The following is a 57,671-nucleotide window of genomic DNA, read 5'->3' as shown; positions in this document are numbered from 1 at the left end:
GCGTACCGGTTGATAAACACATAACCCTGCCTTGCGAAGTTAATAAAATAGCCAGCAATCAATTTAGTATTGTTTTAAAGCAAGGGCTAAACAGGCAAATACGTAAGATGGCGCATTACTGCGGCTACAAAGTAATTGATTTATATAGAGCGCAATTTAGTGACCTCACCCTTTCAAAACTAAACCTACCTGAAAACCAATATATACAAATTAATAAAAACGATATTTCAAAAATCTAATACCAAGTCACTTAACTACATCTCAAAAAGTTAAAAAATAAACTTGCAATTACAGATTACAGGTGTAGTCTACAATTAAAGATTACATTTGTAGGCAATAGCATGATTGAGTTATCAAAAGCAGAGTTTGACGTGCTCGACGCACTTTGGATTAACTACCCCGCCACCGCGAGTCAAATAATTGAGCGCTTAAGCGACGATAAGCAATGGCACGAAAAAACAATTAAAACCCTACTAGGTCGACTAGTAAAAAAAGGCGCACTTACATTTGAAAAAGACGGTCGCCAATATATTTATATGCCGTGTATTGAGCGCGCAGACTACACATTAAAAGAAAGCCAAAACTTTATTGAGCGCTTTTTTAGCGGGCGTATTGCGCCACTTGTAAGTGGTTTTGCTAAATCGGAGCAGCTTTCTCAGCAAGATATAAACGAGCTTAAAAAAGTTATAGATGACTGGGAAAAAAACCAAAAGTAAGGGATTAACATGGTTATTCAAACTGGGTTTAATTGGTTGATTGAGCAGCAACTACTATTAAGTATTTTGTTTTGTGGATTTATTTTACTCGAGCGATTTGGTTTAAAAGCCCTTGGCTCGCGATTTGTATATAAATTAGCATGGCTATTACCTGCGGCATTGGTTATCGCTAATTTACCAAACGCGATTAAACCACTGCAAAACAGTGATATTAGTCACTACTTAATCACCCCCAACCAACCTTTTACAAACGAGGTAGGTATTAGCTGGGCGCTCATGTATGCACTTATTACCGCAGGGTTATTAATAGCTAGTTTTATTACACATACCCGTTTTGTTAAAAGCCTGCAGTTAACTGAGTTAACACAATTTGAAGGCACTCATACCGCTGATGTTAAAACCTACACCAGTCAACATGTAGCCACGCCGATGGTGGTCGGTATTTTAAACAGTAAGCTGGTATTACCGAGTAACTATAATACCCAGTTTGATAAAGCCACATTAGCCCTTATTTTAGAACACGAAAACGTACACATTAAACGCAAAGACAACTTAACAAACTCACTTATATTACTGCCTACTATTTTACTTTGGTTTAACCCACTAGCTTGGTTTTGTTACGCAAGCATGCGCCGACTACAAGAGCTGACTTGTGATGAACGGGTATTAGCCGATAAAAACACACAACAACACATTTTATACAGCAAAGCCTTAATAAACTGCGCGGCGAATGCGCCCACAGGGCTTATGGCTTATTCACACTACGGAGATAAAAAAACGATGTTACAACGACTTACTAATATAAAACACAGCGGAAAACATTCAAAGTTTGCTAAAGGTGGCTTATTACTTGTAGCAGCAAGTATGCTAAGTGGATTGGCGATTGCAAAGCAACCAGAGGCAATGACTAAAGAGGATCACATTTCACCGACAATGCGTATTGAACCCCTTTATCCAATACAAGCAGCTCAACAAGGCATCAGCGGCTCAGTGGTATTAAAGTACGATATAACTCCCAATGGTGAAACCGCTAATGTTTCTGTTGTTAGTGCAAAGCCTGAAACCATATTTGACCGTGAAGCTAAAAAGGCGCTAAGACAGTGGCAATACAAACCCTCATCAATGGGTTATCAAAACGTACTTGTACAGCTCGATTTTGCAATAAACAATGAAGTTGCTAATACCGATTTAATAGAGCGAATTAAAGTATCGCACTAACTTTATTAGATTTTTCAAGACTACAAAGCAAGCGCCCTTTTAGGCTGCTTGCTTTGTGGTTTTACGCTATAAAGTTATAAGCTCACCACAATCATGGCAATGGCTGACCCCAAACCAATAAACCACACTAATGAGCGAATTATATCTAGGTTCATATAGTAAAATACGCAATACAAAATACGCGACACAATATGCGTAACCGCTAGCGTTTCTGTCATTGCACCTACAGAGTTAGTGCCCAGTACAACTGCAATAGCAACAGCAAAAACAGCAAGCGATTCAAAACAGTTTTGATGAGCAGCGAGCGCCCGTGCACCAAAGCCGGTTAATTTTGATTGCTGCGCCCTTGGGTGTTTATTGTCGTATCGACCTAATTTTGCCATTGCTATAGCAACCGGCACTTTTGCAAAGTAAGGCATTAATACCGCAAGTAATGCACATACAACTAATGTTGTCATAATTTATCCTTTTGATGTTTCGGATAATTTAGCATAAGCGCATAAAAAAAGCCGCCAGAAACGTTTGATAACAAACGTAGGCGGCTAACAATAACATCAGGCTTACTATAGCTAAATTCTCCCCTAAACCCGTGCGACATAATGTCGCAGATGATGAATATTCAACATCACAGTTAATGCATCGCTTTACTTCTCAAAGCTTGTTAACTTTACTGCCTTACATTTTAACGATGACAACCATGACTTGGATCTTTTTCACTTTTTTAGCCGCCTTTATGCAAGCATGGCGTAATGCCCTGCAAAGTAAATTAAGTAACGATGTGAGTGTTGCTGGCGTAACCCTCTCCCGCTTTATTATTGCAGGCCCTATTGCGGCTGTGTACTTATATGGTTTGTATCAATATCAAGATACCGCTATGCCTACGTTTAATAATGCCTTTTGGGGATTTATTATAGGCGCAAGTGTGATGCAAATACTCGCTACGGGCTTGATGGTTAAGTTATTTAAAATGAATAATTACGCCATAGGTGCTGGGCTTGCCAAAAGCGAGGCGTTAGTAGCTGCCATTTTAGGTGTATTATTTTTTGGCTCGGCACTTTCTTTACTTGGTTGGCTTGGTGTATTTTTTGGCGCTATTGCCGTGTTACTGCTCAGTGGTATAACAAGCGTTAAACACTTTAATGCTAAAACGGCGTTACTAGGACTTGCTTGTGGTACTTGCTTTGCACTTACATCATTGTGGGTACGAGAAGCGAGCTTAAATTCAGGATTATTATTTCCACACTCAGCCGCTTGGGTTTTGCTGTTTGTAATTAGCCTACAAACACTAATACTACTTGGCTATTTATTATTAAAAGAGCCAAAAACGCTCAGTAAACTTTGGCAATACAAAGGCACTACAGCCGCAATTTGTGTTTTTAGTTGTATCGGCTCTATTGGCTGGTTTAGTGCAATGAGCTTACAACATGTTGCTTATGTTAAAACGCTTGGACAGATTGAAGTGTTTTTTACTATGTTAATTGCCGTATTTTGGTTAAAACAGCCACTTAAAAAACAAGATACTGCAGGCTTAATTCTTATAGCTATTGCTGCTATTTTGGTTATGCTACCGAATTAATGGCAGCATAAAAAAGCGCAGGCTTTTATACCTGCGCTATTCATAATTAAGCGTTTATTCGAATTACCAATTAAGAGCTAATCTTTAGCGTTATCACACCACTAATAATCATTAATACTCCCGCAATACGACCAAACGTTGCGGCATCGTTATAAAACAATATGCCGACTAAAAACGTACCGGCAGCGCCAATACCTGTCCATACGGCGTATGATGTGCCCATTGATATTTGCTTTTGGGCAAGCCACAACATAAAGCCACTAGCGACCATAAATGTAATAGCTATTGCGATGCCTTGCCATCGGGTTTCTGGGTTTTGCGATATTTTTAAGCCAATCGGCCAGCCAATTTCAAGTAAACCAGCAATAATTAAGTACATCCACGCCATTAAGCATCTCTCTTTTTCAATATAACTTCGTATAAATCTTCACGGCGATCTTTTAAGTTACGCACCGTGCCTTCGCTGTGAAGAATTTTTAGCTTATCCATATCAAGATCGCTAAATAATAGCATTTCGGTGTTTGGCGTGGCTTCGTTAAGTGTTGCATCGTGCGGGAACGAAAAGTCTGATGGCGTTAATACAGCTGATTGCGAATATTGCACATCAAGGCTTTCTACTTGAGGTAAGTTACCTACCGAGCCTGCAATAACCACATAACATTCGTTTTCTATTGCACGGGCTTGTGCACAATGGCGAACACGTAGGTAGCTGTTTTTAGTGTCAGTCCAAAATGGTACAAACAGAATATCTAAACCTTGTTTGGCCAATATGCGTGAAAGCTCAGGAAATTCTACGTCATAACAAATTTGAATACCTACGCGACCTGCATCGGTTTCAAATACAGCAATTTTGTCGCCGCCTTGAATAACCCAATCGTTTTGTTCATGCGGGGTAATATGTATTTTACGTTGCTCGTCTATTTTACCGCTGCGGTGGCATAAATAACTCACGTTATAAATTTTATCATCTTCGGCCAGTGGCATAGAGCCGGTAATAATATTGGCGTTATATTCTATTGCCATACGCGACATCGCGTTTTTAAACGTCTCGGTATATTCAGCTAAATAGCGAATCGCTTCAGTTTGATTGCTTTGATTTCCTAAGCCCATTAATGGTGCGTTAAAAAATTCAGGGAAGAGTATAAAGTCGCTTTTGTAGTCAGATACGGTATCTACAAAGTATTCAACCTGCTTTAGCATTTCTTCAACCGATTCAACACAACGCATTTGCCATTGCACAGCCCCTACGCGCACGATTGATTTAGTTGACTCGAGTACCGTGTCGGTTGGTTCATACATAATGTTATTCCACTCAAGTAAAGTGGCGTAACCAACTGACTCTTGATCCTCTGGTAAATACTTTTTAAGTAAACGCTTTACCTGAAAATCATTAGACAACTGAAAACTTAAAATAGGATCGTATAGCTCTCTCTGATCTACTTTTGCAATGTATTCCATTGGCGTCATTTCACTGCTGTGATTGTAATAACACGGAATACGCCCACCCGCTAAAATAGCACGTAGGTTATATTGGCGGCACAGTTCTTTACGGGCATCATAAAGGCGACGGCCTAAACGCATGCCTCTGTGGGTTTCACTAATGGCAACATCTAAGCCGTATAGTGCATCGCCGTCGGTATCGCTAAATACACGGTCGTGACCATCTGCAATATCTTCATAGGTATGCGGGTTTGAAAAACGTGTGTAATCAACTTGTACGCTCAGCGCTAAGCCCACCAGCACGCCGTCATCTACAATACCTATTTGCCCTTCAGGAAATTGGTCTATTAATCTAAAAATGGTATGACTTGGCCACGCACCACCTAAGTCGGGATACGCTTGATCCATCAAGGTTTTAATTTGCGGATATTGCTCTCTGGTTAAGTTACAAATTTCAAGATGGGTTTTTTCTGCCGACATACACAACTCCTTTAGGCATAAGAAAATAAAAGCCGAATGCACGCTCGATTAAATCAAGAATACACTCAGCTTTGTATCATGTTTTTTACTTTAGATGTACTACTTTAAGCTGCGATAAAAGAGCGTGGTTACTTTCTCTTTTGGTAACCAGCCTGCGTATTCAAGACCAAGTTCTGCCAATGGATCGGCTTTAAGTACTTGCTCTAACCTTGCATTATTTTGCATTGCTTTTAGCATTACGTCTTTCGCGTTTTGAACTAGCTTACCATACGCTATCAGTCCTGAACGGTCACTTACCTTGCCGTGTCCTGGGATTACTTTAGTGTTGTCGTCAATTTGATTAACTACATCGTTTACTGCCGCTAAAATACCATCAACGCTGCCGCCGCTATCTACATCAACAAACGGTAAGCTGCCAAAATTAAAGTAAATATCGCCCATGTGCACTATGTTGTCGTTACTAAAAAAAACAACTGAGTCGCCATCGGTGTGTGCATGTTCGTAATGCACGACATGGGCGTGTTCGTTATTAAAATGTAGTTTTAAATCGTGACCAAAACTAATGCGCGGTAAAAAGTCTGACCCTTCCCCGTGCTGCTCTTCTAAACGTTTATGTACATTGCTGTGTGCTATAACGTGCGCACCCGCTTTAGCAAAGTTTTCGTTGCCACCGGTATGATCGCCATGATGATGGGTATTAATAACAAACTCTGCGCTGCCTGGTTTTAAATCGCTAATCGTTTTTTTAATATCATCTGAGAGTTTGGCAAACTGATCATCAATAATATAAATGCCGTCATCACCTACACTTGCTGCAATATTACCGCCTTGCCCAAATAATACGTATACATGGTCACTTAATTTTTGTGCTGTTACTGGACCCTCATCGGCTTGCGCTGATGTGCTTAGTAATAAACCTGTTATTAATGCGGGTAGTATTTTTTTCATTTTAGTTCTCTGTTGTATGAATTAATTAATATAGAACGTGTTTAGCTATACTTTAGTTCATTGCGTAGGCTCTATTACTATTTGATGTATTAATTCTTGCGGCAATAAAGGCGTATGTTTGCCCTCTACGTAATCACTAAACCCCGCTCTGTAAAATTCAGAAAGGGGATGCCCCGATTGCCCACCAGGAATAGCCATAATTGCATGCTCCAAATGCCCAGGTTGAGCAATAAAGCGCTGCGATGCGCCAAAACTACGCCCTTGTACGGCGGGCATGTAACTATCACCAAAACCTTGTGCTGTAGGCATATTTAATAACTTAGCAAGTAACGGCATTTGCTTTGCAAACGGATGCTCTATCACTAACTCATTTACCTTGCCCCACTGCCAACTTTGTACTTTATTACCAAATTGCTCAGTAAGCTTAGTAATAGTTTGGTTAAATGCACCGTGTAATTGTGCATCCCAGCTTTTAAATTGTGGGTTTATCCACGTATCGGGTTTGTTATTAATAAGCTGCCAAACTGCGGGCTCTAAATCTCGTTTTACGTATTTAAGTGTGCCTTGTTGTTTATTTAGTTGGTCTTCCATATTACTAAATAAAATATTAATCACTTCATCGCGGTAGCGCTTAACTAAGGTATACCCTGTGGAGGTTGAACACGCACATTGCTGCCAATTTTCGAGCGCTGTTATATATTGCTGATTTTTAGTTTTATCGACTTTTAATTGCTTTAATAGCAAAGTATGCCAAGGCATTAAAAAGCGAGCTTGGTTATCAAGTTGTAATGCGTAAAAGTCGCTCTCAGCAAATGTTTGTTTTTCAAATAATCTATCGCGAATTTGACTTGAACGTGCACCGAGTGCATAACCACCATTACCAAAACGCGCGTTATCCTCAGCCGATACCACTCGAGAATTACCAGTCCATAATCGCCCACTTTGTGGGTTTTTAACAAAGGGCCGTTGTAATTCGTTTTGCTGCCAAAGCGCTGAGTAGTCATCGGCATTTACACCGAGCTGGCTAGGCGCTTTACGAGCCGGTATACCGCCCATGTTTTTCCACGCTGCGCTACCAAGGCTATCTACCACCATAAGATTTTGCACCGGAATGCCCACATCGCTTGCTACAGCAAGTGCATCATCTACTGTTTTGGCTTGCTCTAATTTTAATAACTGCATATTAACGGCATAAGGCTGATGTGCAGCCCAGCTCAACGCATAAGGTTTTTCGTTAATGTATTTTACAGGGCCATATTCACTGAGTATTAATGAGTAGTTTTCGACCTCCCCATCGGGTAATGCAATCGACTCATCTACTTGCCATGTTTTACTCTCGTCATTTAAAGCAATCCAATCGGCAGTATCTAAATAGCCATTCGTAAATCCCCATGCAATATTATTGTTTGTGCCCACTACAATCGCTGGTGCTCCGGGTAGCGACACGCCAGTTACCTGGGTAGGCGCTCCATTTTGCATGTAATTTAGCTGTGTTCTGTACCAAATAACCGGTACTGCCATCGATAAATGCATATCATCCGACAGCATACCAGCGCCTGTTTTAGTCAACACTCCGGTAACCGCCCAGTTATTACTGCCGCGTTCTTGGTTTGCTTCAATACTTTTAACTGCGTGTTGTGTTTGAGTTGGTAAAGTAGGTATGTCGGCGCTATAAGGCGCTAATTTAGTGCCATCAAGTGCGGCTTGGTATTTACTCGGCTGCGTTAAAAAATCAACCATTTGCTTTGTGTACGCTTGCTCGATTTGAATGAGTGCTTGGTCGCGCTCAAATGTGGCGCTTTGTAAATCAAGGTACATGCTAAATATCACAAGTAGGCTGTCTTCACTTTGCCATGGCTTTTGCGTTGCACCGGTTAGTAAATATTCAAAGCTTGAATACCCTACTTGCGCTAAGCCTTCGTTTACACCTTGCGCATAACTTTTAAGTAATTGCTTATCTGCCTCTGGCAGCGTTTGTAAAATAATTTGGCTGCGTTTACGCAATTGATGAAAACGCATTTTTTTATCAAGGCCCAGCGCTGCTTTACCAAATAATTCACTTAGCTCGCCTGCGGCATTACGTCTTAGTAAATCCATTTGAAAGAATCGGTCTTGCCCGTGCGCATAACCTAAACCATAGGCAGCGTCGTTTCGGCTGCTTGCATTTATAACTGCTTGGCCTAATACATCGCGCGAAATTTTTACAGGCTCTACTACCGCGTTACTACGCCCGTTTCCATCAAGGGCGGGTAAACTTAAACTAAGTACGCCATAAACAACGGCGGTACTCGCCAACCCTAAAATAACAGTCAATAACAGTAACCATTTGATTAATTTAAACATCGACCTTTCCTTTGATAATTTTCATCAAGCGTTGAGAGCATATAATAACCACAGTTTTATTAAATAATAATGTTCTTGCTCGCAAAGGGTGAAATAAACATCAAAATCCACGATAATGTCAGCTCCACACATCGTGCAGAACTAGTTGAGATCAATATGACTGAAAAAACATTTATCAAAGGTAAAGACCGCGACCTAGAATCGTCAATCTCTACCATGCAAAACAAGCTTAAAGCCCTAAACATTAATGTTGAAGAAGCGCTTTGGCTTAACCCTGTAGCTAACTGTTATTCGGTTCATATAAAAGACAGCGACTGCGGTGTTATGTTTACCAATGGTAAAGGCGCAACCGACAAAGCCTCCATTGCCTCAGCACTCGGTGAATACTTTGAGCGCTTAAGCTGTAACTACTTTTTTGCAGACTTTTATCTAGGTGAAGAGTTTGCCAATGGTGAGTTTACTCATTACCCAACTGAAAAATGGTTTGAAGTTGAAGGCGATGAAGTACCACAAGGTATTATGGATGAGAGCTTATGGGATTATTTTGACCCAGAGCGTGAGCTGAACGCATCACACCTTTTTGATTTTAACTCAGGCAATGATGATCGTGGCATTTGTACCCTGCCCTACACTCGCCAACGCGATAACCAAGATGTATACATTCCAGTAAACGTTATAGGTAACATTTTTGTATCTAACGGTATGAGCGCAGGCAACACGAAATTTGAAGCGCGCGTACAAGGTTTATCAGAAGTATTTGAACGCGCTATTAAAAACCGCATCATCGCCGAAGGTATTTGTTTACCAATCGTGCCTGAAGATGTTGTTAAGCAATATCCTAAAATTCACGAAGCGTGTGAAGAACTTCGCAGTCATGGTTTTCATCTGCGCATTGCCGATGCATCGCTTGGGGGTAAATACCCTGTAATGAGCGTAACGCTTATTAACCCAACAGATGGCTCTGTATTTGCTTCTTTTGGTGCTCACCCATCGTTTGAAGTTGCGCTTGAGCGTACCGTTACCGAGTTACTACAAGGTCGTCGTCTTGATCAACTAGATGTATTCCAACCTGCTACCTTTGATAACGACGAAGTAGCAACACCTGAAAACATTGAACTGCACTTTATTGATTCAAGCGGTTTGATTTCGCATGATTTCTTCCGTGCAAAAGCTGACTTTGAATTTGTACACTGGGACTTTAGCGGCACAACTGAGCAAGAATATAACTTCTGTACTGACCTAATTCACAGCATGGATCACGATATCTACATCATGGATTACACGCACCTAAACGTATACGCATGTCGTATTTTAGTACCTGGCATGTCAGACATTTACCCTGTTGATGAGCTTATTTGGCGCAACAACAACGAAGGCGCTAAATTCCGTGAAACATTCCTATCGCTTGATCAGTACGATGCAGAGCAATGGATGGAAATTTACGACAGCCTTGAAGAAGCAGGCCACAGCGATATTATCCGCGCCGCAGAATTTATTGGCTTAGCAACTGATGCCGACACACCATGGCACACACTGCGTATTGGTGAACTTAAAGCGCACCTATGTTTAGCCGCAGGCAGCGAAGAAGCCATTGATTGGGTTGACTGGATACTTCATACAGGCCAAGTAAACGAAGAGGCAATGCGCCACTTCCGCTGCTTAAAAGCAGTTCTTGAAATAAAATACGATGACGAGCGCGAATACGCAGATTACCAAGATGCACTAGGCTTAATGTTTGGCGCTAATAACGTAACGCTTGCTATTGAAATTGCCGAAGGTGAAAAGCAGTTTAACGGTTTAACTTTCCCTGGCTTATCGCTTAAAGGCTTTAAAAAGCATGCGGCATTACTTGATGGTTACCGCAAGTTACACGTAGCAAAGCAAAATCATTGGGCACGTGAAGTTAGCGATAGCTAAACTACTAATTATAAAAATAAAATGGCGCATATTGATCGGCGCCATTTTCATTTGTGTAATAAATTAGCTATAGTTGAATTGCCTAAATTAACACCACGATGTAGCTAATGTCGCCACCGACTAACAGTAATACAAATGTCCATAACTTTAAGCTTGCCTTTTGGTTATCGCTGACGCTAACAATCTTAGTCGGTGTTGTACTTGATAATATTAACTATAACCGTGTTAAAGATGCCTACCGCCTACAAATCCTGTCAGAAGTCAGTACCTATCGCGCTCAACTCGAGTCCACTTTAGTTTCTAATATTCAATTAGTACGTGGTTTAGCCGTTGCAGTTGCCGCAGAGCCTAATTTAAAACAAGAACGCTTTGAACAAATTGCCGCTCCTTTGTTCGATACATCAAATGAACTACGTAATATTGGCGGCGCACCCAATATGATTATCCAGATGACTTACCCTTTAAAAGGAAACGAAAAAGCAATCGGCCTTAATTTTTTAGCTAATAAAAATCAACGTGCAGATGCGATTAGAGCACGCGATACGAACACGATCATTATGGCGGGGCCATTAACATTAGTACAAGGCGGCGAAGCATTAATAGCCAGAGTACCTGTGTATACGCCACCTAATCATGAGTTTTGGGGCTTGTTATCAGTGGTACTCGATATTAGCAAAGTTTATGGCAACTCAGGGATTTATGAACTTGAAAAAGAGTACTTAGTTGCAATACAAGGACGCAATGGCTTAGGTAAAAAAGGGGAGTTTTTTTATGGCGATCCACGCATTGTTGAACAAACCCCCCTCGAATTTGCTTTAAACTTTCAAGGCGGGAGTTGGCATTTATATGTTGCACCAAAAGCCGGTTGGAGCCCTCCAAGCTCAGCTATATGGCCTTTACGCTTGGCCGTGATGATTATTTGTGGGTTATTAATTTTGGCATTTATGTTCTTTTTAAAAATGCTTAATCGCCAACAACAAAATGAAAAAATGCTCGAAACAATGAGCGACCTAGCTCAAATAGGTGCATGGTCATTTAACTTAGAGACTAAACAAGTGTATTGGTCCGATATGACCAAAAAATTATTCAAATATCCTCTGCAAACCCAACCTGAATGGCCCAAAGATTTAAGTTACTTTAAAAAAGGCCTAAGCAGAGAAACAATCAAACATTTAATTGAACGTGCCATAAAGCATGGTGAAAGCTACGAAGTTGAGCTAGAAGTCATAACTGCTGAAGGCGAATCTGTTTGGGTGCTTGTAAATGGCGAAGCTGAGCGAAAAAATGGCCGTAGTACGCGTATTTTTGGCTCATTACAAAATATCGACATCCGTAAAAAAATTGAATTAGAAAATAGCAAAACCGCGCTGCACAATGAAATTTTAGCCTCTCTTACCGTTAATAAATTAATCTTAAATGGGCAACTAAGCCAATCAAAAGACATTATTACCCAATCAATCTGCCAAGCATTCGATATTAAACGCGCGAGTATTTGGTTTTTTAATGACGATAAAACTCAACTAAGTCCTTTTGCCATACACAGTACACATGCACCGAGTGATAACATTGACCCTATTTGGCTCAGAAAAAACATTCCCGATTTTTTTAACGCAATAGATCACCTTGCGGTATTTAATGCCCCTAACGTCTTGGAGCACCCAACACTTGCACCAATCAAAAATCACTATTTAATACCATTAGAAATTAAATCAATGTTGTGTGTGATTATTCCCGCAGGCAGTGGGGCAATCGGGGTGGTTTGTGCAGAGCAATGCCAATTAAGACGCTATTGGTCTAAAAACGAAGAAAGCTTTTTAATTGCTGTTGCTGCCTTAATTGGCAGCTTACATTCAAGCCAACAACGAATAGAGACAGAGCAAAAACTAGTAACAGCCAAAGAGGCTGCAGAGCAAGCCGTTGCTGCAAAAAGTGAATTTTTAGCCAGTATGAGTCACGAAATTCGCACCCCAATGAATGGCGTTTTAGGCATGCTTAACATCATAAAACAAAGTCAATTAGACCAGCAACAAGAGCACCATATTGAGCTTGCGCAATCATCTGCTCAATCATTACTGAATATAATTAATGATATTTTAGATTTTTCAAAAATTGAAGCTGGTAAACTAAACATTGAAAATGTGCAATTTAATCTCCCGAGATTGTTAGGAGAAGTGGTTGAATCATTTGCTTTAAAAGCTGAACAAAACAATACCAAACTTATTTTAGATGCGACGCAAATTACTGTCAGTGAAATAATTAGTGATCCAAATAGATTACGCCAAATTCTAAATAACTTGATTGGTAATGCGGTAAAGTTCACTTTAAATGGCGAAGTAATAATAACCGCAAGAGTTGAGGAAGCAACAAATGGTTCATTCTTACAATGCTCAGTAATCGATACTGGCATTGGCATTGACTCTAAAAAACAAAGTTCATTATTTGAATCATTTACACAAGCAGACGCATCGACTACGCGTCAGTTTGGTGGCACAGGGTTAGGCCTTGCGATAGTTAAACAGCTTTGTGATCTTATGGGTGGCGAAGTGAGAGTAACCAGCGTTAAAGGCCAAGGCAGTACATTTTCTTTCACGATAGAGATACAACCTAGATTGAGTAAAGAGCAAGACTTACCAAGTCATTTAATTAAAAACAAACATATTTTAATTATTGATGAGTGCTACTTAAATGCTAATACAGCAAATAAACAGCTCATTATCTGGGGAGCAAACGTTGAATGCATAAATGATTACCAGCAAGTTTTTGATTATTTACACACGGTAATAAATGGTCCTGAAGCAATTTTAATTGATTATTACTTTTTTGAAAAAGCGCCTCAATCACATATAGCCTCACTTAAAAAATTTATAACGATGCAAAGTTGTAAACTAATTATTATGGCGCCAATGAGCTATTCCCAAGAAGATTCAAAGTTAGAAATGGATTTTGATTGCATGATTTTCAAACCGCTTACCCCTTCTGACTTGTTTGATTCACTCACCAACGATAAATATATTGAGCAACAACAACATCAAGCACAATTAGAGAACAAATTAACGAAAGCACTAATGCCTGATTCATCAGCACCACAACTATTATTAGTGGAGGATAATAAAATAAACCAAGTCGTTGCCTCTGCTTTATTAAAGCAGATGGGAGTAATTTTTGATATTGCCGAAAATGGGGTTGAGGCAATAAAAAAACTGACGACAAAGCAAGGCGAACCTTATAAGCTCATTTTAATGGATTGCCAAATGCCAGAAATGGATGGCTATCAAGCAACACACGCAATTAGAAAAGGCGATGCTGGCAATCATAATAAAAAGATTACGATAATAGCCTTAACCGCAAATGCGATGCAGGGTGATAAAGAAAAATGCTTAACTGCGGGAATGGATGACTATTTAAGTAAACCGCTAGATTTAGCCGATCTAAAACCCAAACTTCAGCAATGGCTTGGTACTCAATAAAAGTGTAAGCTAATAAAATGTGCCCACTCATTTAAGATTATTTATGCAGTTATCAGCAAATAAACAACGTATTATTGGTTGTTTATTAGAAAAACAAAGTACAACACCAGAGCATTATCCACTGTCTTTAAATGGGCTAACGAATGCGTGTAATCAAAAATCTAATCGCGATCCTGTTTTAAATCTTACAGAAAATGATGTACAAAATGCACTCGACGAACTAATTGAAACACGCTTGGTCACAATAGATGAAGGGCTTTCTGGTCGCGTAAATAAATACGATCACCGCTTTTGTAATACCGAGTTTAGTAATCTGCAATTTTCTGTGCAGCAGCGTGCGATAATTTGTTTATTACTTTTACGTGGTGCACAGACCCCTGGGGAATTAAGAACCCGCAGTAATAGGCTCGCCGATTTTAGTAACGTAAACGAAGTAGAAAACGCGTTAAATGAACTTATAAAAAATGATTACGTAAATAAACTAGACCGTGAGCCTGGTAAACGTGATAGTCGTTACGTACATTTATTTGGTGATCAAGCATCGAACTTAACAACTAATGAGACAATACGAAAAGTTGATTCGCTTAAAAATAATGAATTAGACGAGCTACTTGCAGAAATAGACGAATTAAAAGCAGAGCTTCGCCAAATAAAAGATCATTTAGGGCTTTAACTAAAATACGCTAAATCACATAATAAATTTATTGCGTATAAACTGATTTAACAATAAGGAGCTGGCAATGCGCGCCGAAATTATGGCTGAAATGAAGGTTCAGCCAACGATTGATGTAAATGCTGAAATAACTCGTCGAGTTGGTTTTATTAAAACACGTTTAGTAGCAGCTTACTCACGATCGTTAGTACTTGGGATTAGCGGCGGTGTTGACTCATCAACCTGTGGCCGTTTATGCCAATTAGCCGTAAACGAACTGAATAAAGAACAAAACACTAACAAGTACCAATTTATAGCAGTACGCCTACCTTATGGCGTACAAGCCGATGAAGACGAAGCGCAAATGGCGGTTGATTTTATTCAACCAAGCAAACGTATGACGGTAAATGTTCAGCCAGCAGCCGATGCACTTCATGAGCAAGCTATAGCGGCTGTAATTGGCTGTGGTGAAACACTACCCGATCAAGCGCAAATCGACTTTATTAAAGGCAATGTTAAAGCACGCCAACGTATGGTTGCTCAGTACGAAATTGCAGGTTTTTGCCAAGGCTTAGTCGTAGGTACTGATCACAGTGCTGAAAATATTACTGGTTTTTATACAAAATTTGGCGACGGTGCATGCGATTTAGCACCGCTTTTTGGTTTATCTAAACGTCAGGTGCGTGCACTTGCAACAGCATTGGGTGCACCTGATTTGTTGGTTAATAAGGCCCCAACTGCTGATTTAGAAAGTGATCGCCCTGGACTTACAGATGAAGAGGCTCTTGGTTTAAGCTATGAGCAAATTGATGACTTTTTAGAAGGTAAATCAATATCTGAAGATGTTGAAGAAAAGCTTGTTAGTATCTATCAGCGAACGCAACATAAACGTCAACCGATTCCGACAATTTACGATTAATGTCCAACTAATAAAATAAAGCAATTAGCGCTCGGTGCGATTAATTGCTTTTTTGATCGACAGATCAAGAGACTGCGTATATTTTATTAAATTAACACGCTAATATTTATTAATTACCCGCCAAAGAGAACACTGCATTATATGACATCGCCCATTTTAATTACCGGCGCAGGCCAACGTATTGGTTTAGCGCTAGCTCAACATTATATAGCCCAAGGACAAGACGTTATAATTACATACCGTACTCGCCATGATGCGGTTGATAAACTCGAGCAGCAAGGTGTGGTGTGTATTTATGCTGACTTTAGTACCGATGCAGGAATTAATACATTTATAGAGACGCTTAATACATGCACGCGGTCATTACGCGCAATTGTGCATAATGCATCAAGCTGGGATTGTGAGGCGAATAATCCTGACTACGCCGCACTGTTTGACAACATGATGCGTATACACGCTAAAACACCGTATTTAATCAATATGATGTGCGCAGAGCTTCTTTTAGCGCACCAAAAGGTAACGGGGACTCCGGCCGATATCATTCACCTTACTGACTACGTAGTTGAAACAGGCAGCCCTAAGCATTTAGCTTACGCGGCAAGTAAAGCAGCCCTTGAAAACCTAACTAAATCGTTCAGCGCTAAATATGCGCCAAATATAAAAGTAAACTCGGTGGCTCCCTCACTCATTATTTTTAATGAGCATGACGATGAGCAATACCGTGTAAAAACCCTAAAAAAATCATTAATGGGCATTGAACCAGGATGCCAAGAAATTATCAATAGCATTGATTTACTGCTGCAAAGCCATTACATCACCGGGCGCTCTTTGCCTATTGATGGTGGTCGTCACTTAAAGTAAATAAGCTAAATAAAATGAGATATTTATGCATAATGAATTAAAAGAAAGTTACCAAAAAATAATCACCGCAGTAGGCGAAAACGCTAACCGCGAAGGTTTACTTGATACGCCAAAGCGCGCAGCAAAAGCAATGGAGTATTTAACCCAAGGATATCGCCAAACGCTTGATGAGATAACCAATAAAGCGGTGTTTACGTCTGATGCTGACGATATGGTTTTAGTGCAAGATATAGAGCTGTACTCTATGTGTGAGCATCATTTGCTGCCTTTTATTGGCCGCTGCCATATTGCTTACATCCCAAACGGTAAAGTGTTAGGTTTATCTAAATTTGCCCGTATTGTTGATATGTTTTCACGCCGTTTTCAAATTCAAGAACAACTAACGCATCAAATCGCTAAAGCAGTTGAAGAAGTTACTGGCGCTAAAGGTGTCGGTGTTATTGTTGAAGCAAAGCACATGTGTATGATGATGCGTGGTGTAGAAAAACAAAATTCAAGTATGCGAACGTCAGTAATGCTAGGTAACTTTAGAAGTGATCCTAAAACGCGTAACGAATTTTTGCAGCTTATAAAGGGTTAACCTATGGCTAATGCAATTATTAACGTTACTAATTTACGCCTACGTACTTTTATCGGCTTTAATCAAGAAGAACGTGAAAAAAAGCAAGACGTAGTGATAAACTTAGAGATCCACTACCCTGCAGATGATGCCTGTAAAAACGACGAAGTAGAGCAAGCACTTAATTATAAAGTGATCACAAAAGAAGTAATTAGTTTAGTAGAGCAAGGACACTTTTTATTGCTGGAAAAATTAGTTGCCGAAATTCTTGCTGTTTGCCATACCCACCCAAGTGTTCATTACGCAAAAGCCCGTGTTGATAAACCACATGCATTGCGTTTTGCTGATTCAGTATCGCTTACGCTTGATTGGGCGAAGTAACTTTTGTATCTAAATGAGTTTTTCGAATCCAACGGCAAGGGCGATAACCGCTAAATAGCGCGCGCCTTTGCCTAGTGTTACTAATAATAAAAAAAGACTAAATCGTACTTTAAATATGCCTCCGATCACCGTTAGCGGATCTCCTACAATCGGTAACCAAGCAAATAATAAACTATAGACACCGTATTTATTAAATTGCTTTTGTGCGCTTTCAAGGCCACTTTCAGACACCGGAAACCACTTTTTATCTTTAAATCGCAGTACCTGCGTACCCAACCAATAATTAACGCAACTCCCGAGTACATTGCCAAATGTTGCTACGCACCACATAAGCCATAAATTAACTTCACCTTGAGTAACCATCCCCACCATGATCACCTCAGAAGAGCTGGGCAGCAGTGTGGCAGATATAAATGCGCTAATAAATAACGTGAGATACAACATAATGCCCTTCTGGCTAAACGTAAAAACCCAGCCTATAGCTGGGTTTATAATACCAATTTTATTAAAAACATGATCATTCTAGCGTATTAAATAACTCACTAACTACGTTAAAAATTATTTATATAGAACAACTATGTATCATAATTTTAGCCTTGTTATTGAGCTATTTTCTTATCGCTATAATAGATCACTAATTTAATGCAATTGGTATAAAAATAAACTGTATGTTTATTTTATCAAATTTAAACTAAACGGATAGTTAAACTCTTTACCTTCGTTGGCTTTAATACTTGCCATTACAACCATTACAAACCCAAAAATTGCCACTAAAGGTAGTAATATTAAACCTATCACCGCAAATATTAGTACAAAACAAACAAGGTAGGCAATTGCCATAGTTATCTGAAAGTTAAGTGCTTTTTTGCCATGTACGTCAACAATAGGCATTTCATCTTTTTTAATTAACCAAACAATTAATGGCCCAATTATTGAGCCAAACGGCACAATAAACCCTGCTAATGCACTTAAATGACATAGCATAGCCCATGTACGGTCATCTTTATTAACTGGTTTAACCTCTTGATTTTCTTCCACAACACGCTCCTTTTTATTTTATGTATGTTGCCTCTTAACTAAACAAATGTCTACTAATCAACCAACGTATTTACCTTTAAAAATCACAGCGTGAAGTCTTGTGATAAAAAAGTGATAAGTTTGTGAGAGTTTCTTGAGACGGTTATTCAATACTTAGCTCGAATCATCACTTACAGGAAATAATAATGAAAGCTTCAACATTAACAATTGCAACTCTTTTAGCGGCAGCTAGCCAATCGACTATGGCCGCAGAGTTAGACTTAAAAGTCACGAACTTAACCCAAGGTATACACTTTACACCCGTACTTATAACCGCTCACGATAGTGAAGATAAGCTTTTTGAAGTTGCAACAGAGGCCTCTACCGCATTGCAAACTATGGCAGAAGGCGGAAACATAGCTCAATTAGTTGCACAAGCAACAGCTGCGGGAAGCGATATGGCAGCAAATCCAGCTGAAGGCCTACTTGCCCCAACCGCGTCAGCAATGACAACACTTACTACAGCTGATGGTAATGAGTATTTATCTTTAGCTGCAATGATGCTGCCAACTAATGATGGCTTCGTTGGCCTAGATAGCTGGAAAATACCAACTGAAGCTGGCACATATACTGTTTATTTAAACGCATATGACGCAGGCACAGAACAAAATAATGAACTTGTAGTAGATGGCTCTGACGCACCTGGCACGCCTGGTATTCCGGCAGCACCAGGTGGCAATGCAGGCACTGGTGGCGCGGGTTTAACAAGTACTGATAGCAATATTAACATTCATATTCACCCTGGTAATTTGGGAGATGACGATCTAGCTGCTGGCAAGAGTGATTTAAGTAACACCGTGCATAGATGGTTAAACCCTGTAGCAAAACTAACCGTTACGGTTAAGTAGGAGCGCTATTATGTCATCTTTTCGAAATATCAAAAAAAGCGCCGTAGTACTCGCGTTTGTATCGACTCTTTCAGCGTGTGGTGATAACGATAACAATACGCCTGAACAAGTCGTTACACCAACGCCAACTCCGACTCCTGTTAGCTATACATTTAGTGTTACCGTAAGTAACTTAACTGCTGGTCAGCCTTTCTCGCCCATTGCTGTAGTTGCACATCATGACGGTACACTATGGCAAATTGGTAGTCCTGCATCAGTTGCACTAGAAACAATGGCTGAAGGTGGTGATAACAGCCAACTTCTAGCATTTGAAAAAGGTATTGCCAATGCATCAAGCGAAGGCCCTGTTGGGCCTGGCGCAAACACGACAGTCACAATCACTACCGACACAGTAGAAGTACTCAAATTATCGCTTGCCACAATGATGGTGAATACAAATGATGGGTTTACCGGTCTTAGTGCTATAGATGTATCTGCATTAGCTGTTGGTGATTCAATTATGCGCACCACGGTTGCTTATGATGCAGGTACAGAAGCAAATACAGAAGCAGCTGGTACATTACCGGGTCCTGTAGATAATGGCGAAGGCTTTAACGAAGCGCGCAATGATGTTGATTTTGTAGCAAGGCACCCTGGTGTAGTTACCAATGAAGACGGTCTATCAAGTTCAGTACTAAGCCCTGAACACAAGTTTGATAATCCATTGGCAAAAGTTGTCATTACCCGAACTCAGTAATCCATATTAACGGCATTTAAGCGTTAATTTACCAGCTTGTAATGGGGAAGTAAGGGAGCATGGATGCCCCCCTTTTTACGAGGATTAACTATGCGCCATGAAAAACTACTTATTGTGGAAGACGATAGAGAAATAGGAAAACTAATTACCACCCAGCTAACGTCATTGAACCTACATGTTGATCATGTTGTTAGTGCAGAGCTTGCTTTAAAAAAAATAGCCAAGCATCCCTACGGACTTATTTTACTCGACATAAACTTACCGCAAATGGATGGCTTAAGCTTGTGCCGAAAAATAAAAGAACATTACCCAACTACCTCCGTAATTTTACTTACCGCGCTTAGCAGTGATATGGATAGAGTTATTGGCCTTGAAATGGGCGCCGACGACTATATTTGCAAACCCTTTTTTGCCCGTGAATTACAAGCCAGAGTTAAAACTCAGCTACGCCACAGAGCGCAACTACTCGCTAGTCAAAATAATGATAACTTCCCTGTCGATAGTGAGCAAACACTAACTGTAGGTTCTCTGCATATTGAATTTAGCTCACACCAAGTGTATTTAGCCGAACAAGCACTTAATCTCACCGCCACGGAATTTGATTTACTGGTTTATTTTGCGCACCACCCAAATCATGTTTTTAGTCGTCAGCAATTACTCGATAAAGTATGGGGTTATCAGCACAGTGGTTACGAGCACACTGTAAATTCCCACATAAACCGCTTACGCGCCAAATTAGAAGCGCATCAACAAGCGCCGATTATAGAAACTGTTTGGGGTGTTGGTTACAAGCTAAACCCAAGCCAACTTAATTAAGATCTTTATTATGAAACTATCTTTGTATCAAAAATTAGCGGTCTCGTTAGTGGTGATTTTTTGCTTTATTTGCGCACTCGTTTACAGCTGGAGCAAACAGTTAGAACTTACCTCTAAACATCACGCTGAACAAAACCTGCATTTAGCGTTAGCTGAACATTTAGTGCAAGATAATCCACTAATAAAAGAAGGCGTGTACGATTATAAGGCGCTAGAAAACCTCTTTCATACTTTAATGTTATTAGGCCCTGCGTTTGAATTTTATTTTGTAGACGAGACCGGAAAGATTCTTACTTACTCGGCAAAGCCTGGCAAAGTTAAGCGTACTCATATAAATTTGGCTCCACTAAAAAAATTAATCCAAGACCCTAAAGCAGCGCCAATATATGGTGATAATCCACGTAATAAAGAACAACAAAAAATATTTTCCGCCGCGCCTGTTTTTAATAACGATAAATTACAAGGTTACTTATATGTAATTATTGGTGGCGAAGCTTACGATACCTCCTTAAGCACTATAAAAAACAATGACAAACTATGGCTCGCCGCATTATGGCTTGGATCTGCATTAATATTTTTACTCATTGCTATGCTAATCTTATTGCGCTTTTTTACCAATCCAATTCAGCGCTTAGCCCGTGATGTGAGTAATATTGAAGCAGCTAACTACAGCCTTACCGATACAAAGCTCAGTCACTTCTCAACGCAGAAAAGTAATGAAGTACACAGCTTAGGTCGCAGTATCCAAGCCATGCTTACCCGTATTAATGAGCAGTTTAAAGCACTAGAACAGGGCGATAAACAACGCAAAGAGCTATTAACTCATTTATCACACGACTTACGTACACCACTTGCATCACTGCAAGGATTTTTAGAAGTATTAAACCAATCAGGCGACCAATTAAGCCAAAAGGAGCAACAAGAGTACTTACACGTCTCGCTTAATAATTGTGGACAATTAAAGCTATTAATAGAGCAAATATTTGAACTTTCTCACTTAGAAAATGGTGAAATAAATATCAACAAAGAAACCTTTAATTTAGGCGAACTCATTTATGATTGTATTGCAAAATTTAGTTTAGCCGTTGATAAAAAAGGTATTAGTTTATCGGTAGAGCCCGCAATTTGTGATTTCCCGGTTATAGCAGACATAGCAAAACTAGAGCGTGTATTAAGTAATTTAATCGATAACGCTATTAGGCATACACCTCGTGGCGGCAGCATTGCAGTACATGTAAAACGCAGTGACGATAATCAGCTATTTGTGCATGTATCAGACACAGGCGTAGGCATAAAAGAAGATGAGCTGAATGCTATTTTTGACCCGCACTATCAGGCAAGTAACTCAAATAAAGAGGGGCGTCAGCAAGGTGGTTTAGGATTGGCTATTTGTAGAGGATTATTAAAATTAATGGATAGCGAAATTAACGTACAAAGTGAAATAGGTAAAGGCACTATGTTTAGCTTTAACCTGCCACAAAAAAAGGTGCTTCCTTAAAAAGCACCTTATTAAGTTAAATCTATTTAAATATAAAGATTAACTACTTTTTAATACCCGCTAAATCAAGCATAAATGCATAATTTAGCGCGGTATCTTCTAAGCGTTTGAAGCGACCCGATGCACCACCGTGCCCTGCTTCCATATCTATTTTAAACAGTAACTTATTATCATCCGTTTTATAGTCACGCAGCTTAGCAACCCATTTTGCAGGCTCAAAGTATTGCACTTGTGAATCGTGCAAGCCTGTCGTTACCAGCATATTAGGATACGCTTGTTTCGATACTTGGTCATATGGCGAGTAAGACAGCATGTAATCATAATATGCTTTTTCGTTCGGATTACCCCATTCACCATATTCATTGGTAGTAAGCGGAATGCTCGCATCAAGCATAGTTGTTACTACATCTACAAACGGCACAGCCGCAACCATGCCCTTATAAAGCTCAGGTGCTTGGTTTGCTACTGCGCCCATTAATAAGCCACCAGCACTACCACCTAACGCAAATATTTCATCTTTTGCGCCATACTTTTGAGAAACTAATGCTTTAGTTATGTCAACAAAGTCGTTAAACGTATTCTTTTTAGTTAGTAACTTACCATCTTCATACCAAGGACGGCCTAACATTTGTGAGCCGCGAACATGAGCAATAGCAAATAAAAAGCCACGGTCTAATAAGCTCAAGCGTGAACTAGAAAACGTTGGATCCATTGTTGCGCCATATGAACCATAACCATATTGCAACAGTGGATTTGTGCCATCTTTTTTAAACGCGTCTTTACGATAAACTAAACTTACTGGTACTTTAATGCCATCGCGTGCTGTTACAAAAATACGCTCTGAGGCATAGTTATCAGCATTAAAGTCACCCAATACAGCTTGTTGTTTAAGTAATGTTTTATCGCCTGTAGCTAAGTTCACATCGTACGATGAAGCCGGCGTCGTCATGCTTGTGTAGTAAACACGTAACGTATCGCTATCTAAATCGTTATTACCATAAGCGCCAATAGTATAAGCACTGTCATTAAAGCTTAATGGGAGCTCTTTGCCTGTTTTTAAATTACGCGCAATCAATTTTGACTGACCCATTTCACGCTCTTGGTAAACTAAGTAGTCATTAAATAAATCAATGCCTTCGAGTTTGATATCATCGCGCGCTGGGATCACACTTTGCCAGTTAGCTTTGTCGCCTGCTTTATTAATATCGACTTTCATCAACTGAAAGTTAACGGCATTTAAATTAGTGACAATATAATAAGCGTTTCCTAATTTCGATATTTCATATTCAAGGCCCGCTTCGCGCTCAATTAAATGCTTAGGCATTGCTTTTGTATCATTCGCACTCAATACCGATACACCAGATGCGTCAGTACTGCTGTGCCAAATATAAATCTCTGAGCCATCTTTACTTTTGCTAATACCCATGTAGTAACTGGTATCTGTCTCTTCGTAGATTAGCTCGTCATCCGCTTGCGGTGTGCCTAACGTATGACGATAGACTTGGTAGCCTAGCAAAGTTTGTAAGTCTTTTTTAATATAGTAAATCGTTTTATTATCGTTTGCCCACACAACGCCACCATTGGTGCCCTCAAGTGTGTCTTCAAGTAATTTACCGGTTGTTAAATCTTTTATTTTTACACTATAAACACGGCGACTAACAGTGTCTTCTCCATACGCCATTAAATTGCCATTAGGACTTACATCTAGCCCACTCACAGCATAATAGTCGTGATCTTTAGCCAATTTGTTTACATCTAAAATCACCTGTTGATCAGTGCCAGCAAAATCACTACTACGCAAGTAAGTCGCATACTCGTTATCACCACGGGTTTGCGATGAGTAAAAATAATCACCGTTTTTAACTGGTACCGAGTCGTCATCTTTTTGGATTCGACCTTTTAGCTCTTCAAATAATGTCGTTTGTAACGTCTTGGTATGTCCAAGCATCGCCTCTGTATACGTATTCTCAGCCTCTAAATAGTTAATGACATCTGGCGCTTTACGTTCGTCATCTCGCAGCCAGTAATAATCATCTATCCGTGTATCACCATGAATTGTCATTTCATGTGGTACTTTTTTAGCAATAGGCGCAACAACTTGAGCTACCTGGATTGCTTTAACGTGTGTATTATTTTTTTGAATATCTTCAGGGGCTTGATTACAACCACTTAAAATAGCAAGCGATAGTGCAGCAAGTGCAAAAGGAGTGCGCTTCATCAGTTAAAGTCCTTGTTATATTTATTTTTTATTAAGTAATTAAATATACCTAAAATTAGACTTTGTAGTTACTAAGTTTGTGAAGCAATGTAAAAAGGGAGCCGAAGCTCCCTTTATATAACTATCAGATTATAAAATTACTTTTGCTTACGACGACGCGTAAATGCAAAAGGTGCAACTAATAGTGTTAACCAAGCTAAAGAGCCTGAACTTTTCTTTTTCGTAGGCTCTACTACCACTGGAGGCACTACCTTAGTAATACTCACAGTAGCCATAGCAGGTTCTGAGGTATTGCCTCGAACATCAATTGCAACCACTTGAATTTCAGCTGATGAATCACCTGATAATAAATCCGAATTTGTTACAACGATTTGCCCTTCAGCATTTACACCAAGTCCTTGATGCGTATTAGACTGTACATAATACTCTGAAATTTCTAAATCAAGATCAGACTCTGTAACTGTTAACGCACCTACAACCGTTCCGTTAGCTGCATCTTCAACAACCGTAAATTCACCACCAACTAAGGCTGGTGCTACAACTGCTGGTAGCTCTAAATCAGAGCTAGCCATTAGTTTAACAATTCCTAAACCTGATGTTTGAGATAATACAAATGGGCTGCTCGCTTCAACAATCGCTTTTTCACCTGGCTTGATTGATGTAACCGCCTCGCCTGTTGCTAAAGATTTTAAAGCTACGCTAGGAGTCGCACCAAAAATAGTTGAACCTTCAGCACTATCTGTCTCAGAGAAAACACCAGTTTGGTAAGCAGCGTAACCAACTGAAACCTTCAAGTTCATTTGCTTACCAACTAACGACGAGTCAGCATTAAATAGGTTTGTACATGCAGAAAATGTAACCGTATTTTCACCCGCTGAGTGATACATAGGAGTAACCCATGCTAGAGAGTCAGTTCCAGCACCATCTGTAGTTCCAATGACTGTACGACTACGTCCTGGGAATGCTGTACTGCGACCACGGTCATTATAGTTTTGCATTACTTGGTCGTATACACCGTCGTTATCAGTATCAATTTCAAGTCTGTAACCGGCTTGGAACACATGTGTTAACGGATCACGTAATTGAATTGACGATGTAGCAAAAAGACCTGAATCACAAGAGCTATCTGCAAACACAGAGAAAGTAGTTGCTAGAATATTAAATTCCGCTTCTTCAAACGTTTTTTCAACACCCATAACTGCAATGTTTTCAGCAAATGGCTTTATTTCTGTTTGTCCACTGTTCTCTACTACAAGCGACATTTCATTTTTAACAATTTGAGATGACACATTCAATGCCGTTGCTGCTTTTGGCATTGCATGGTACACAATGTGTAAATCATGATCTGTATCTGTGCTTGCATCATTAAATACTAGCGCGCCATCAAACTCAATTGAAGTAAGCGCTGCACTTCTAGCTGCAATATCTTCAGCACTGAAAGGATTTTCTAGTTCCCATGCCGGAAGCTTGGTTGGATCTACCGTCAGCACAACATCAAAACTAGTTGTTTGGCCAGCAGGGATTGTTACAGATGCAGGGAAGTCCCAACTAATTGCCGCTGTGTCTTCATCATTTTGGTAACGCGCTTCGGTGCGAAGAGCATACGTTTTAGAATCTGATGAAAAGTTTTTAACCGTTACATTTTTTGTAAACGATTTTGTTTCAGTCATACTCATAAGACCAAACGAAAGAGCGGCTTGTTTAGTATTAAATTCAGTATTGTTAACCCATGCCGCAACAGGCAAGTTCACCGCTTTAGTTACATCAACTAAGCCAGCACCAATCATACTAATAGGTGCAAGTTCTGAATCAGGGTTAGTCGCTAGTGGCTTGTTTGTCACATCAAGGTTAGCCGCATTCATTATTGTAGCTTTAATTTCAAATGCATTACGCTCAGGGTGTGCTTCACGAATCATTGCCACAGCACCTGCGGTTATTGGACCCGAGAAAGAAGTACCTGATACAGGATTGTTTTCTGTTTGCGTACCTGTTGCAGCAACACTGATACTTGTACCTGGAGCAGTAATTTCTGGTTTTAACAAACCATCCATCGAAGGACCACGAGAAGAGAATGTTGCTACGGCTCCCGAAGTCGTTTTAACTTTTACATCAATGTCAAATGTTGCTTTATTACCGGCAGTTAATTGCGCTTTTAAAGCAGCACCTGCAGCAAAAGTAATACCTACATTTTTGATAGTAACAGCTGCATCACCGCCACCCATAGACGCTGGAGTATTATCATCAACGTTGTTTGCAATCATTACGAATTCTGCACCACGTTTTTGTGCGTTTAGTACTTTTTTAGTGAAATTACAGCTACCTCGGTCAATTAATACTGCTTTACCTGTAAAATCAACATCAGCTGCAAAATCAATACAACCATCTTGATTCGTATCTGGGTAAACTAGGTCAATGTCAGCGCCTGAAATAGCGTAGTCAGCCTGCAAACCAAATCCTGAGCCTTGGATATTACCTTCAACACCCGCGACAGTACCAGTAGCTACACTAACTTGAACTGTAGGGTGTGTCATCGCGCCTACAGATAGTGCATTCGGTGTTGTACTTGGACCACCAATACGAAATGGGTTGTCACCATCATTACCTGCAGAGATAACCATATTTACACCTAAATCAACAGCTCGTTGAATTAGGTACTGCGTGCCACCACCTGTGTATGTATCACCAAACTCGCCACCTAATGACATGTTCATAACATCTACACGATCAGAAATATTGCCATCGCCATTAGGATCCATAGCAGCTTCTAATGCTGCTGCTTGTGCTGCACTAGGACAGCCACCGCCACATACTGAATAAACATAAAGCTCAACATCTGGTGCTATACCATTTACTGAGTTTGATGATGACGTACCATGATCTGTTGGCTCATCTACATCAGGAATAACAACAGCAGGATCATGCTCGATTGGATCAGCATCGTTACGAATAAAGTCATAACCGCCTTGTACTATACCTTGTGGCCAAGTAACAGTCGCTGGATCTGCTTGAGCTTCGTTATAGGCTTCAACTGTGCCTGGACCACCAAATGCTTTGTGGGTGTAATCAATACCAGTATCAAGTACTGCGACACGTTGGCCTTTACCACTTGCAACACCATCGACTATAAGCGGCTTTGCATTAATATATTCTGAAGTAGCAGCCACATGTAAATCGTAATCAAACATTGGTAGCACTTTAGCTACTCGAGAATCTTTCGCTATTTTAGCTAAGGCTTCTGGCGTTGCTTGAACAATAAGTGTCGGCGCTAATATTTTTGTTTTACCAATTACTTTTGCATCAAAGTCTAAACTATTTAACTCTATAGTCATCGTATCTTGAAGCTGTTCAATATTTGCTGTAATTTCACGATGACTTGACTGTTGGTAAGTTCCTGCTACTTGTGCATCTACAGCCGTAGTTGCACGAAGTACTATCATGTATGCAGAAGGCTCTTTTTTGGCTGAAGCCAAATCTTTTATTTGTTCAGCTGGCTGAGATGCAATTGTTGCATTTGGCAATGTTGCAGCACTTGCAAGTGTTACCATAAAAGCACTTGATACAGCAGTCGCTATAGCCGTTCTTTTTATTATATTCTTAGACATTATTTTCCCTCAGATACGTTATGTATTATTGTGTTTAATAATACATTAAATTGTATGTCGAATATAAATCTTTAACTGCAAACAAATCAACACCGTCATTACAAAAAAATTACAAAGAGCGAGCGATAGCAACAAAAAAAACATAACAAGCTGATTTTAAATAAGTTAATAAAAAACAAACTTTGTGAATCATTGTAAACGAAACTAACTTTTTTTGAGTATTATATGAATAATGAAGTAATAAACATTTTAACTATGGCTAAAGTTATTCAAACAGCCGTGGCGCCTGTCTTTTTAATAACAGGGATAGCGGCAACTTTAGGGGTTTTGTCTAATCGTTTAGCACGCATTACAGATAGAGCTCGACAGTTGGAGCGAAAGTTAAAAGTCAGCACAGATGAAGAGTTTAATATATCGCTAGCCACCGAGCTACGCGCATTGCTAAAGCGCTCTCGTTTTATACATATCGCTTTTAGTTTAAGTGTATTAAGCGCTTTACTTGTATGCGCTGTGGTGATGCTATTATTTTTATCCCATATCCAATCTATAAACTTAGGCGTTACAATTGCTTGCTGTTTTGTAGCCGCTATGGCATTGCTTATATGTGCTTTTATATCGTTACTTGGTGAAGTTTTTCTAGCAACACGTAGTATGCGCAGAGGTATGATATTCGCTGATATCGATATAAACGACTAAAACAAAACAACTATAGTAAATTTTTGTTATTGGGCAATATCGTTTAATTTATTGAGTAATACAGGTAAGTAAGTACTAGGTATAGCACTTTGCATAAAATGTATTACTCATCTTTTAGTAAAACATTAGTTATGCTTGGTACTTAATCCGGAAATTGGATAGTAAATAGCACTATTTTTCAATATGTAATGATCATTTAAACATTGAATAAAGTCGATTAAAAAATTAGTTTCTCATTAAGCTGTCGCATTTACTTGAATAAAAATAACGTTACATACAAGATATTGCACTAATTATGATTTTCAACAGGGGCAAACATGAAATTTAAAAAAATATTAACAACTGTCGCACTCACAATGTGTGCATTTAGTGCATCAGCAAATACAGCATTCAAAGAACCAAGCGATGCCATTGAATACCGCCAAGCCGCATTTTCTATGATTTCGGTTCAAATTAGCGACATGGGTGCAATGTTAAAAGGAAAGATTCCTTTTGATGCAGAGCAATTTAAAAAGCGTGCAAATAATGCAGCTGCATTATCAAAAATGCCATGGGAAGCTTTTTACAAAGGTACCGATAAAGGCGAAACATCTGCACTAGGTGCAGTTTGGTCTGAAAACGATACATTTATGAAAAAAGCAACTGCGTTTCAACAGTATGCCGATGAGCTAGCTGTAGCAGCACAATCTGGCGATAAAGCCATTATTGGTAAAGCATTTGGCGCATGGGCAAAAGGCTGTAAAGATTGCCATAAGCAATTTAAAGACTAATTACTTTGCTTACTAAAACGGCACTAACTTTGTGCCGTTTTTACAAAGGCGCATTGAAATTTAGGTCCAAATTAATAAACGCAACCTAGGGCCTGTTGACCTTTCAGGATTAAAACTTGTTCAATCTAGGGGGGATTTAATCGCGGCGCGAGGTTTGTAACCTAGTGGGCTAAGTAAAAACCGAGCAACAAAGAGTAAATTGCCCCTAGAAAGAACCCAAAGGGCAGCGCATGTTTGGCATTTATGCTGCGTTATCGCCTATTTATGGGGAATAACCACACTACATAGGCTCTGCCTTGCCTAAATACCAAACAGACTGCTGCAAATTCAACCTCGAAAGATAAACAGGCCCTAGCTAAATAAATAATTAATAGGCTCCTTTCCCCATGTCATCATTAAGATAAACAGCAATATAAAAAATATACCCCATGCTAACCAAGGTGATTTAGTCACAATAGTGTGTGGTTCATCTTCTTTTAAATTTTTTGAACCTGTGATCATCGCTTTTACTAACGGCTTACCTTTTATTCGATAAAAAATAATCGCTAAAACGTGTAAACCAATTGCATAAAGTAATATGTCAAAATTAAGGTGATGCAGCCAGTTTGCAAAATCAACCGTATCACTCGACACGTATTCTACAAGTGGCCCATCCGTTAAAATACCATCGCTGCTCATTAATCCAGTAACAAGCTGTGTTATTATCAGCGCAAAAAACACAAGCACCATATAACTGCCTGGCGCAGAATGCCCTATTGTATTTTTAGAGCTTTTAAAGCTATTAAAAACAGCTCTTGGAGAATGTATAAGAGCACTTAGTTTAGCTGTTTTACTACCAATAATCCCCCATATTAAACGTGTTGCAATTAGTGCTAATGTAAAAAAACCAGCTATAAAGTGAAGTTCAATCATGCCCTCTTCAATACTAAAATAAAGCACTGCAATGCTTACAACCAAAAACCAATGAAAGCATCTAATAAATCCATCCCATATTTTTAACGTCGCCATTGTGCCTACCCTCATAAAAACAGTATTATCTAATTCGTTAACTACTTTAACATCATAATATTAAGGTACCCTTATGAGCCATTCTACAAGCCACGAGAGTAAATGCCATGCAACCAGTTAAAAAAGCTATTTTAAAAGGTTTTTTAGATATGCTGCCACTGTGTTTAGCGGTGATCCCTTGGGGTATCCTATGTGGCTCGCTAGCAATACAAAATGGTTTTACAGCACTCGAAACACAAGCTATGTCACTGTTAGTTTTTGCAGGCTCAGCCCAACTTGTTGCCATTGAATTAATGGCAGGGAATACCCCGTTACTCACAATTTTATTCACAACATTTATCATTAGCTCTCGGCATTTTTTATACGGTTTAGCTGTGCGTCATAAAGTGATTGACCAACCTATGCGATGGCGCTTACCCGTGAGCTTTGTTTTAACCGATGAGCTCTTTGCATTTTCTCACCACCGAAAAGCGTATAGAACAAAAACACGTTTAATATACGCACTGAGCGCAGGTTTTAGCTTTTATATAGCATGGAACATCTGGACATTAATTGGCATTATTGCGGGCACAATGCTACCCGACTTAACTAATTTAGGGCTCGACTTTGCGATAGCTGCGACATTTATTGCTTTAGTTATTCCTTGCATTAAAAACCTCCCCTCATTAGTAACAGTCATTGTGGCGGGTATTAGCGCGACGCTTTTAAAAAGTACGGGATTTGAGTTATGGCTTGTTTGCTCTGCACTATTAGCAATGACCGCGGGTTACAGCACAGCAAGATTAATTGCTAAAAAGGAAGTTAACGCATGATGACGACTATTTTACTAATGGCATGCATTACATTTTTTACCCGTTATTTGTTTTTGCATCGCGCTTTACCATTTAAGGTAGGCCCTAAAATGCAGCAATTTTTAAGTTTTAGCGCACCTGCTGTGCTTACAGCAATTTGGGTGCCGATCGTGTTTTTAAATGAAGATGGCATAAACTTGAACTGGCAAAATCCTTATCTTAGCGCTGCTATTGTCGCTATTATTGTTGCCTATAAAACACATAATATTTATTACACAACACTTGCCGGTATGGGGTTATTTCTAATTTTAAGTTAGTGCGATCTTTATACTTTATGAAGTACCGCACTAGGGTTAAAATGCTGCCAACAACAATAATAAAGATGTGAATATGCACCAATTTCATCAATTAAGCGCAACAAGCTTACAAGGTAACACTATTAATTTTAATGATTTTTTAGGTAAAGTTGTACTTATCGTTAATACCGCAAGTGAATGTGGATTTACCTACCAGTATGAGTCATTGCAAGCTTTACATACTAAATATGCCGACCAAGGTTTAATTATTTTAGGATTTCCGTGTAATCAATTTGGTCAACAAGAACCCGGAGATGCTACTCAAATAGAGCAAGGATGTTTGATTAATTATGGGGTCAGTTTTTTAATGGCAGCCAAGGCGGATGTTAATGGTGAACACGCACACCCTGTATTTCGCTATTTAAAGTCGGCTTTGCCAGGTTTTTTAACACGAAAAATTAAATGGAATTTTACTAAATTCTTAATTGCCGCAGATGGTACACCTATTAAGCGCTACGCACCTTTTACTAAACCAGAAAAACTAGAACTCACTATTCAAAGAGCATTAATACAAGCTAAAAGTACACTTTAAAAAGTAATAAAGAGGCGCTAAGCCTCTTTATTGCCAATACGATTGGCACTTGAACATACGAATAACTGAACATTTAAGCGCCCAATGTTAATTGGTATTTATTTATACTAGCGTGATTTAGTCGGTATAATCGCTTAAATCGTCTTCGCCTAGATTTTTACGCAAGCGCTTTTGCTCAAGGTAGTCTTCCAACTTTTTCTTAACCTTTTGCTTGTTCTTATCATGTTGATTACGTCCGAGCATTTCGTACTCGTCTTCAACAAAATCGTCATCTAGCGCATCGTAACTAAATGTCTTACCCACAACCCACTCCATAAAGTGTTTGAGACCAACTAAAGATTTTATTATCGCAATAGTTGATAAAATTAAAATGTTTAACACTAAATCGCGGTGCAAATTAGCGTCAAAATAAAGCCATGTGACTATCGTAAATAATCTTCATGTCAGTAATGTGAATAAATAGCGTTAAATTTCGATTGTGGAAAGTGAGAGTTTTTTATCGTATCGATAAATATTGTTTATAGCTTTATATAACTTAGTGAATTTGACTAAAAAATAGTTTTTTTATAATCAAAGTAAAGCAACTTAAAACCCAAATAAACATTAACTATCTGTTTATTAAAATAAAAAAATAGTGGCACCAAACTTGTTATAAGTTAATAGTCATCAACAATAAAGTAGAGAATGCACATGAAAAAATTACTATTAGTTAGCGCATTAATTTGTACGCCAGCAGCTATGGCTCATAACGACAACGATTCAACTATTTCGTTTAGCAGTGATCAATGCGATGTAGAATTTAAAAACGACGTGCGTATTAAACCAAATGAATTAGAAATTTTTACCGCCAACAATAAAACCATGCAATTTAACTCCAATGGTGACTTAACTGTAAATGGCCAATTTGTGGCACTTAATGACTCGCAACGTGAAGCACTCACTAAATATTCTGATAGTTTACGCACCCAGTTGCCTGAAGTAGCTAACATCGCGCTTGAAGGCGTTAAAATTGCCGGCGTTGCGCTAGAAGAAGTAGGTAATGCATTTAATATTGACGGCCTTGATAATATGTCTGCACTTATGGACGACATTAAAATCGAAGTAGAAAACACTTTTTACCAGCAAGGTACATTTGTGATGGGGCAACAAAGCTTTAACCAATTTGGTGAAAATTTTGAGCAACAGTTTGAAGAACAAATGGAGACGGTAGTCGAATCGGCTGTAATGCAATCTATGGGTAGTATTTTAGTCGCTTTAGGCTCTGAGTTACTTGGTTCGGGCGGCGATATGGATGCTTTTGAGCAACGCATGGAAAATATGGGCGCACAAATAGAAGAAAAAGTAGAGTTACATGCAAACGCACTTGAAAAACGCGCTAATTCTTTATGTGATAACTTTGCCGATATTGCAAAACAAGAAGAGAAATTAGTAATGCAAGTGCCAGAACTTAAAGGTTACCAGTTATTTAGCTTTAAAAACTAATACAACCTACGTTATTTAACATCCCTTTGGCAGCACTTAAGTTTACTTAAATGCTGCTTTTTTGTGTTCTACAATATTACTTTTTAGCTAGTAAGGTAAGCTTGCCCAGCGTAACTATCGCTTGTTCAATTTGCTCACCCCATTGCACACCATAGCTTAATCTGATGCAGCTTTTATATTTATTCGAGGCCGAAAAAATAAGCCCTGGTGTAATACTAATACCCACTTCTAACGCAAGTAAAAATAATTTTTGACTATCGTACTCGCCCCCTAAATCGAGCCAAATAACGCAGCCTCCCTGTGGATCGCTTATACGCGTATTTTGCGGCATGACTTGTTGTAAACACCACCGCATACGCTCTTTGTTGTCGCGCAGGCGTTGCCTAAGTACTTTTAAGTTTCGGTCGTACTCCCCGCTGGCAACAAATTCTGATAGGGTCCATTGATTTATTAATGAAGCAGAGCAGCTTAATGCTCTTTTATATCGCCGTGCTTGTGTTGCAAATTTACCAGCAATTAGCCAACCAACACGATAGCTTGGCGCTGCCGTTTTAGAAAAAGATGAGCAACTGATCACTAATCCTTTTTTGGAGTAAGCTATTGCAGGTGTGCCTCGCTTTGCCGTGAAATATAAATCACCATATACATCATCTTCTATCAGCACTACGTTTTGGCTTTCTAGTAACTCCACCAACTGCTGCCTGTTTGTATCTGGCATAAAGCTGCCTACAGGGTTACTAATTGCTGTCGAGAATAAACACGCTTTAATATTATGCTCATTTAAAGCGCGTTCCAAATCGCTTAACCAAATGCCATTATCTGGGCACAGTGGTATTTCGAGCGCTTTAAGGCCTAAGCTTTCGATTAGCTCTATGATCCCATGATAACAGGGCGTTTCTATGGCCACTATATCACCTGGCTGTGTCACGCACTTTAGCGCGATAGCCATGGCTTCTTGCGCGCCATTAGTGATCACTAGCTCGTCCATATTAACGCCAATACCAAAATCTAAATAGCGATACACCAGCTGTTTTTTCAGCGGTACAAAGCCATCTGTTGGCCCATAGTTTATGGCCTTACTTCCAGCAAGAGTCATTACTCTGCGCATATTTCTGGCAAGTGCTTTATCAGTGGGCGCAGCTGCAATTGGATTAGCAATGCCAAAAGGGACTACGTTGGCCTGATGAATCGCACTGTAGACCTGTTCTATTAATGCTTGTTTATTTACAACGACTGGCTCGCGACTTAATTTAACCCGTTTAGGTAGGTTGTGCGCCATAGTGACTACTTTCAAAAAGTATCCAGATTTTTCACGCGCCGCTATTAGCCCCTGATCTTCAAGTACTTGGTACGCCTGCTTTACTGTAGGGATACTTATATTTAAGTTGTCTGCCATTTTACGTAGCGATGGAAGTTTTTCGCCTGGGAGTAAAACTTGCTGAGCACTCATATCTCTAATCAACTGAATAACTTGCTGATATAAAAACTCGTGCCCTTGGCTATTTTTTTGTCTTATCATCACGCACCAAATCTGTATAGGTTGCATTTATACTTTTCTGTTTATGGTAAGTATACAGATAGGTCTTAAAATAGCCATTCAATTGAGCTTTGGAGATCAACCATGAAAAGTGCAGCGCTATACATTACTACCGTTCTAATTTGGGGTTCTACTTGGTTAGCCATTGAGTTTCAGTTAGGTGATATTGCGGTAGAGTTGTCGTTATTTTATCGCTTTGCTATTGCAGCACTTTTAATGTGGTTATATGTCGCGTACAAAAAACCCATTATGCGTTTTTCATTAGTGGATCATGGTTTTTTCGCTTTATTAGCTATTTGCAACTTTGGCTTAAATTACTTACTACTGTACTGGGCACAAAATTACCTCTCATCAGCAATGACCTCTATCGCTTTTTCAATGCTACTCGTTATGAACATAGTTAACACTCGATTATTTTTTGGTAAACCAATTTCAAAACGAATTTATACTGGTGCTGTATTGGCTGTTTTAGGCATTACATGCTTATTTTGGCCACAACTACAGCAGTTCGACTTGAGTAACGGTGCGTTGGTCGGGTTACTACTTGCTCTTGGTGGCACCTTTGTGGCTTCATTAGGAAATATGGTAAGCGTGCGCAATTCTCAAAAACAAATTGGTGTATTGCAAGGCAATGCATGGGGCATGTTATATAGCGCTATTGGATTAGCTTTATATGTATTAATAAATGACGTGCAATTTAGTTTAAACGCACCGACTAGTTACTGGTTGTCATTACTTTATTTATCGGTATTTGGCACCGTAATCGCTTTTGGCTGTTACTTTGCCCTACTAAGAAATATAGGTCCTGAAAAAGCCAGCTACGTTATTGTTTTATTTCCATTGGTTGCTGTCACACTTAGTAGCTTTTTTGAGGGCTTTGAATGGCATGCAAATGCATTTGCAGGATTTAGCTTAGTACTACTGGGCAATGCCATTGTACTTACCCCTACAAAACGAATTAATACCTTTTTAGCAAATAGATCCACTGCTAAAGCAGGTTCCGTCCCCAGTTAGACGCGTAATTAACGCAACTAACGCAAAAGCGCCTACTTTATAGTAGGCGCTTTTTTATTAACTGATAAAGTGGATATTTCGAATCATCAATTTAGCTAAAACGTATTTAACCTGAACTCTGGTTAAGATATTTACTAATATATTGAATCATAATGATATTTAAATTTATTTTTCTCTAGCCAGAGATTTTCAGTGAAAACAAGGCGAACTTACGCGTCAATAGCGGGCCTATTGCAAGTAAATTCAACGTAGTTAGCGCTGAAAATAGCTGCTCGAGATAGATTTATTATCCAAAGTTCAGGTTATTTAGCACCTCTCCCTTGCACCTGTTTTATAGAGAATAATACCAATTGTATTAAATTAGTGATCTATTATAACGTTAATAACACAGCTCAACTACAAAGCAAAAGTAATGGTAAGCATTTGTTTTATTTTAATAATTCCAATCTTAGTTAGTGAGTTAATACGCTAGAATGATCATGTTTTTAATAAAACTGGTATACTTACACCCCATAGACGCTAGCCTGCCTAAAACCAAATACACTGCTGTAAATTCAACCTCAAAAGATAAGTAGACCCTAATAAAATCTAATTATTTTTATATTTTTTACACTTAAATTAATAACTATAAATATTTTTTATTTAACCACATAATAAAAAAGTACCAAAAACAAACTTCATGCAAAATATTTTAATCTGAATAAAAATTCAAAAAACCATTACTTAAATGCATAAAAGAGAAGCAAAAACACTTAAATAACTGAAATATATAAATTAAAATAATTATCTAGATAGATTCTTATTCATTTAAATAAAAATAGAAATAAAAATAATAACAACAAAATAAAAATCGCATTAGTATAACTAATGCTTCAACCCTAATTTTTGTCGTTGTATTTTTAATCAGAAAACGCGCAAAATGCACTCGTTTTCAACAGACACAACCCGGAGCAAGATAATGAACCCAATTAATACATTAAACCAAACAGTGGCAACTCACATTGCAGTTAAACCAACTAACCGTAAAGCAAAAATGTTAGCTAGACTTAACCGTTTTGGTAAAAAACTAGCACTTGGCGGTGCAGTTCAATATAAATAATCACCTCAACCATGATTATTTATACGGTGCAGCAAACACCCAACCACTAAATGAAGCATCTTCTTTAGTTCCCTCCGTTTGCTGCAACCTATTTATTTCTTTAAAAATAACCTCAATTTCACCTTATTTTAAAAAAAAACCTCATTTAAGTACGAATTTTAAGCAAACAGTCGTTTTTGCTATTTACACGAGGGTGTCACCTAAGTATTATTCTGCGTCACGGAGAGATGGCAGAGTGGTCGAATGCACCGGTCTTGAAAACCGGCATGGGTTTATAGCCCATCTAGGGTTCAAATCCCTATCTCTCCACCATATTTTAATTGGTGGCTTTTTTATCTCCATCAATACAAACGGTTATGCGTTGGAGAGGTGTCCGAGTGGCCGAAGGAGCTCCCCTGCTAAGGGAGTATAGAGTTTGTAGCTCTATCGAGGGTTCGAATCCCTCCCTCTCCACCATACTTAATTTAAACCACTTAATTGTGGTTTTTTTATGCCTAAATTTGTCATAAAAATCCCTCAGAAGGCTAACCATAAAGTGTATAACCAAAAACCTCTTCTCTGAGATTTCTAACCCTTCGCCCTCACATTTACTCAAACAAATTGTGAAAATCAATTGCGTAGTGCATCATTGGTCTAACTTTAAGCCAATTTAGGTTTAACTATGATTAAAGCCATACTGTTATCACTTTGCTTAACCATCACATTTAGCTGCCTTGCTGAAGACATTATTGTTTATAAGTGTGTTATTAAAGGCATACCTACATTTAGTCAAACTCCGTGCGCTAAAAATGCAAAAGCAATTACACTTAAAGCGCCTAATATAACGCAAACAAATAGCACGAAAGTGCCAGATAATAAAACAGTGGGTGTATCTGTAGATGATTATTTAAAAATTCAGAAAATTGATCGTAAAATAGCAAATCTTAAACTCTCTATTAAACAATATGAAAAAGAATATAATGATAAAAAACAACAAATAAACTATATGACACAAGATAAAGCAAACCGCTTGGGCGCTTCATCTATTGCGGATGCAATTGCCACTAAAATAACGTCCTTAAAGCAATCTTACGAGCCTGTAATTCAACAGGCGCAACAACAAATTAAGTTTCTAACGCAGCAAAAATTACAACTTAATCAACGCCCTTAATAGCTTGTTTTACAGTTAGGATAAATAAGAGCATGTCATCTATTGTATTATATATGTGTGGTGACACCCGAATTCCATATTTACGCACATCAACACTTATACCTTTGTTAACTAGTGCCTGAAACACAATGTCTTGATCTCCCTTAAAGTCTAAAATCACAGTACCACTGCACTTTTCAATCGATATTGGCGAAAAGACAAACTCACCGAGTTGTTCGTGAATAAGTGTGACCATTGCAAAATTATGCGCTCTTATTTTTTCAACGCCCAATTTTGCAAAGTAATTAATGCTATTAGCAGCAATAATATAAGGGGCAACCGAAGGGGTTCCTCCCCAAAATTTGAGTGCACTGCTGTTATACTCAAAATGGTGTATATCAAACTCAAATGGATTTTGATGCGAAAACCACCCCACATCTTTAGGCTTGCAACACTCGAGTTGGTTTTTGTTAACCCATAAATAGGCAGCCCCTGGACCTCCACATAACCATTTAACGCTTGAGCCAATCATAAAGTCAGCATCAAGTGCACTTAAATCAAGCGGTATAACACCTGCAGATTGAGCAACATCAATAATAGATAAGCTATTCACTAATTTACTTTGTGCCACAACTTCGTGCACAGGCGCTTGCACACCAGTATTTGAATATACATGACTTATAAAAACTAAATCGATGTCGGCAGTTAAATATCGCGACCAAACATTAATATCACTTAAATCTTCATGCTCAGGTATAAATATAATTTGCGTGCATGCTGGCAGTGCATTTTGCATAACAAAGCCCATACTAGGAAAATCACTTTGCGCCATCAGTACTTTGCAATTTTTTTGTTGCAGTCGAGAATGTGACATAAGCAACTTTGTTAAGCCGCTAGATAAATTCACCTGAGGACAAAACAGTGAGCTAGGCGTATTAAATAATTGACTAAGTGCGGTAGTAAATTGCTCAACCGCTGACAACCATTGCTGCCAAGGCTCTTTATTTGAACTCTCCCATGGTAAAAAATAATGCTCAGCTAAATATTGTTGTGTATTTTTAAGCGGACGCCCTACAGAATGGTTTAATAAGTAGCAGCCATTAGCCATACAAAAGTCATTTTTGAGCATGTTATTTAATCCACTGTTTAAGTGTGTTGAGATCATCAAAGCGTGTTTTCATATCATCACGTTTTGCGCTGGATCGCCTATCTCTTAATTTTTCGAGCGAATCAAGTAATACATGAAGCGGCGGACCACTTGCTGTTACCTTGCTCATATGCTGCTGTTGCATATTTTTTGAGGGCTGAGCAATAAATTTTTCGACTAGCTGATTGTGATGACCAATGGCTGTGTCGCCATGCAATTTGCATACTTGTATAAATAATTTTGCATGCGTTTTAAACCAGTCTGAGTTTTTATGCTGCTCAGCTTGTAAAAAATCATCCATAAAGCTTTGCATGCGCATGGCCTCTCGCAATATTTGCTGATCTTCCGGCATCATATATAAAAACTTATCCACCAGCATTTGCGAGTAACTTGGTTCATTTGCACTGCAAAGCCCAAGCAGCATATCAATCACGTTAATTCCGGCAAAATCTCCCGCATTTGCACCTCTGTATACCTCTTTTCCAACACGATATGGCTTATAATAAGGACGTACACAATTAAAAAACCGCTCGGTATCGAGCTGATTATACAGTGCATTATTTGATTCAATGACAGCGTTAAGTGCATGCTTTGCCACTTTTAATAATTCACCACACAAGGGGTGTGAGATCCCTAATGGCAATATTTTCAATAATGCATCGCTTGCTCGCTTATAGGCCAAAATACCTTGAGTATTATAATCAAGAAATAACTTTTCATCGGGTAAATTGGTAAAGCGTTTATAAACGCCATTAAGCGCTTTGTTATGAGTCGTTAAATGAGCAGTCGCAAAACGAGGGGTTACACCAATAGAGGCACCTATATGCATTGCCAGCGCAGAGGCCTCTATTAAGGGTGACGTTATTTCTCTGCTTGGTTCGGTAATTTCATGACGCCGACACGCTGCCATAAACAACCCTACATTACCAAGTAAGTCAAAAGCACTATCAAAGCCTTGGTCGGTATTTCCTTCAGCTAGTAAATTACTAATTAATGCATTGCCTTCATTTTTTAATTGTTGCTTTAAAGCATCCCCAATACCTTCCACATTGGCTTTGTCGCTCTGTTGCCAATAAAGCTGCTCTAGCTCGCTATTTATAGCTGCAAACCTTGTTCTTATCCATTGATCGAATATAGCTGTATGTGTATTCATTATTATTCTCTGCTATTTTTATTAAATGCTAACAGAGTTCAATTAGGGTAAAGCACCAAAAAAATTAGTAAAACCAAGTAAACTTAGCAATAATCACTACTGATATAAAAATAATTAATAAGAATCCATCTGTGTTAGATAAAAAAGATCAACAATTACTTGTCGCCTTGCAATCACAAGCTCGGATATCAATTTCAGATTTGGCGAGTCGGATTAGCCTTTCTGATACTCCGTGTCTGAGGCGTATAAAAAAGCTTGAACAAGAAAAAGTCATTATTGGTTATCATGCAGCTCTTGACCCAAAGGCCCTTAATCTAAATGTATTGGTGTATGCGTTTGTACGCTTAAGCCAAAACTCAGTCAGTGCAGCAGAGCAATTTGAACAACACGTAGAAAAGCTCCCCCACGTATTAGAGTGCTGTGTAATATCAGGTAGTTACGATTATCTATTAAAAATCATTGCACACGATCTAGAAAGCTATGAACAGTTTGTAAAACACCAATTAGGCGGTTTAAGTTACATTGCGAATATAGAATCAACAGTGGTGCTCAAGCAGTCATTTAGTAAAAAGCAACTGCCTTTATAAAAACTCCCCAAATAACTTACTGTTAGCTATACTGAACTATAAAATAAAAATAAAAACTGCTTGGGACTTATGTGAAAAACTTTAACTCTAAATACCACTCTATCATTTTCTACACACTTTTTGTTTTAGCTTACTTTTTTGTAGGCATTACACTCACTAAACTCGCATTTAACTCGCAAACAATTCCTATTTGGTTACCTGCAGGCATTGCTTTAGTAGGTTGTTATATATGGTGGTGGCGCTTCATTCCACCTTTATTTATAGCTGCAATGGCGTTTAATTTGAATATTTTTGATAGCTCACTTCACGAAATGGTGCTTATAGGAAGCTCATTTAATGAGGCTATGTATATTGCCTTTGGTGTTGTAATACAGGCGATAGTAGGTGCAGCATTGTTAAAGTGCTGGCTTGGGCATCCACTGCACTTTAAAAAACGTAAAAATATTGTCTACTTTATTGTAGTTGTCGCTATCTTAGTTAGCTTAATTTCAGCCAATTTAGGCGTATTCGCATTGAGCCAGTTTAATTCGGCTTATAGCGTTGATAATCACTGGCAAAATGTTATTTATTGGTGGCTTGGAGATACTTTAGGGGTATTGATAGCAACCCCTTCCTTACTCTCGCTATTACCACTAAAATCAAATCAACATAGTATTTCAGCCCTTCCAACAATCGCAGTGTGTTCAGTGTTGTTTATATCGGTGGCAGTAACAACGCAATTATACGAGCAAGAAAATCGTAAAAACACGATAAAAATTGCCGAGCGTGAAGTACACGTCATAGAAAACAGCCTTTATAGATACACAAACCGAAGTATTATTGCAGTGCAGAGCTTAGCAAGCCAAGTTCAATCATCTTCTACATTGAGCCAACAAGACTTCTATTCATACGCAGATCAACTTCTTGAGCAGCACTCATTTATAAAAACATTATCTTGGAATGAAAAAATACCACAGAATAAGCATCAAGATTTTATCAAAGAAATATCCAGTATTTACCATTCCAGTATTGAGATTGTTGGTGAGCCTCTTGAAAAAGATGATCCCCTTATTATTGTAAAATACATAGCTCCTTTTAGTGGTAATCAAAAAGTTATTGGCTTCAACATTCTTTCAAATTCAGATTTAAAGGGGCCATTACTTAAGTCAAACACAGGTCACTTACCTGTAGGCACTAAAATAATTCAACTGCTAACGCAAAGCAAAGTATCAGGTCCAACCTATTTGTTATTCACACCTGTTTACTCTCAAAATGAAAATAGAGAAACAGTCAAAGGCTATGCCACTGGTGTATTTTTGATACACAGTATTATTGAACAGGCTATTTCCAAACAACAGTCTGAAATGTTTTCAATTGATATCTATGAAGATATAAACAAGCCTCCTTTTTATAATAACTATGCTGAAAACTTAGACCAAGCTAAAGGTAGTAGGATCATGTCCTTCAACATTAATTTTGGTGGGCAACAATGGATTGTAAAACTAGCGCTTAAAGAAAGTTTTTTAGCACAGCATAATAACCAATTTACTTTACTGTTGCTTGTTCTCCAAGTGGCAGTATGCTCACTCATTTTAATGGTGCTGTTTTTATTCAATCAACAGCAAATTGAACTTACTCGCCAAGTGACAGAGCGCACTCATTCACTCGCGCAAGCAAAAAAACAATCCGATTTAGCTAATCAAGCTAAAAGTCAGTTTTTAGCTAATATGAGTCACGAAATTCGTACTCCATTAAATGCAGTGATTGGCTTTTCTTCGCTTGCTCGCAAAGACGATAGCGCGACGACCCTTATTGGTTATTTAGATAAAATAAACTCATCATCCAAAAGCTTATTGGGTTTGATTAACGATATCCTCGATATATCAAAAATAGAGTCGCAACGCTTAGTTATTGAATATATACCATTTGATTTTAATGCACTGATACAGCGTATAAATAATATGTTTGAACAAAGCGCGAGCAACAAAGGGATTGACTGGAAAATTAACTCTAGCTTGCAAGGGAACGTATGGTTTATAGGCGATTCCATGCGAATAGAGCAAATACTACTTAACTTATGTAGTAATGCGATTAAGTTTACAAGTAAGGGGAGTGTTACTGTCAATATAGAAGCTAAACTTAGTGCATCCAATAAAACTCAACTCACTATTTCGGTTATCGATACCGGCATTGGAATAAAAGAAAGCCAACATAAAAACCTCTTTAATGCATTTACTCAAGCCGATAGCTCTACTTCAAGACAGTTTGGCGGTACAGGCCTCGGATTAACAATAGCAAAAGAGCTAAGCCAACTTATGAACGCCGAAATAACACTACAAAGCGAGTTAAATAAAGGCTCTACATTTACGCTCTCTATAGAGCTGGCTACCACCGCACCACAAGCCCCGCCAGTGGTTGAAAACACCAATATTAATATTGCCTCTTTAAAAATTCTTGTTGCTGAAGACAACCCTGTTAATCAAATGGTCATTAAAGCCATGCTCAGTTCGTTAGGAATAGTTCCACACCTTGTTGAAAATGGAGAAATGGCTGTTGATATAATTAAACAGCAAAACTTTGATTTAGTCCTAATGGATTGCCAAATGCCTGTCATGGATGGGTATAGAGCCACAGCGCTGATCAGACAATTTAAAACAGATAAAGAACTCCCTATCATTGCCTTAACCGCTGATGTTATGCCAGAGGACAAAGCACATGCACAAGCAGTTGGGTTTAATCAACATCTTGCAAAACCACTTGAACTCAGTAAGCTTAGTGAGTGTCTTACCCAATATGCAGTCGTAAATGAACAATAGTGTTTTAATTTTAAAGGTATTATTTAGTTTTGTCTTAGGTGTTTTTTCTCATATTGTTGTCGCTCAGAACTGTACATCACAGGCGAGCGACTTTAATTTTATAACAAAAAGTAAGCAACAAGGTTTATTACGTTTTGAAAATGAGCACAACCACCAGCACTTTAACTATAAAGCCCTTTTACCATTCAAAGATTACTTGGGTTACGCGCATCAACATATCAATAAAGCCAACCCTCGCGCATCTATGCCATGCTCGGTTATTACAGCTACTTATCAGCAATTAGTTACACAAGGTAAACGCAAACCACGCCCTGCTATTGCAGATCTCATTGCTCCTTTTGAGCTCACTCACCCAAACAGCAATAAAGTTGCATTATTAATTCATGGCCTTACTGACTCTCCATTTACGTACCACGATTTAGCGCAGGTGTATTATCAGCAAGGCTATACTGTGCGCACTATTTTATTACCCGGACATGGTAGTGCCGCAAGCGCTTTACTAAATATAGAGGTTAACCAATGGCAACAAGCGATAAAATACGGTATTAAACGCTCAATACAAGACTTTGATGAGGTGATACTCGCTGGTTACTCTACGGGCGCGGCTTTACTTATTGATTACGCAACCAAGCAATCCTTATCACCTAAAATCAAAGCACTTATGTTTTATTCTCCGGCAACTGAGCCGCATAACAAGCGTGGTTGGCTTGCAAAATGGATTGATGCAATCCCTTTTGTCAATTGGATAGACAAAGATGCTGATGTAGATTTTGCTAAGTATGAGTCATTTCCTTTAAATGCAGCAGCGGCCTCATATGATGCAATGTCACTTGCAAGTGTTAGTAGCTTAAACAAGCGCCCTGCACTTAAATTACCTATTTTTAGTGTACTTAGCGATATTGATACAACAATAGATACGCGTGCCACGCTAAAACTCTTGAGCGTACTACACAAAGGTAATTCAAAAAAATATAAGCCACTCGATACTTTAGTGCTTTATGGCAATACCGATATTTTACCAGTCAACTTTGCTAGTGACTACACTGTAAAAAATCCACAATGTACAACACCGCAATGTAAAAATATTCATGGTATGTCGCATATTGCTGTTGTTAACTCGCCACAAAATCCACATTACGGAATTGACGCAACTTATCGTAATTGCGGCAGTTTTATTAACGATGAGTCGCTGTATAAAACATGTAAAACGACTAAAAGCCCGCAATTAGGAGAACGTACTAGCGCTAACTTAAAACGCTATCCGGCTTTACAACGCTTAACTTATAATCCTCATTTTACCGAGCTTAAAATGCAAATTAATACGTTTATTAAAAACGTAGAACAGCTCAAAACAACTACAAGGTAAGTAGTCATGGGAACGTTTTCGCACCAATGGTTTAGCAGTATTAATGAGATTGATCAGGCGCAATGGCAACGTTTATTTGGCGATGAGCCATTTACTCAACATGCATTTTTATATGCCCTAGAGCAAAGCCAATGCGTAACACAACAAAGCGGTTGGCAACCCCATCACTTGGCTATTTTTGAAGGTGACACACTAATTGCACTCGCACCCGGGTACTTAAAAAGCCATTCATATGGCGAGTATGTGTTTGATTGGGCATGGGCAGAAGCCTATGAGCAACATGGTCTACGATACTACCCTAAGTGGCTCTGCGGTATTCCATTTAGCCCTATTGAAGGAAAGCGTATTGCTATCGAGCATGCGAATCCAAGTATTGTGTGCCAATATATAACTGAGCAACTGAGCATACACAGTGCTCAACAAGGTTGGTCTGGCTGGCATGTTAACTTTTGCGACCAAGATCAAGCGACATCATTAACTGAGCCACACGCCATGTTAAGAGTGGGTGTGCAGTTTCAGTGGTTTAATAAAAACTTTGAAACCTTCGACGACTTTTTACAAATTCTTAGCTCACGAAAACGTAAATCACTTAAAAAAGAGCGAGCCAAAATAGCGCAACAGAATATCGCTATTGAATGGCTGCAAGGGGGGCAAATTACGCCCGAGATAATGCAACTGTTTTGTGAGTTTTATCAACGTACCTATTTAAAGCGCTCTGGTCATTTGGGCTATTTAAACATGGAATTTTTTACGCTTTTACATGCATTAATGGCTAATAATCTCGTTGTTATGCTAGCCAAAAAAGACGATAACGTGATTGCTGCAACGCTTAGTTTAGTAGGTGAAAATACGCTTTACGGACGCTATTGGGGAGCAAGCGAGGAGGTAGATTCGCTGCACTTTGAGCTATGTTACTACCAAGGTATTGAGTTCGCCATAAAAAATAAACTGAGCTGTTTTCATTCAGGTGCACAAGGTGAGCACAAAATAGCACGCGGCTTTGAACCCGTACTCACCTACTCGGCTCACCATATTGTTGATGGCGACTTTAGTAATGCAATAAGCGACTATTTAAAACGTGAACGCCGCCATATTGATATATATAAAGAGCAATGTAGCTCATTACTGCCGTTTAAAAACAAGTAACTGATTATTTGCAGGCATGGCCGTATCGCTAATAAGCTCGAGCCCTGCTTGCTTTGCTAATTTTTCGACCGCTTCGAAATCACGAATACCACTCAATGGATCACGCTCAAGTAAAAAGCGATTAAATTCTTCATTACTCGAACTAGTAAACTGACCTTGGTATTTAAATGGACCATAAATACATACCATGCCTTGGCTTTCTAAATGGCGCTCCACACCTTTAAAAAACAGTTCAACTAATTCCCAACTAACAATGTGAAAGGTATTAGCAGTATACACTGCATCCACTTTATCAACCGGCCAGTCATAGTTTAAATCAAGAGGCAACGGCGCATGCAAATTAACTAAGCTAACCTCGCTATGCCACAAATTTATACCTTCGTGGTTAACTTCTCTATCACTAGCTTGCCAGTGTAAATGGGGGAGTTGCTCTGCAAAAAACACACTATGCTGACCCGTACCGGAACCTATCTCAAGTAATCGTTTAGTTTTGTTAAGTACCTTGGTAAGCACGTCTAAAATAGGAGTTTTATTATTTTCGCAAGCTTGCGAGAAAGGTTTTGTCATTACTTTGCACCAAATGAGAAGCATATTGCACAACAATATCGCAAATTGATAATATTGGGTAATTAAAGTTTTATAGAATATCTATAAAAGCTATTAAATTCATAGAACTATAATAAATTAAAGGCGGTGGTATGCATTATGCTTTAGTTATATCAATCCTAAATAACCTGAACTCTGGTTAAGATATTTACTAATATATTGAATCCTAATAATATTTAAATTTATTTTTCTCTAGCCAGAGGTTTTCAGTGAAAACAAGGCGAACTTACGCGTCAATAGCTGGCCTATTGCAAGTAAATTCAACGTAGTTAGCGCTGAAAATAGCTGCTTGAGATAGATTTATTATCCAAAGTTCAGGCTAAATAGGGTTAATTAAGAGTTTAATCAAGAGGATAATTATTATGCACACTCCACCTTATACAGCTGTAGACGCAGCTGTTGCTATAGCAGAAAAAAACATCAACGAACATCGTGAATCCGCTGATATGAGAGCTACCGTAATCGATTTGCTTTCGCACCCCAAACATAATCAAAAGACGATGACAAAACATGAAACAGACCAAATATTTATTCTTGGCTACAATTAAGGCTCCGCTTAGTACCATAAATAATTTTAGAATAACTATTTACACAGAAACCGATAAAATGTAATGATAACTATTATCGTTAAGTTGAGTCGGTTTTTTTATGTCTTTAAAACATACGCAATATCGTTACCATCAAGAACTCTCTTGTCATTGCTTGAGACCTGGCCTACATGCACCTATGCTCGTTGCCGATTATATAGAAACCGCCCTTAACGTAGCCAAAAATTTTGAACGACAGCATAACCCTTTGCTCCAAGAGCTTTATCTTAGGCGTACACATCATGAAATTATGAACAAAATGTGCGACCCTCTTATACACAATGCTATTCGAAAACAATGCTTGAATCAGTTATACAAACCACTGTTGGCATTAAAGCGGTTTTATAAAGTTCATAACAACACGGCAAAATTTTTAATACTTGAGCGTGAAGCTCGTATTCTTAGTCACGAATTTAACCCTTTTTAAGGAGCGCATTTATGAGTAATTTTAGAGTAGAAGCAGACAGCATGGGCGAATTACAAGTACCTATTAATGCCCTCTACCAGGCACAAACACAACGAGCCGTTAATAACTTTGCGATTAGTGGCCTTTCTATGCCTAAGCAATTTATAACCGCACTGGCTTATATAAAACAAGCAGCCGCACAAAGTAACTGCGAACTTGGACACCTAAATAAAGCCAAAGCACATGCGATTGAGCAAGCATGCCAAAGTATTATTGATGGCGATCATGTTGAGCACTTCCCCGTTGATATTTTTCAAACAGGCTCAGGTACAAGTTCAAATATGAACGCCAACGAAGTTATTGCAACGCTTGCTAGCCGATTAGGTAATGAGAGCATTCACCCTAACGATGATGTAAATATGGGGCAAAGCTCTAACGATGTAGTCCCTACTGCTATCGCACTCAGTAGTGCGATAAATGTAGTGTATGAGTTACTTCCTTCGCTTGAAAACTTATCGCAAAGCCTAGAAAAGAAAAAAGCTGAAGTAGGCCATATAGTTAAAACGGGCCGTACGCATTTAATGGATGCAATGCCTGTTACGTTTGATCAAACACTAAGTGCATGGCAATCACAAATTAATCATGCTGCGGCAGGAATACGACATAGTTTAGAGCATGTTTGCGAGTTAGCACAAGGCGGCACAGCAGTGGGAACCGGTATAAACGCGGACCCTAAATTTGCAGCAAAATTTACAGAAAATCTGAGTGCCAATGTAGGTATTAGATTTACGCCTAGCAGTAACTTTTTTTATAATATTGGCTCACAAGACGCCATAGTAGCGCTTTCGGGGCAATTAAAAGTACTCGCTGTAGCACAAATGAAAATAGCGAACGACCTTCGTTGGATGAACTCAGGTCCACTTGCAGGTTTAGGTGAAATAGAGCTTGAAGCACTCCAACCGGGCTCATCTATTATGCCAGGTAAAGTTAATCCTGTGATACCAGAAGCTGCCGCAATGGTAAGCGCACAAGTAATAGGTAACGACGCCACGATTACCGTAGCAGGGCAAGCCGGTAATTTTGAATTAAACGTAATGCTGCCAGTCATTGCTTATAATATTTTGCAAAGCATAGAATTACTTGCCAATAGCGCGCAAGCGTTGGGCGATAAAGCCATTGCCAGCTTTAAGGTGAATCAGCCAAATATAGACAAAGCCCTAGCAAAAAATCCAATTTTAGTAACAGCACTTAATCCGGTGATCGGTTATGAAAAAGCGGCAAAAATAGCAAAGCAAGCTTACAAAGAAGCCCGCCCTATTATTGATGTAGCTGAGCAAGAAACCGATTTACCACGCGAGGAACTCGAAAAACTACTTAATCCAACAAAACTTACACAAGGCGGATTGTAGTTTTTTATGGATCTAAAATACGGCTTTAATTATCTGATTATATAGTTTTTATTGCCGTCAAAAATGCAGTGTGTATGATAGTGATGAATAATTCATCACTATCAAGGTTTGTAATGCGTACTTCATTGTTAGCTATACTTTTACCACTTTGTTTAACAGCGTGCTTAGATAAAGCCCCTACTGATACAGAACAAACAAAAGTGACTCCAGAAACTGAATCATCAATGCCTGCTGTGCAAAAATTACAAGAAAATACAAAAAGTAATGTTGCTGAAAAACTGCCCACAGCTGATTTAAAAGACATATCAATCGATGATATAAAAATGGCTAAAGCCGAGTTAAATACACTAATTACAGATAAGCAGTGTGATACAAGCATGGAGTGTAGAGTCAGCCCAGTCGGTAGTCGTGCATGCGGTGGACCTAGTAGCTTTGCTGTCTACTCAGTAAAAACGGCATCTGAAAAACAAGTAACAGCACTTAGCGAAAAGATTACTAAGCTTGAGAGTAGCTATAATGCACAAAAAGGTATGATGAGCATTTGCCAACATTTAACCACACCTAGTACGCAGTGTGTTGAAAATAAATGTGTTAAGCTTGAAGGCTCAGCGGTAAGTGTATTTTAAGGATATCATTATGAGTTGTTTGCCATCGCCAGCTAATCTATCAATTTTGAGTATTGCTAGTAGCATGCTATTGCTGAGCGGCTGCGTTAGTACTACACCATCAAGCAGTGTTCAAAAGCAAGATCTAGCGGGCTTAAATAGCGAACTAAACAGTATTATAAACAACAGTTGTACGGCTAGTTTTCAGTGTAAAGTGCTTGAAGTGGGTGCTAGAGCATGCGGCGGGCCAAGTAAATATGTTGTTTACTCAACACTTAATACTTTACAAGAAAAAGCTGAAAATATTGCGGCTCAAATAACACAGCAAGAAGAAACACAAAACAAAGAAAAGGGTTTAACTGATTGCTTACCTGTACTTCAAGTACAATCGCTGTGTATTAATCAGCAATGCCAATCGTTTGATATAAAATAATAAACTACATATAACTTAATCTCAGCGTTAACTTAAATACGGAATTAACGCTGAGATTACAATCACCATAACCACACAAATACCCGCTTTTATAATGTACTTCATAGGCATTGTTTTTAGCACCCAGTACGCATAAATGTAACGCGCAAAATAACTCGCCGCAGTACCAAACAGCGCAAAAATAATTAAGTAGGCAATTAAAATTATATTCATAATAATCTAGTGCAGCTACTTAGTTTTTTTAGTGTGAGCAATTAGTAAGTCAGCTACTTGTTGCTTTACGGCTCGCTTATCATCACTTTGTACTTCAAAGCGGCTCGCCAGTTGCGCTATTTCATCATCATTTAGATTAAACGATAAACGTTGGCGCGTTTTTTTAGACTTTACATCTAAGCCAAGTATTTTACGGATCATATCTGACGGCGTGAGTTCTTGATCAATTGCCTGCTTTTTTATCAGCTTTTGAACTTCGCTGCTTAGATCAAATGCCATTTGCGTGGCACGCACAGCTTGTTCCTGACGTAACCACTTGTCTTTAGCATCACTCACTTAGCATCTCCGGGAAACAAGTCTACAATGTCTGACATTGGACGCGTTAGCGTTAGCGATACTTCGGTTTCGCCGCCATCCCAAATCTCGATATTTAAACCAAAACCTTCGTTATCTGACGCTAAGCAAATCATTTCACATGGCTCACCACCTTCTTGCTCATAGCGAGGTAATGCTTGGTTGCGGTAATCTTTATTATGGAAATAACACACATAAGGCGACTCGCTTTGTTGATAGCTTTTAGCTAAAAACTGCATAAAGCGCTCTGGTGTATTTTGCACTGTAATGTGGGTTAACGACTCTTCATCAAAAATACGCGCAAACTCATCAAGACTAAATATTTCTTCAACTTCGTTTCGCTGAATTTTAATAGAAAAGTTAGCCCACTCTTCACCATCATCTTGCTCAATTTGTAAAAATACTACTTGTCCACTGTTTGTCTCAAGTACAAATTCAGTATCGCTACTGTGCTGATATTGGTAAGTCTGAATACCAGTAACACGTAACGTTTCACCTTTTAACCATGCAGGATAAGCAAATGAATCGATAACGCTAAACATGTCGCCTTTTTTAAGATCGCTCGGATGATTAAGCTGACGTTCTGGCTCTTTTTTAGATTTGAAAAAATTAAACATAGGAAGGCTGCCCTCTAAGCAAAAAAGGTAACTGAGCAAAACTCGGTTACCTTTTTAAAATATAAACGTAATGGTTAGCTATTTTGCTTAGCTTTGATGCGAGCTAAAATATCAGCACTTTTTGGACTTGTGTCGCCAATGCCTGCTTCAGCCATTTTTGCTTTTAAGTCATCGCCATTTACGTCTGACTCAAGTTGCTTTGCAGCACCAAGCTGGTCATTTCGATCTTGTTGGCGCTGCTTAATGCGTTCAAGCGATTGACGAGCCGATGTCATAGACGAGCTGTTTGTATTAAGCGTGCTGTTAACAGCCATTGTTGCTTGCTGTACGCTTTCAGTGGTTTTAACCATTGTAAGCTGACGCTGATTCTCTTTAATCGATTTTTCAGCATCTTTAACTTGCTGCTTAAGCGCAACGATATGGTTGCTAAAGCCAGATAACACTTGCTCGTTTTCAGCTTTTTCAGCTTCAAAGTCACCAATTTTTTCTGCAATTTCTAATGCTAACGCTTCGTTGCCCTTTTCAAGCGCTTGGCCTGCATACGCTTCATGTTCAGCGATCGATGCATCTACAGCGCTAATTTTACGCTTAGTTTGCATTTCTTTAGCCATTACTTCAGTAAGGCTTTTTTTAGCACGATGAAGCGCATTTTGCGCGTCTGCAATTTCTTGCTCAAAAATACGAATGCCATTTGCATCGACAATTGCTTCGCCTGCTTCACGAGCGCCGCCACGTACTGCTGTAAATAATTTTTTTAAAATACTCATAATCTTAACTCCACTAACTAGCTATTAATCGTTTAAATACAAGGTCACGGCTTCTAGTGCATCGATAGCGTTATCGGCTAATGTCACTAGTTCGTGGGTAACGTCATCTAATGATGAATTTACCGACAGTGCACCAAAAATCGCGTATTTGTTATCGATTTTAGCAAATGCACTCAGTGGAATTGGCACGTTTAAACGTAGTAATGTTTCGTTTAGCTCGTTGCGTAATTCACTTTTAACTTCATCTTCGTCAAACAAGTAGCTAATACATAAAAGCTGCTCTTGTGTTTGTGTAACAAAAATTGGAAGTTCATCATTTCCATCAACAATGACTTGTAAAACATCTTGCTCGCCAGGGTTGGCAATCAAGAAAGACTCAAAGTTAGCACCTTCAGTTTCAAAAGAAGCTAATTTTATTGAAAGTTCATTTAATTCCATGTCTCTGCCTTTTGTCGTTTGACATATTATGTCTGAGTTAAGATTCTCACGGCCGACATATTATGTCAACCTTGTTTTTTAATTTTTATACAATTCGCTTTCTATTTGCCATGCAGTTCGGTAATAATCATATAATTGACCAGAGCCTAACCTATTGACCTCAACACTTTTAACTTGTTCAAAGTAATGGTTGGGAAATACAAAACTTGCTAATAAATACTCTTTACTGATCCACCTTGATGGCACTGGCATAACAGCTACATCATTAATTCGACCACTAGCCGACTGACCCATTTTAGTGGCTATAGTCCAGCCCCACTGACCAAACGAAGGGATGTTTTGCTGATATTGTTCAACATAGCCAAACCCTGCGGCTTTGACCGTTTTACCTATACTTAAAAATGCTTTTTTAGCATGGTAAGGTGAAGTCGATTGAACCGCCATTGCACCATCGGGTGCTAATAACTGCCGTACATGATTATAAAAATAGTCACTGTACATTTTATTTAGATCAGGATGATTAGGATCGGGTAAATCAATTAAGATAGTGTCAAATTGCTGAGATTGATCAAGTAACTTTTCAACTTCTAAAAATGCATCACCTACAATTATGTTGGCTCGCGAGTCATGCATCGATTTATTGTTTAGCTGTAGCAATCGCTTATTGATGTGCTCTGGCGGCGTAAAGTCACCGTCTTTATGACCGAATAAATTGAGTAGTTGCGCATCTAAATCTATTAGCGTTACTTCACTCACTGGCCATTTTAAAACATCCCTAAGCGCAAGCCCATCACCACCACCAATTATTAATACACGGTCATGTCTGTTAGAGGCAAGCATTGCAGGGTAAACCAGCATTGAATGATATATTTGCTCATCAATACTTGAGAACTGCAAACGCCCATTTAAATATAAATCGGTGATTGGCTGAGGTTGGTTTTTGCTTAATCTCTCAGTTAAAACAACGTGCTGATACTTAGTTGCCTGTGAGTAAATTACTTTATCTTTATATAAAACATTGCTTAGATTGTTCATCCAACCACTGCCAAATACCAAAATAAAACCAAAGAGTGCCAACAATGCTATATGGCAAACTAAGAGCGCCTTAGCAAAGCGTACATGGGTATGGTAACGCCATAAAAATGCGAGCCCTGCTATGATGTTAAATAACGCTGTCCACGCTGCAGCCTGCATTATAGGCATTGAGAGCATGATGCTTACCCAAATGGCGGCACCAATACCAGCGCCAATATAATCGGCACCATAAATAGTCCCCGCGTTGTTTTCTAAAAACCGACCATAAACATGCTGACGAATACGCGCTATAAGTGGTATTTCCATACCAATAAATAAGCCCAGTATTAAACCAAAAACATAGGGTAGAAAACGTGACCACTCTTGAAGTTTTTGAAATATGTAACCATTAAGTACAACATCAGGGGGTAAATTAAAAATACTCGAAAACAAATGAGGAAGAGAATAACTAACTGCTATTACACTCGCTATCGCTAAAATGCAGCCCATGCCAATCAGAGCTATAATGCTTTCTAGCCAAGCAAAAGCAGTAAATGCGTCTTTAAACCAACGCGCTAAAAAAGCGCCTAAGCCCATTGCTACAATCATAGTACCAATCATGGCGTAAATAGCACTCTCTACTGAGCCAAGTACACGGCCAGCATAATGAGATAGTAAGTATTCATAAATAAGGCCGCACCCAGCAAGCACAGCCATAACAGTAATAAGTAATATATCGTGCCCAAGTAAGCGAGACTTACTTGGGCTAGTTGTGGTTGATGACACTGATTATGCGCCTAGTAAGGTTGCCATAGTGATACCTACAGCAAATGATACTGCTGCAGAAATAGTAGCTACACCTACATTTTTTTGACGATTAACTTCATCTGAAATATCGCAACCAGATAAAATTATTTTAATTGTCACTAAGTGCAAAATAATAAATGCGACAAGGCTCACAACAGCGCTAATAGCCCAGTATAGTAAACTCGCATTAATGTTATCCGCAGCGTATGGCGCAACACCTGTTGCAGCAGTAATAGCTAATGCACTACCTACTAAAAATCCAGCGTAACGAATACCTACAGCTAAGTTACCATCTACAATTGCTTGTTGTAGGCAGTCGCCACTTTTATTTGTACGCTTAAATAACTGTACTCGATACTGGCTAACAAGTAGTAATACAACGCTACCTATAATAAAGGCGGCAATTACAATTGGAAGACCATGCCAGCCGTCAGTAGCCACCCATAAAAGAGCTGAGCGAATAACGATAGCAACGCTAACAACATGACCAAAATCAATTATTGAAGCTGTAACGTTACCTTTAACGATTTCGTCGTGCAGGCTTACTTTACGAAGTGCTACTTTATCTTGAAAGAAGTGACCCAACTTAATAAGTACAATTGCTAATGCGCCGTAAGCTAACATTTGCAGTGCTTCTTGTTGCAGTGTTGCAGCAAAAGCACCACTACTTACACCTGTTAATACAATCGCCAGTGCCACTAAGCCAGCGGCAAAACTAATACCAAAAGCAAAGTTATCACGCTCTGTTATTTCATCATTTGCATGTAAGTTTGAAACCCAGCCTTTTATATATTTAAGGCTTACAAACAATAAAACAATAATTGCAAAATCAATCGCTAGCGCTTGCAGTGACCACATAGTTATTCCATTAAATTCATACATATTATTCTAACTCCACTTTATTCTTTTACTTACCACGGCTCACGCCACGAGAGGTTCTGCTACCGCTATCACGCACCGATCCTGAGCTATTGCTATAACTGCTCGAACGAGAATAACTACTGCGACTTTTTGCTGGCGTATAACTACTACGGCTTAAACCTGATGCTCCTGTTTTTTTACTCGCATAAGGGCTTGTAAACTGCTTACCTTGGCGTTGGTATGTTTGGCGCGTGCGTGTTTCTAGTGCGCTTTGGGTTTTAATTTGTTTAGGGCTTGAATAACGCGAACGGCCATAGTCATTGTAATAGCTATACTTTCGGCGCTTACTCCAGCTTCCATATTCAACACGGTCAAATACATCACCTAAAATACGGTACATTCCGTACCATTGCCAAAAGCTAATACCATTGCTATTTGATTGCCAGTTACCATAGTTAGGGTTACCTACCATTTGGTTACCAACACCCTCACCTTCAGCTTGCTTACTAATTGCGCCTACACGCGCTAAGGTGCCTTTCGACATATCAGCGAGCATATTAATAGGATCGGTTAACGCATCAGAAAATAGCGTAGGTTTAGATGCATCACGCAACAAATCAATGCTATGTAACGTATCTTCGTAAGGAGGAATTAAGTAAGTTCCTTTAATATCTTTAAGTCGCTGCGTTAAGCCACTATAAAGTGCACCTTGGCGGGTTGCATCAAGGGTAATTACATCAACAACTTTTGTAAGCTCTGGCTGTTGTTTTTTAAGAAGCTCGCCATACTCTTTAAGTAACACAGCATTGCGTACACTTCCATTATCGAGGGCAGTACCAAGCTGAGACAGCTCCGTATCTACCTTTTTAATAGACTCTTGAATTGTTTGTTGCAGCTGCTCTTCTTTGGATTGACAACCCATAAGCACTGCGAACAAACAAAACAGGCTCATAAGTTTCCAAGCTTTAATATTCGACATTCATGTCACCTGATTTACTAAATTAACTCAGGTAGTTTTACACAGGTCACTTATTAAACCAACAATGAAATTGCAACAAAATGAGAAGAAACGAATGGTTATGAAATCAAAGTGTAATTTAGTAAAAATATTGAGCTATATCGTGAGGTTCGAATCGAAGCAAAAGCTTTATAGAGGTACGTGGAGTGCTTTTAATATCCTCGCTCAACTTACGTGTTCGGCGCTGAGTGAGTGTATGTTAATTGCACGCATTTCACTTTTTACAATTTGAAGCCTGGTAATGTCCTACTTTCACATAGCAAATGCTACACTATCGTTGGCTAGGGCTCGCCTTCGAGCTGTTTTGTTTCACTACTGAGTTCAGCATGGGCTCTTGGCTATTTATTAAATCCCAGATAGCAAAAAACCCGTCACATTGCTGTAACGGGTTTCTTTAATTTGAAGCCTGGTAATGTCCTACTTTCACATAGCAAATGCTACACTATCATCGGCGCTGTTTCGTTTCACTACTGAGTTCGGCATGGAGTCAGGTGGGTCCAAAACGCTATTGTCACCAAGCAAATATGGTGCAAAGAAGTAATGACAAGCACGTAGTGCTACCATTTTCTTTGCGCAAGGTGCCTCAACTTTAACGCTACGCGCTAAGAGTCACCTCTTGAATTTGGAAAATATCTGATAATATTTTTTAAGTCGTT

General features: G+C 38.9%; 56 protein-coding genes, 2 tRNA genes and 1 rRNA gene (1 of these 59 running past the window's edge). 35 read left to right on the top strand and 24 right to left on the bottom strand.

The genetic code is table 11. From position 1 onward, the window contains the following. The 3 genes from PALI_RS04875 to PALI_RS04865 form a co-directional block, all read left to right on the top strand. On the top strand, positions 1-239 hold the end of the coding sequence (locus tag PALI_RS04875) for a pseudouridine synthase (RefSeq protein WP_193155075.1). It extends 454 nt beyond the left edge of the window; only the last 239 of its 693 coding nucleotides appear in the window; its start codon lies off the left edge, out of view; its stop codon occupies positions 237-239. Between the two features lie 102 nt (positions 240-341). Continuing rightward, positions 342-716, top strand: a complete 375-nt coding sequence (locus tag PALI_RS04870) for a BlaI/MecI/CopY family transcriptional regulator (RefSeq protein WP_024609956.1) — start codon at positions 342-344, stop codon at positions 714-716. Positions 717-725: 9 nt separating this feature from the next. Continuing rightward, entirely contained in the window at positions 726-1,934 is a 1,209-nt protein-coding gene (locus PALI_RS04865) for a M56 family metallopeptidase (RefSeq protein WP_193155074.1), read from the top strand. 74 nt (positions 1,935-2,008) lie between these two features. Here PALI_RS04865 and PALI_RS04860 read toward each other — a convergent pair whose 3' ends face one another. Next, complete coding sequence (locus tag PALI_RS04860; RefSeq protein ID WP_077536600.1) at positions 2,009-2,392, bottom strand: MAPEG family protein; 384 nt, start codon at positions 2,390-2,392, stop codon at positions 2,009-2,011. 239 nt (positions 2,393-2,631) lie between these two features. Here PALI_RS04860 and PALI_RS04855 point away from each other — a divergent pair, with 239 nt between their 5' ends. Next, on the top strand, positions 2,632-3,510 hold the full coding sequence (locus PALI_RS04855) for a DMT family transporter (RefSeq protein WP_193155073.1): 879 nt from the start codon (positions 2,632-2,634) through the stop codon (positions 3,508-3,510). Between the two features lie 70 nt (positions 3,511-3,580). Here PALI_RS04855 and PALI_RS04850 read toward each other — a convergent pair whose 3' ends face one another. From PALI_RS04850 to PALI_RS04835, 4 genes are all read right to left on the bottom strand, one after another. Beyond that, positions 3,581-3,898 carry a DMT family transporter gene (locus PALI_RS04850; protein WP_077536598.1) on the bottom strand — a complete coding sequence of 106 codons (318 nt, stop codon included), beginning with the start codon at positions 3,896-3,898 and terminating at the stop codon, positions 3,581-3,583. Further along, positions 3,898-5,430, bottom strand: a complete 1,533-nt coding sequence (locus tag PALI_RS04845; RefSeq protein ID WP_138584203.1) for a carbon-nitrogen hydrolase family protein — start codon at positions 5,428-5,430, stop codon at positions 3,898-3,900. The genes PALI_RS04850 and PALI_RS04845 overlap by 1 nt, the downstream gene beginning before the upstream one ends. A gap of 99 nt (positions 5,431-5,529) precedes the next feature. Next, entirely contained in the window at positions 5,530-6,378 is an 849-nt protein-coding gene (locus PALI_RS04840; protein ID WP_193155072.1) for an MBL fold metallo-hydrolase, read from the bottom strand. Positions 6,379-6,435: 57 nt separating this feature from the next. After that, on the bottom strand, positions 6,436-8,721 hold the full coding sequence (locus PALI_RS04835) for a penicillin acylase family protein (protein ID WP_193155071.1): 2,286 nt from the start codon (positions 8,719-8,721) through the stop codon (positions 6,436-6,438). 156 nt (positions 8,722-8,877) lie between these two features. Between PALI_RS04835 and ycaO the strand changes: the two genes are divergently transcribed. From ycaO to folX, 7 genes are all read left to right on the top strand, one after another. Continuing rightward, complete coding sequence (ycaO, locus tag PALI_RS04830; RefSeq protein ID WP_182702290.1) at positions 8,878-10,638, top strand: 30S ribosomal protein S12 methylthiotransferase accessory factor YcaO; 1,761 nt, start codon at positions 8,878-8,880, stop codon at positions 10,636-10,638. A 107-nt stretch (positions 10,639-10,745) separates the two neighbouring features. Then, a complete protein-coding gene (locus PALI_RS04825) occupies positions 10,746-14,105 on the top strand; it encodes an ATP-binding protein (RefSeq protein ID WP_193155070.1) in 3,360 nt (1,119 codons plus the stop codon). Positions 14,106-14,148: 43 nt separating this feature from the next. Continuing rightward, the gene (locus tag PALI_RS04820) at positions 14,149-14,778 is read left to right on the top strand and encodes a YceH family protein (protein ID WP_193155069.1); all 630 of its coding nucleotides are present in this window, start codon (positions 14,149-14,151) and stop codon (positions 14,776-14,778) included. Between the two features lie 67 nt (positions 14,779-14,845). Beyond that, the gene (nadE, locus tag PALI_RS04815; protein ID WP_077536592.1) at positions 14,846-15,676 is read left to right on the top strand and encodes an ammonia-dependent NAD(+) synthetase; all 831 of its coding nucleotides are present in this window, start codon (positions 14,846-14,848) and stop codon (positions 15,674-15,676) included. A gap of 141 nt (positions 15,677-15,817) precedes the next feature. Then, on the top strand, positions 15,818-16,537 hold the full coding sequence (gene folM / locus PALI_RS04810; RefSeq protein ID WP_193155068.1) for a dihydromonapterin reductase: 720 nt from the start codon (positions 15,818-15,820) through the stop codon (positions 16,535-16,537). A 25-nt stretch (positions 16,538-16,562) separates the two neighbouring features. Next, positions 16,563-17,117: a GTP cyclohydrolase I FolE gene (folE, locus tag PALI_RS04805; protein WP_149605525.1), complete on the top strand. Its 555-nt coding sequence runs from the start codon at positions 16,563-16,565 to the stop codon at positions 17,115-17,117. A gap of 3 nt (positions 17,118-17,120) precedes the next feature. Further along, on the top strand, positions 17,121-17,477 hold the full coding sequence (gene folX, locus PALI_RS04800) for a dihydroneopterin triphosphate 2'-epimerase (protein ID WP_077536589.1): 357 nt from the start codon (positions 17,121-17,123) through the stop codon (positions 17,475-17,477). Positions 17,478-17,486: 9 nt separating this feature from the next. Here folX and PALI_RS04795 read toward each other — a convergent pair whose 3' ends face one another. After that, positions 17,487-17,921, bottom strand: a complete 435-nt coding sequence (locus PALI_RS04795) for a YqaA family protein (RefSeq protein ID WP_193155067.1) — start codon at positions 17,919-17,921, stop codon at positions 17,487-17,489. Between the two features lie 228 nt (positions 17,922-18,149). Beyond that, positions 18,150-18,515, bottom strand: coding sequence for a DUF4870 domain-containing protein (locus PALI_RS04790; RefSeq protein WP_182702295.1), 366 nt, complete (start codon positions 18,513-18,515; stop codon positions 18,150-18,152). A 185-nt stretch (positions 18,516-18,700) separates the two neighbouring features. Here PALI_RS04790 and PALI_RS04785 point away from each other — a divergent pair, with 185 nt between their 5' ends. The 4 genes from PALI_RS04785 to PALI_RS04770 all read left to right on the top strand — a co-directional run bounded on the left by PALI_RS04785 (position 18,701) and on the right by PALI_RS04770 (position 22,452). Further along, the gene (locus PALI_RS04785; protein ID WP_193155066.1) at positions 18,701-19,402 is read left to right on the top strand and encodes a spondin domain-containing protein; all 702 of its coding nucleotides are present in this window, start codon (positions 18,701-18,703) and stop codon (positions 19,400-19,402) included. 10 nt (positions 19,403-19,412) lie between these two features. Next, on the top strand, positions 19,413-20,138 hold the full coding sequence (locus PALI_RS04780; RefSeq protein ID WP_138584877.1) for a spondin domain-containing protein: 726 nt from the start codon (positions 19,413-19,415) through the stop codon (positions 20,136-20,138). Positions 20,139-20,228: 90 nt separating this feature from the next. Continuing rightward, on the top strand, positions 20,229-20,954 hold the full coding sequence (locus PALI_RS04775; RefSeq protein ID WP_138584876.1) for a response regulator transcription factor: 726 nt from the start codon (positions 20,229-20,231) through the stop codon (positions 20,952-20,954). A gap of 10 nt (positions 20,955-20,964) precedes the next feature. Beyond that, entirely contained in the window at positions 20,965-22,452 is a 1,488-nt protein-coding gene (locus tag PALI_RS04770) for a sensor histidine kinase (RefSeq protein WP_193155065.1), read from the top strand. A gap of 43 nt (positions 22,453-22,495) precedes the next feature. Here the strand turns inward: PALI_RS04770 and PALI_RS04765 are convergent, their stop codons facing one another. Together PALI_RS04765 and PALI_RS04760 are read right to left on the bottom strand one after the other, a co-directional pair. Next, entirely contained in the window at positions 22,496-24,670 is a 2,175-nt protein-coding gene (locus PALI_RS04765; RefSeq protein ID WP_193155064.1) for a S9 family peptidase, read from the bottom strand. Positions 24,671-24,807: 137 nt separating this feature from the next. Next, positions 24,808-28,272 (bottom strand): S8 family serine peptidase, encoded by a 3,465-nt coding sequence (locus PALI_RS04760; RefSeq protein WP_193155063.1) that lies wholly within the window; start codon positions 28,270-28,272, stop codon positions 24,808-24,810. 225 nt (positions 28,273-28,497) lie between these two features. Here PALI_RS04760 and PALI_RS04755 point away from each other — a divergent pair, with 225 nt between their 5' ends. Both PALI_RS04755 and PALI_RS04750 read left to right on the top strand, forming a co-directional pair. Next, a complete protein-coding gene (locus PALI_RS04755) occupies positions 28,498-28,968 on the top strand; it encodes a DUF2721 domain-containing protein (protein WP_077536580.1) in 471 nt (156 codons plus the stop codon). Positions 28,969-29,285: 317 nt separating this feature from the next. Continuing rightward, entirely contained in the window at positions 29,286-29,738 is a 453-nt protein-coding gene (locus PALI_RS04750) for a c-type cytochrome (protein ID WP_193155062.1), read from the top strand. Positions 29,739-30,089: 351 nt separating this feature from the next. Here the strand turns inward: PALI_RS04750 and PALI_RS04745 are convergent, their stop codons facing one another. Further along, positions 30,090-30,746 carry a cytochrome b/b6 domain-containing protein gene (locus PALI_RS04745; protein WP_193155061.1) on the bottom strand — a complete coding sequence of 219 codons (657 nt, stop codon included), beginning with the start codon at positions 30,744-30,746 and terminating at the stop codon, positions 30,090-30,092. 107 nt (positions 30,747-30,853) lie between these two features. On the opposite strand from PALI_RS04745, the gene PALI_RS04740 reads away from it, so the two are divergent. The 3 genes from PALI_RS04740 to PALI_RS04730 all read left to right on the top strand — a co-directional run bounded on the left by PALI_RS04740 (position 30,854) and on the right by PALI_RS04730 (position 32,425). Continuing rightward, positions 30,854-31,558: an AzlC family ABC transporter permease gene (locus PALI_RS04740; protein ID WP_193155060.1), complete on the top strand. Its 705-nt coding sequence runs from the start codon at positions 30,854-30,856 to the stop codon at positions 31,556-31,558. Then, positions 31,555-31,854 (top strand): AzlD domain-containing protein, encoded by a 300-nt coding sequence (locus PALI_RS04735; protein ID WP_193155059.1) that lies wholly within the window; start codon positions 31,555-31,557, stop codon positions 31,852-31,854. Before PALI_RS04740 ends, PALI_RS04735 begins: the two co-directional genes overlap by 4 nt. Positions 31,855-31,927: 73 nt before the next feature. Beyond that, positions 31,928-32,425 (top strand): glutathione peroxidase, encoded by a 498-nt coding sequence (locus PALI_RS04730; protein ID WP_193155058.1) that lies wholly within the window; start codon positions 31,928-31,930, stop codon positions 32,423-32,425. Between the two features lie 117 nt (positions 32,426-32,542). On the opposite strand, the gene PALI_RS04725 is transcribed toward PALI_RS04730, so the two are convergent. Next, the gene (locus tag PALI_RS04725) at positions 32,543-32,728 is read right to left on the bottom strand and encodes a PA3496 family putative envelope integrity protein (RefSeq protein ID WP_007579801.1); all 186 of its coding nucleotides are present in this window, start codon (positions 32,726-32,728) and stop codon (positions 32,543-32,545) included. Between the two features lie 387 nt (positions 32,729-33,115). On the opposite strand from PALI_RS04725, the gene PALI_RS04720 reads away from it, so the two are divergent. Further along, the gene (locus PALI_RS04720) at positions 33,116-33,907 is read left to right on the top strand and encodes a YggN family protein (protein ID WP_138584349.1); all 792 of its coding nucleotides are present in this window, start codon (positions 33,116-33,118) and stop codon (positions 33,905-33,907) included. A gap of 76 nt (positions 33,908-33,983) precedes the next feature. On the opposite strand, the gene PALI_RS04715 is transcribed toward PALI_RS04720, so the two are convergent. Further along, positions 33,984-35,426 (bottom strand): aminotransferase-like domain-containing protein, encoded by a 1,443-nt coding sequence (locus tag PALI_RS04715; RefSeq protein WP_193155057.1) that lies wholly within the window; start codon positions 35,424-35,426, stop codon positions 33,984-33,986. Between the two features lie 102 nt (positions 35,427-35,528). Here PALI_RS04715 and PALI_RS04710 point away from each other — a divergent pair, with 102 nt between their 5' ends. From PALI_RS04710 to PALI_RS04690, 5 genes are all read left to right on the top strand, one after another. Then, positions 35,529-36,458, top strand: a complete 930-nt coding sequence (locus PALI_RS04710; RefSeq protein WP_193155056.1) for a DMT family transporter — start codon at positions 35,529-35,531, stop codon at positions 36,456-36,458. A gap of 958 nt (positions 36,459-37,416) precedes the next feature. Further along, on the top strand, positions 37,417-37,557 hold the full coding sequence (locus tag PALI_RS04705; protein ID WP_167368311.1) for a hypothetical protein: 141 nt from the start codon (positions 37,417-37,419) through the stop codon (positions 37,555-37,557). Between the two features lie 221 nt (positions 37,558-37,778). After that, positions 37,779-37,869, top strand: a tRNA-Ser gene (locus PALI_RS04700). Positions 37,870-37,920: 51 nt separating this feature from the next. Beyond that, positions 37,921-38,013: transfer RNA gene (locus PALI_RS04695), tRNA-Ser, on the top strand. Positions 38,014-38,218: 205 nt separating this feature from the next. Next, a complete protein-coding gene (locus tag PALI_RS04690) occupies positions 38,219-38,707 on the top strand; it encodes an RNA-binding protein (protein ID WP_193155055.1) in 489 nt (162 codons plus the stop codon). Here the strand turns inward: PALI_RS04690 and PALI_RS04685 are convergent. Together PALI_RS04685 and PALI_RS04680 are read right to left on the bottom strand one after the other, a co-directional pair. Continuing rightward, a complete protein-coding gene (locus PALI_RS04685) occupies positions 38,691-39,815 on the bottom strand; it encodes an aminotransferase class V-fold PLP-dependent enzyme (RefSeq protein ID WP_193155054.1) in 1,125 nt (374 codons plus the stop codon). The two genes, PALI_RS04690 and PALI_RS04685, sit on opposite strands and share 17 nt — an antisense overlap. A 1-nt stretch (position 39,816) precedes the next feature. Further along, positions 39,817-40,986, bottom strand: a complete 1,170-nt coding sequence (locus PALI_RS04680) for a PrnB family protein (RefSeq protein ID WP_193155053.1) — start codon at positions 40,984-40,986, stop codon at positions 39,817-39,819. Between the two features lie 131 nt (positions 40,987-41,117). Here PALI_RS04680 and PALI_RS04675 point away from each other — a divergent pair, with 131 nt between their 5' ends. The 4 genes from PALI_RS04675 (at position 41,118) to PALI_RS04660 (ending at position 46,880) form a co-directional block, all read left to right on the top strand. Next, on the top strand, positions 41,118-41,573 hold the full coding sequence (locus tag PALI_RS04675) for an Lrp/AsnC family transcriptional regulator (RefSeq protein WP_077536568.1): 456 nt from the start codon (positions 41,118-41,120) through the stop codon (positions 41,571-41,573). A gap of 71 nt (positions 41,574-41,644) precedes the next feature. Further along, positions 41,645-44,368: an ATP-binding protein gene (locus PALI_RS04670; RefSeq protein WP_193155052.1), complete on the top strand. Its 2,724-nt coding sequence runs from the start codon at positions 41,645-41,647 to the stop codon at positions 44,366-44,368. After that, positions 44,358-45,734 (top strand): alpha/beta hydrolase, encoded by a 1,377-nt coding sequence (locus tag PALI_RS04665; protein WP_193155051.1) that lies wholly within the window; start codon positions 44,358-44,360, stop codon positions 45,732-45,734. The genes PALI_RS04670 and PALI_RS04665 overlap by 11 nt, the downstream gene beginning before the upstream one ends. A gap of 6 nt (positions 45,735-45,740) precedes the next feature. Next, complete coding sequence (locus PALI_RS04660; RefSeq protein ID WP_193155050.1) at positions 45,741-46,880, top strand: GNAT family N-acetyltransferase; 1,140 nt, start codon at positions 45,741-45,743, stop codon at positions 46,878-46,880. On the opposite strand, the gene PALI_RS04655 is transcribed toward PALI_RS04660, so the two are convergent. Then, entirely contained in the window at positions 46,857-47,447 is a 591-nt protein-coding gene (locus tag PALI_RS04655; protein ID WP_138586677.1) for a DUF938 domain-containing protein, read from the bottom strand. The genes PALI_RS04660 and PALI_RS04655 overlap by 24 nt on opposite strands. Before the next feature lie 401 nt (positions 47,448-47,848). On the opposite strand from PALI_RS04655, the gene PALI_RS04650 reads away from it, so the two are divergent. From PALI_RS04650 to PALI_RS04630, 5 genes are all read left to right on the top strand, one after another. Next, positions 47,849-48,034, top strand: coding sequence for a hypothetical protein (locus PALI_RS04650; RefSeq protein WP_077536563.1), 186 nt, complete (start codon positions 47,849-47,851; stop codon positions 48,032-48,034). Positions 48,035-48,134: 100 nt separating this feature from the next. Continuing rightward, entirely contained in the window at positions 48,135-48,500 is a 366-nt protein-coding gene (locus PALI_RS04645) for a hypothetical protein (RefSeq protein WP_226894491.1), read from the top strand. Positions 48,501-48,511: 11 nt separating this feature from the next. Then, the gene (locus PALI_RS04640; RefSeq protein ID WP_193155049.1) at positions 48,512-49,888 is read left to right on the top strand and encodes a class II fumarate hydratase; all 1,377 of its coding nucleotides are present in this window, start codon (positions 48,512-48,514) and stop codon (positions 49,886-49,888) included. Between the two features lie 113 nt (positions 49,889-50,001). Continuing rightward, positions 50,002-50,514, top strand: a complete 513-nt coding sequence (locus PALI_RS04635) for a hypothetical protein (RefSeq protein WP_182703213.1) — start codon at positions 50,002-50,004, stop codon at positions 50,512-50,514. Between the two features lie 10 nt (positions 50,515-50,524). Next, positions 50,525-50,926, top strand: a complete 402-nt coding sequence (locus PALI_RS04630; protein WP_193155048.1) for a hypothetical protein — start codon at positions 50,525-50,527, stop codon at positions 50,924-50,926. A 27-nt stretch (positions 50,927-50,953) separates the two neighbouring features. On the opposite strand, the gene PALI_RS04625 is transcribed toward PALI_RS04630, so the two are convergent. From PALI_RS04625 to rrf, 9 genes are all read right to left on the bottom strand, one after another. Continuing rightward, entirely contained in the window at positions 50,954-51,139 is a 186-nt protein-coding gene (locus PALI_RS04625; RefSeq protein ID WP_193155047.1) for a hypothetical protein, read from the bottom strand. Between the two features lie 15 nt (positions 51,140-51,154). After that, a complete protein-coding gene (locus tag PALI_RS04620) occupies positions 51,155-51,475 on the bottom strand; it encodes a hypothetical protein (protein WP_077536557.1) in 321 nt (106 codons plus the stop codon). Next, entirely contained in the window at positions 51,472-52,110 is a 639-nt protein-coding gene (locus tag PALI_RS04615; protein WP_182703211.1) for a DUF4178 domain-containing protein, read from the bottom strand. Before PALI_RS04615 ends, PALI_RS04620 begins: the two co-directional genes overlap by 4 nt. Positions 52,111-52,184: 74 nt before the next feature. Further along, the gene (locus PALI_RS04610) at positions 52,185-52,877 is read right to left on the bottom strand and encodes a PspA/IM30 family protein (RefSeq protein ID WP_138586300.1); all 693 of its coding nucleotides are present in this window, start codon (positions 52,875-52,877) and stop codon (positions 52,185-52,187) included. 24 nt (positions 52,878-52,901) lie between these two features. Next, positions 52,902-53,315, bottom strand: coding sequence for a YjfI family protein (locus PALI_RS04605; RefSeq protein ID WP_004335098.1), 414 nt, complete (start codon positions 53,313-53,315; stop codon positions 52,902-52,904). A 78-nt stretch (positions 53,316-53,393) separates the two neighbouring features. Continuing rightward, positions 53,394-55,115, bottom strand: coding sequence for a polyamine aminopropyltransferase (locus tag PALI_RS04600; protein ID WP_193155046.1), 1,722 nt, complete (start codon positions 55,113-55,115; stop codon positions 53,394-53,396). Positions 55,116-55,118: 3 nt separating this feature from the next. Beyond that, complete coding sequence (locus PALI_RS04595; RefSeq protein WP_024589503.1) at positions 55,119-56,018, bottom strand: DUF350 domain-containing protein; 900 nt, start codon at positions 56,016-56,018, stop codon at positions 55,119-55,121. Positions 56,019-56,043: 25 nt separating this feature from the next. Further along, positions 56,044-56,976: a CHAD domain-containing protein gene (locus tag PALI_RS04590; RefSeq protein ID WP_193155045.1), complete on the bottom strand. Its 933-nt coding sequence runs from the start codon at positions 56,974-56,976 to the stop codon at positions 56,044-56,046. Positions 56,977-57,419: 443 nt separating this feature from the next. Continuing rightward, positions 57,420-57,534 (bottom strand): 5S ribosomal RNA (rrf, locus tag PALI_RS04585). Positions 57,535-57,671 lie beyond the last annotated feature (137 nt).

This window comes from Pseudoalteromonas aliena SW19 (assembly GCF_014905615.1).
GTDB classification, from domain to species: Bacteria; Pseudomonadota; Gammaproteobacteria; order Enterobacterales; family Alteromonadaceae; genus Pseudoalteromonas; species Pseudoalteromonas aliena.
The sequence above is the reverse complement of the archived record's forward strand: the minus strand, read 5'-3'. Positions and strand labels throughout refer to the sequence as shown.

Bases quoted from the DNA above. Each gene is read 5' to 3' on its own strand.
- PALI_RS04870 (WP_024609956.1), top strand. From the start codon at position 342: ATGATTGAGTTATCAAAAGCAGAGTTTGACGTGCTCGACGCACTTTGG.
- PALI_RS04865 (WP_193155074.1), top strand. From the start codon at position 726: ATGGTTATTCAAACTGGGTTTAATTGGTTGATTGAGCAGCAACTACTA.
- PALI_RS04860 (WP_077536600.1), bottom strand. From the start codon at position 2,392: ATGACAACATTAGTTGTATGTGCATTACTTGCGGTATTAATGCCTTAC.
- PALI_RS04855 (WP_193155073.1), top strand. From the start codon at position 2,632: ATGACTTGGATCTTTTTCACTTTTTTAGCCGCCTTTATGCAAGCATGG.
- PALI_RS04850 (WP_077536598.1), bottom strand. From the start codon at position 3,898: ATGGCGTGGATGTACTTAATTATTGCTGGTTTACTTGAAATTGGCTGG.
- PALI_RS04845 (WP_138584203.1), bottom strand. From the start codon at position 5,430: ATGTCGGCAGAAAAAACCCATCTTGAAATTTGTAACTTAACCAGAGAG.
- PALI_RS04840 (WP_193155072.1), bottom strand. From the start codon at position 6,378: ATGAAAAAAATACTACCCGCATTAATAACAGGTTTATTACTAAGCACA.
- PALI_RS04835 (WP_193155071.1), bottom strand. From the start codon at position 8,721: ATGTTTAAATTAATCAAATGGTTACTGTTATTGACTGTTATTTTAGGG.
- ycaO (WP_182702290.1), top strand. From the start codon at position 8,878: ATGACTGAAAAAACATTTATCAAAGGTAAAGACCGCGACCTAGAATCG.
- PALI_RS04825 (WP_193155070.1), top strand. From the start codon at position 10,746: ATGTCGCCACCGACTAACAGTAATACAAATGTCCATAACTTTAAGCTT.
- PALI_RS04820 (WP_193155069.1), top strand. From the start codon at position 14,149: ATGCAGTTATCAGCAAATAAACAACGTATTATTGGTTGTTTATTAGAA.
- nadE (WP_077536592.1), top strand. From the start codon at position 14,846: ATGCGCGCCGAAATTATGGCTGAAATGAAGGTTCAGCCAACGATTGAT.
- folM (WP_193155068.1), top strand. From the start codon at position 15,818: ATGACATCGCCCATTTTAATTACCGGCGCAGGCCAACGTATTGGTTTA.
- folE (WP_149605525.1), top strand. From the start codon at position 16,563: ATGCATAATGAATTAAAAGAAAGTTACCAAAAAATAATCACCGCAGTA.
- folX (WP_077536589.1), top strand. From the start codon at position 17,121: ATGGCTAATGCAATTATTAACGTTACTAATTTACGCCTACGTACTTTT.
- PALI_RS04795 (WP_193155067.1), bottom strand. From the start codon at position 17,921: ATGTTGTATCTCACGTTATTTATTAGCGCATTTATATCTGCCACACTG.
- PALI_RS04785 (WP_193155066.1), top strand. From the start codon at position 18,701: ATGAAAGCTTCAACATTAACAATTGCAACTCTTTTAGCGGCAGCTAGC.
- PALI_RS04780 (WP_138584877.1), top strand. From the start codon at position 19,413: ATGTCATCTTTTCGAAATATCAAAAAAAGCGCCGTAGTACTCGCGTTT.
- PALI_RS04775 (WP_138584876.1), top strand. From the start codon at position 20,229: ATGCGCCATGAAAAACTACTTATTGTGGAAGACGATAGAGAAATAGGA.
- PALI_RS04770 (WP_193155065.1), top strand. From the start codon at position 20,965: ATGAAACTATCTTTGTATCAAAAATTAGCGGTCTCGTTAGTGGTGATT.
- PALI_RS04765 (WP_193155064.1), bottom strand. From the start codon at position 24,670: ATGAAGCGCACTCCTTTTGCACTTGCTGCACTATCGCTTGCTATTTTA.
- PALI_RS04760 (WP_193155063.1), bottom strand. From the start codon at position 28,272: ATGTCTAAGAATATAATAAAAAGAACGGCTATAGCGACTGCTGTATCA.
- PALI_RS04755 (WP_077536580.1), top strand. From the start codon at position 28,498: ATGAATAATGAAGTAATAAACATTTTAACTATGGCTAAAGTTATTCAA.
- PALI_RS04750 (WP_193155062.1), top strand. From the start codon at position 29,286: ATGAAATTTAAAAAAATATTAACAACTGTCGCACTCACAATGTGTGCA.
- PALI_RS04745 (WP_193155061.1), bottom strand. From the start codon at position 30,746: ATGGCGACGTTAAAAATATGGGATGGATTTATTAGATGCTTTCATTGG.
- PALI_RS04740 (WP_193155060.1), top strand. From the start codon at position 30,854: ATGCAACCAGTTAAAAAAGCTATTTTAAAAGGTTTTTTAGATATGCTG.
- PALI_RS04735 (WP_193155059.1), top strand. From the start codon at position 31,555: ATGATGACGACTATTTTACTAATGGCATGCATTACATTTTTTACCCGT.
- PALI_RS04730 (WP_193155058.1), top strand. From the start codon at position 31,928: ATGCACCAATTTCATCAATTAAGCGCAACAAGCTTACAAGGTAACACT.
- PALI_RS04720 (WP_138584349.1), top strand. From the start codon at position 33,116: ATGAAAAAATTACTATTAGTTAGCGCATTAATTTGTACGCCAGCAGCT.
- PALI_RS04715 (WP_193155057.1), bottom strand. From the start codon at position 35,426: ATGATAAGACAAAAAAATAGCCAAGGGCACGAGTTTTTATATCAGCAA.
- PALI_RS04710 (WP_193155056.1), top strand. From the start codon at position 35,529: ATGAAAAGTGCAGCGCTATACATTACTACCGTTCTAATTTGGGGTTCT.
- PALI_RS04705 (WP_167368311.1), top strand. From the start codon at position 37,417: ATGAACCCAATTAATACATTAAACCAAACAGTGGCAACTCACATTGCA.
- PALI_RS04690 (WP_193155055.1), top strand. From the start codon at position 38,219: ATGATTAAAGCCATACTGTTATCACTTTGCTTAACCATCACATTTAGC.
- PALI_RS04685 (WP_193155054.1), bottom strand. From the start codon at position 39,815: ATGCTCAAAAATGACTTTTGTATGGCTAATGGCTGCTACTTATTAAAC.
- PALI_RS04680 (WP_193155053.1), bottom strand. From the start codon at position 40,986: ATGAATACACATACAGCTATATTCGATCAATGGATAAGAACAAGGTTT.
- PALI_RS04665 (WP_193155051.1), top strand. From the start codon at position 44,358: ATGAACAATAGTGTTTTAATTTTAAAGGTATTATTTAGTTTTGTCTTA.
- PALI_RS04660 (WP_193155050.1), top strand. From the start codon at position 45,741: ATGGGAACGTTTTCGCACCAATGGTTTAGCAGTATTAATGAGATTGAT.
- PALI_RS04655 (WP_138586677.1), bottom strand. From the start codon at position 47,447: ATGACAAAACCTTTCTCGCAAGCTTGCGAAAATAATAAAACTCCTATT.
- PALI_RS04650 (WP_077536563.1), top strand. From the start codon at position 47,849: ATGCACACTCCACCTTATACAGCTGTAGACGCAGCTGTTGCTATAGCA.
- PALI_RS04645 (WP_226894491.1), top strand. From the start codon at position 48,135: ATGTCTTTAAAACATACGCAATATCGTTACCATCAAGAACTCTCTTGT.
- PALI_RS04640 (WP_193155049.1), top strand. From the start codon at position 48,512: ATGAGTAATTTTAGAGTAGAAGCAGACAGCATGGGCGAATTACAAGTA.
- PALI_RS04635 (WP_182703213.1), top strand. From the start codon at position 50,002: ATGCGTACTTCATTGTTAGCTATACTTTTACCACTTTGTTTAACAGCG.
- PALI_RS04630 (WP_193155048.1), top strand. From the start codon at position 50,525: ATGAGTTGTTTGCCATCGCCAGCTAATCTATCAATTTTGAGTATTGCT.
- PALI_RS04625 (WP_193155047.1), bottom strand. From the start codon at position 51,139: ATGAATATAATTTTAATTGCCTACTTAATTATTTTTGCGCTGTTTGGT.
- PALI_RS04615 (WP_182703211.1), bottom strand. From the start codon at position 52,110: ATGTTTAATTTTTTCAAATCTAAAAAAGAGCCAGAACGTCAGCTTAAT.
- PALI_RS04610 (WP_138586300.1), bottom strand. From the start codon at position 52,877: ATGAGTATTTTAAAAAAATTATTTACAGCAGTACGTGGCGGCGCTCGT.
- PALI_RS04605 (WP_004335098.1), bottom strand. From the start codon at position 53,315: ATGGAATTAAATGAACTTTCAATAAAATTAGCTTCTTTTGAAACTGAA.
- PALI_RS04595 (WP_024589503.1), bottom strand. From the start codon at position 56,018: ATGTATGAATTTAATGGAATAACTATGTGGTCACTGCAAGCGCTAGCG.
- PALI_RS04590 (WP_193155045.1), bottom strand. From the start codon at position 56,976: ATGTCGAATATTAAAGCTTGGAAACTTATGAGCCTGTTTTGTTTGTTC.